Genomic DNA, 57,671 nt, shown 5'->3' with positions numbered 1-57,671 from the left:
GAGCAGATGTTGACGATCTTGCCGTGCCCTTTCTCCACCATGGCCGGCAGCACCGCCTTGGCGCAGATGAAGGGCGCGGCGAGGTCGATGTCCACCACGCGGCGGTACTCCTCGGCGGACATCTCGAGCATCGGCGTGCGGGCGATCATGCCGGCGTTGTTGACGAGGATGTCCGGCGACCCGAGGTCGGCCGTGATGTCGGCCACCATCGCGGCGACGGCGTCCTCGTCCGTGACGTCGGCAACGTAGCCGTGGGCGTCCACGCCGGCGGCCGCATACTCGGCCAGCGCGCGCTCGAGATGCTCGGCGCTGTGGCTGTTCACGGCGACCGTGGCACCGGCCTTGGCCAGGGCGACCGCACAGGCGAAGCCGATGCCGTGGGTGGCACCGGTCACGAGGGCCACCTGGCCGTCGAGCCGGAACAGGTCCAGTGAGAAGACCGACGGGTCCGCGTACTGCTCGCTCATGGGCAAGCTCCTTTCCTCTGGGACACGGAGGAGGATAGGCGGAGGGACGCCGATAAGTAAACCGATTCACAAAAATGGAGAAGTCTTCACAAAGGGGAGGAGGCCGCGCCCCCAGCGGCCTCTGGGTTCATCCCCATCCTGGATTCGTTCTTCGGGAAGACGCCCTACGCGCCGGGTTCGCACGAGAACCATGCTCTTGAGAGCCCGCGTGGTGACGTTCTGGAGTAAACAGGTTGACATTCTTGGGCGAGGGGCCTTTCATCGTTCGGGAGAGACACCTCCCCAGAAAGGGCCACCCATGAAGCTCGCGAGCCTCCGCACGGCGTCCGGCACCACGCTCGGCATTCTCGACGGCGGTCGCCTCGTCGACGTGGCGGCCACGGCGGCCGAGCGCGCCCTGGACGTCCCCGTCACGATGGAGCAGCTCATCGCTCAGGGGCCCCTGGGCCGGGAGGCGCTCGCCGACCTTCTCGGGGGCGAGGTCGTGACCCTCGATCCAGACGCGGCCACCTTCGCCCCGGTGGTGGCCGACCCCGAGAAGATCCTCTGCGTCGGCATCAACTACCGCAAGCACAGCGCGGAGTTCCAGATGGACGTGCCGTCGGAGCCCTTGCTCTTTGGCAAGTACAACAACGCGTTGGCGGCCCATCGGGAGACCGTGGGGCTCTCGCCCGTCTCCAACCAGTACGACTACGAGGCCGAGCTGGTGATGGTCGTGGGCCGGCGCGCCCATGACGTGCCGCAGGACCGGGCGCTGGACTACGTGTTCGGCTACACCGTGGGCAACGACCTCACGGCCCGCGACCTGCAGCATCGCACCGGCCAATGGCTCATCGGCAAGTCCCTGGACCAGTTCGCGCCCACGGGCCCCTACCTCGTGACCGCGGACAGCTTCGACCCGGCGCACAAGCGCATCGGCCTGACCAAGAACGGCGTGCCCGAGCAGGACGCCACCACCGACGCCATGGTGTTCGACTGCGCCCAGATCCTGAGCTGCGCCTCCCGGTACCTGACGCTGGAGCCGGGGGACCTCATCTTCACCGGAACGCCGGAGGGCGTGGTCTGCGGCAAACCGGCAGGCCAGCAGGACTGGATCCGCCCCGGCGACGTGGTGGAGGCGACCATCGAGGGCATCGGCACGCTGACGACGCGCTTCGCCTAGCCCGGGGCCGCGCCGCGGTCGCTGGCGTGTGGGTCACCCTTTGCCTGCGATGCCTTTCAGTGGAAAGAACAGCTTCCGAGTGCCGCGCCCTTCAATAAAGCCGGCTGATAGGTACCAGGCACGCACCTCGTCGTTCAGGGGGTCGCAGACCAGGGCACGGCCGCCGATACGGGCCCGGACGGTCGCGGCCTCGAGGATGGCGTCTTTGAGCAGCGCCTTTCCCAGTCCAAGACCCTGGAAACCCTGATCTACGGCGAGCCTGCCCAATAGAAGGCACGGTACCGGGTCGGGCGCATTGCGCGAGACGCGTCCCGGAGACGCGCCGCGAATCACGCTGAAGGGCGAAAGGGTGTAGTAGCCCACGATGCGGTCGCCGTCCTCCAACACGAACACGGCAGCATCACCGAGTGCCTCAGCTCTTGGAGCGCGCTCTCGGGCCCAGTCGTCGAGAGCCGGCTCGCCGCAGCGGACCTGCGACACATCGTCACCCGGCGCCATGCGGCGGACGCGCATCATTGCTTGTCCAGCACGGAAGGCATCGCCAGAAACTCGAGGCCGGTCTCTGTGGGGCCCTCGTCGAGCGCTTGCAAGAACTCGTCAAAGGACACCGGTGAGAGCGTCTCGGTTCGCGAGGCCTCAATCTCTTCGGCTGCGATGCGCTTCAGGCGCGACTTGGCCCACTGGGTCGTCTTCATGCCAGCAAGCGACGCCGAAAGGTCGAGCTGGGCTCGCTCTTCGTCGTTGAGGGGGATGTCGAGCCGGCGCCGGGTCGTGCGTTTCTCTAGAACAGCAGGAGCCATCGTGCCTCCTTCCAACGTGCCCTAGAGTATAGCCGCATACGGCGGATGCTATCCGCCGTATGCGTGGACCCGATGGACGGCGTGCCCTATCGCGTCGTCGTGCCCCACTGCACCGAGCAGGGCAGCACCTGGTGGGGGTTCACCGCCCCCTCTTTGTGGATCAGGTCGATCAGGATCCGGCAGGCCGTCGCGCCCTCCTCGCGCGCCGGCTGCATGATCACGGAGACGCTCGGGCTCGCCACCTCCACCCATTCCGCGTTGTCGAAGCCGAGCAGCCCCACCGCGCCCGGCATCAGCGGGTAGAACTCGCGCATGCCCCGGTAGATGTCCGGCAGCGCCCAGCAATTGGGCGCGAACACGAGCGTGGGCGTCACGCCGTCGATTCGCTCGCGCAGGAACCCTTGCAGCGCGGGGACGTCGACCGAGTCGTCCCCCAGCTCGAACTGCTCAAAGCCGACGCCCGCCTCCGCCAGGGCCTCCACAAAGCCGCTCGTGCGCTCCACGCGGCTGCTCAGGTTGCCCGCCGGGGCGGCCACGAGCAGGAACCGCTCATAGCCCTTGGCAATGCAGGCGCGGATCGCTTGGAAGGTGGCCTCGTAGTTGTCGGTCTTCACCCAGCTGGACGCGTAGTCGTAGAACTTGCTGTCAAAGAACACGAGGGGCGTGTCCGTCTCGTCGATGGCCTGCGAGATCTCCTTGAAGGAGGCGGTGGGCTGCACGAGGAACCCGTCCACTCCCACGGCGAGGAGCCGGTCGATATAGTCGCGCTCGTTGTCGCGGTTGTGGTTCGACCCGCTCACGAGCACGCGGTAGCCGGCCTCGGCGGCGACGTCCTCGATGCCCTTGACGATGGAGTTGGAGAACGTGTTCGCGATGTCGCCGATGATCACGCCGATGAGCGACGTGCGCTTGGCGTTGAGGGAGCGCGCGACGGGGCTCGGCCGGTAGCCGGTCTTGGCGATGGCCTGTGCGATGCGCTGCCGGGTCTCCTCGGACATGCGCTCGGACTTGCCGTTGAGGAAGAAGGACACGGTGGTCTTGGAGACGCCCGCCATCGTGGCGATGTCGTTGATGGTGACGTGTTTCTTGCCCGCCATGGTGCCCTCCGTCGGTCTGCGCCGTCGAGTCCTCCGGTTACCTAGTTTACTGCTCGGCGTCCCGTCCGAGCCGGTCGTGTGCCCGGGGGCCGTGCCCGGTCGAACGGCTCCTGCAATGGCCGTATGTCCCATGAGTAAACCAGTTAGACCGTCAATGGAACAGCTCAGAGAAAGCCCACGTCCCGGGTCAGCCCCGCCGCTTCCTGTCAGCCTATGCCACCGGTGACGATAGAGGCGCTGGTGGAGCCCAGGGGCAGCGCGACAGCGCTTTCGCCAGCTCCAGGCAGGGCAGGCACCGTTGCCGTTGCAACCGGTTTCAACGGCCGTTCGCGGACTCAGGAAGTAAATGGTTTGCTTATAAGGTTCCGGGTCGTCTGCGGGGGATTATGCGCAAGTGCCGGGAGTTTCATGCATCACGAGCTGCCCAAAGGTGTGGGCAGCCGTCGATAAGAGGCGGAATGCCGGCAAAGAAACAGCAGGTAATAAGCCTGATCATCCATGCCTCTCGTGCTGGGTCACAAGACCGCGCACGGTTTCAGCCCATTCATGGTCTACCTGAATAGCTTCGCTGACCGTCAATGTGTCCCCAGAAGTAAACCGGTTGTCTTCTCGGGAGAAAAGGACTGTCATACGAGTTGCCGGAGGAACGGACGCGGGCGCTCCCGGGGGTCGCGCACGCCCTCTTCGCAGGCTCCCCACATTTCCCGTAGGGTAAGACCGGCCGCCGAGCGGCCTGGGAGAAAGGAATCCCATGTCACGGAAAGACAAGAAGGTGACCTGGCTCACGCGGCTGGGTTACGGCTCTGGCAACCTCGTGGGCTCGGGGGCGCTCGCCATCTCCAACGCCTGGCTCGTGATCTTCTACACCCAGTACGCCGGCCTCTCGATGCCCGAGGCGACGCTCATCTACTCGTCGGCGCTCTTGGTGGACACCTTCTTGAACCCGTTCTGCGGCTTCATCACCGACGCGTTCAACAACACCTGGCTCGGCCGCACGTTCGGGCGCCGTCGCTTCTTCATCCTGCTGGCCATTCCGGTGCTCGGTCTGCTCAACCCGATGATGTGGGTCGTCGTGCCCAATGGCTTCGCGTACTACTTCCTCGTCTACATCCTCTACAACGCGATGTACACGATGGTGATGATCCCCTACGACGCGCTCCCGGCCGAGATGACCGAGGACTACGACGAGCGCACGTACCTGGCGGGCCTTCGCGCCTCCATCGGCAAGGTCGCCGGCTTTTTGACCGCCGCCCTGCCGGGCGTGTTCTTCCTCGTCTTTGGTAACGACAACCCCCAGGCGTTCTTCATCATGGGCTGCGCCTTCGGCGTCCTGATGGCCGCCGCCATGCTCTTTGTCTACCTCACCACCTGGGAGCGCCCGGTGGACGAGTCCACGATGGAGCGGGTCGAGTCGCCGATCGAGGGCGTCAAGAAGATGTTCGTGGACCTCGGCTCCACCCTCCGCATCAAGACGTTCCGCCACCTGCTCGGCATGTACCTCTTCGGCTTTGGCGCCGAGTGGCTCTTCACCTCGACGTTCTCCTACTTCGTCCTCTATTGCCTGATGCTCCCCAAGGCCAACGCCTCCGCGTGGTCCTCCATGAGCTCGATCCTGCAGCTCGTGTCCACGCTCGCCGTGATGGGCGTCGTGGCCAAGAAGGGGTTCCGCAAGCCGTACATGGTCGCCGAGGGCGTCGTCATCGTCGCCACCCTGGCCTACGTGCTCGCCGTCGTGGGCGGTGTGGACGCCTCCACCACGGCCGGCTTCATCGCCATCACGTCCATCGTCGTGGTCTTCGGCCTGGGCACCGGCGCCGTGTACTACATCCCCTGGCAGGCCTACCTGTTCGTAGCCGACGTGGACGAGGTGGTCACGGGGCGCCGTCGCGAGGGCAACTTCTCGGCCGCCATGCACTTCTGCGGCAAGCTCATCAACTCCGCCGTGGTCGCCATTCTCGGCATGGTGCTCTCCGTCGCCGGCTACGTGAGCGGCACCTCCGGCGACGTGACCCAGCCGGCCACCGTGTCCACGGCCATCCTCGGCGTGCTGATCGTGGGCGTCTGCGGCCTGTCCCTGCTCGGCATGGTCTCCGCCAAGCTCATGAAGCTCGACCGCGACACCGACAAGATCGTCCAGCGGGAGGCCAAGCGCGTGCTGCAGGAGGGCGGCCGCATGGAGGACGTGGACCCGGAGGTCAAGCGCGTCTGCGAGCAGCTGTCCGGCGTCCAGTACGAGCTGTGCTTCGGTCACAACACCGTCGGCTACCACACGCCCGAGGAGCTCAAGCGCATCCGTGAGGAGATGCCCGCCCGCATGGCCATGAGCTTCGGTGCGGCGAAGGGCGAGCCGGGACAGTTCTTGGACGAGCAGTTCCAGGGCGACGCGATGGACCAGCTGGAGCCGAGCACCAAGAAGGCCGTGTAAGGCGGCGCATGCGGCCCGTCGGGACGATGCTCCCGGCGGGCCTTTCGGAAGACCCGTGCGAGGGAGGACACCCATGGGGTGCAACGCGATTCTCGACATCTACATCGAGCAACTGTTGGACCGCTCGACGCCCGAGGCGCCGGCCTGGAACATCGAGAAGGCCCGCGCGGGCGGTCAGAACACTTGGAACTACATCGACGGCTGCATGATCAAGGCGCTGCTCGAGCTCTCGGACATCACCGGCCGGCAGGACTACCGCGACTACGCCGACGCGTTCATCGACCATTTCGTGGGCGACGACGGGGCCATCGACGGCTACGACCCCGAGGAGTACAACCTCGACAACGTCAATGCCGGCAAGACGCTCTTTCTGCTCCACGGCCTCACGGGCAAGGAGAAGTACCGCCTGGCCATGGACCGCATCTACGGGCAGCTGCTGGGCCAGCCGCGCACCAAGGAGGGCGTGTTCTGGCACAAGGCCATCTATCCCAACCAGATCTGGCTCGACGGCATGTACATGGCGCAGCCGTTCTACATGCAGTACGAGCTGGCCTTCAACGAGCGGCGCGCCTGTTCGGACTCCTTTCACCAGTTCTGTGTCGTGCGCGACCTCATGCGCGACGCGCGCAACGGCCTCTACCACCACGCCTACGACTCCTCGCGCAAGCAGTTCTGGTGCGACCCCGTGACGGGGCTCTCGTCGAGCTTCTGGCTGCGCGCCGAGGGTTGGTTCGCGATGGCGCTCGTGGACACCTGGGAGCTCATGCCGCCGAGCATGTCCACCGAGAAGGACACGCTGCGCCAGATGCTCGCCGAGCTGGTGGACGCGATGCTGCCCTACCGCGACCCCGCGACGGGCATGTGGCACCAGGTGATCAACCTGCCGAACATCGAGCCCAACTACCTGGAGACCTCGGGGTCGGCGATCTTTGCCAACGCGATGATGAAGGGCGCGCGGCTGGGGATCCTCGACGAGGGGATGTTCGACCTGGGGCGCGAGACGTTCGACGGCATCTGCCGCACCTGTCTGACCGAGACCGACGGCGAGCTGGAGCTGAGCAGCATCTGCCTCGTGGCCGGTCTGGGCAACACCGGGCACCGCGAGGGCACGTTCGAGTACTACATGCGCGAGCCCGTGGTGAAGAACGACGCCAAGGGCGTGGCGCCCCTCGTGTTGGCGTACATCGAGACCATGCGGCACGACCAGCTGGCGGGTCTGTGCGACCCGACGTCGCCGGCCGCGTCCTGCTCGCTGCTGGACCCCTTTGGCGGCTATGAGCCCCACGGGACGCCGGTGGCGCGGTCGAGCAAAGCGGTGTGAGCCATGGGGGAGCTGAGCTGGGGCGTGCGGCTGCACGACCTGCCGGAAGGGACGCTCGAGGAGCGCATCCGGCTGGCGGGGAAGCTGGGGTTCTCCTGCATCCACCTGGCGTCCAAAGCCGTGTACGCCGCCTGCGGATGCGGGCGCGAATGCCTGACGCCTGGGCTGGCGGCCCATCTGCGCGAGACGTGCGACGAGGCCGGCGTGAGGGTGGCCGTGTTCGGCTGCTACCGGAACCTGGCCGTGCCGGACGACGCCGCCTTGGCCGAGGAGCTGGCCGAGTATGCCGCGTGCCTGCGGTTCGCCGCGTGGCTCGGAGGTTGCGTGGTGGGCACGGAGACCGGACGACCCAACGTGGAGAACCGGTTGACCGATGAGCGCCATGGCGAGGCTGCGCTCGAGCGGTTCTCGGCCGGCCTATCGCTGGCGTGCAGGATCGCTGAGCAGGTCGGCGTGACCTTTGCCATCGAGCCCGGCTGGGGCGAGACGGTGCACACGCCGGAACGGTGCGCGCGGGTGCTGGAGGAGGTGTCGTCGCCGGTCCTGGGCGTGATCTGGGACCCGGTGGCACAGCTGGACCCCTCGCTGGCGTGCGACGTGGAGTACCAACAGTCGATGGCGGAGCGTATGGAGCGCCTCTGCGGCGAGAACGTGCTGGTACTGCATGCCAAGGACTTCGTCGTCCCGGAACAGCGGCGGCCGGGGGCGCTGGTCTGCACGGGCCCCGGTGTGACCGGCTGCTACGACTATGGGACCGTCGTTGCCTGGGCGCGCGACCAGAAGCCCTGGATTCAGTGCGTGGCCGAGGCCTCGACGCCGGACACCGTGCGGGGCTGCCTTTCCTACTTGCAAAGCCGGTAAGACGCACAGGGCACGGACGCCTGCCTTGGATGGGGCGCCCGTGCCCTTCTGTTCTGCGGAACTTGGTACCGATTCCGGCGTGAATCGGTAGGCAAACCGGTTGACTAACAGAATCGACGGGAGTTCCATAGGTACCAGAAGGCACTCCGATTCGTCGAGAAAGGACGGCCACCATGGACCAGGCAGCTGCGTCCGTTCGATCCCAGCGCTTCCTCTTGGCCGGGGAGCCCCTGGCGCTTCTGATGGCCCAGCAGGAGGGGCCGCTCGCCTCGGTGGGCGCGTGGAGCCAGGGGCTCGCCGGCGCCGAGCTCAACGTGGCGGTGGGCCTCACGCGCCTGGGTCACGAGGCCGAGTACCTCACACGCCTCGGCACGGACCCCTTTGGCGACGCGGTGCTGGCGGCGATGGGGGAGAAGGGCGTCTCGACGGCGCGCGTGGCGCGCGATGCGACGCGCCCCACGGGTTCCATGCTCAAGGGTCTGGCGAAGCATGGCGACCCGGACATCTACTACTACCGCACCGGATCCGCCGCGTCGGCGCTCTCGCCGACGGACGTGGACGCGCTCGACCTGGGCGACTACCACACGATCCATCTGACGGGCATTCTGCCTGCGCTCTCTGCCAGCTGCCGTGAGGCCGCCTACGAATTGGCCATCAGGGGGCGCGCGGCGGGCGCGCGCGTCACGTTCGACCCCAACGTGCGGCCGTCGCTCTGGAACAGCTCGAGCCTCATGCAGGACACGCTGCAGACGTTGGGCGGTCTCGCGGACGTCGTGCTGCCGGGCATTGGCGAGTGCGAGGTGCTACTCGGTACGGCCGATCCCGAGGAGGCCGGACGTCGCTGGCTGGGGCTCGGCGCGTCCCTCGCGATTATCAAGCTGGGACCCGCAGGGGCCTATTGGGTGTCGCGGGACGGGTCCGAGGGCTACGTGCCGGGCTATGAGGTGCCCCGCGTGGTGGACACGGTGGGCGCGGGCGACGGGTTCGCCGCCGGCGCGGTGTCCGCGCTGGCAGAAGGGCTGGGCTCGGCCGACGCTGCGGCGCGCGGATGTGCCATCGGCGCGCTGCAGGTGACGCGACGTGGCGACAACGACGGGCTGCCCACCCGAGAGGAGCTGGCCGCGTTCATGGGGGCAGCTCCGCGGGCGTCGCTGGACGCAGGGACTCATGAGGAGACGGCCGCCTAGCGGGTCGGGTCCCGACCTGCCGAGAAGAGAGAGGGCAACGGAACTATGGATGTGATCGAAGAGCTGGCATCGCTGCGGGTGGTGCCCGTTGTGACGATCGAGGACCCGGGCCAGGCCGTGGCCGTGGCCGAGGCACTGGCGGCCGGCGGGCTTCCGGCGGCGGAGGTGACGTTCCGCACGGACGCGGCAGTCGAGGCCATCGCGCGCATCGCGGAGGCGCTCCCGGACTTTCTCGTGGGCGCGGGCACCGTGCTGAACCCGGACATGGCACGCCGGGCCGTGGAGGCTGGCGCGCGCTTCGTCGTGGCGCCCGGCTACGACCCGGGCACCGTGGCCTGGTGCCAGTACCACGACGTGCCGGTGATCCCGGGTGTCGACACGCCGTCCGAGGTGATGGCGGCGAAGGCGCAAGGGCTCACGGTGCTCAAGCTGTTCCCGGCGTCCGTGCTAGGTGGGCCGACGTTCCTCAAGGCGTTGTCCGGCCCCTTCTCGGATGTGCGCTTCATGTGCACCGGGGGCGTGCGCCCAAGCAACGAGGCCGAGTACCTGTCGCAACCCAACGTGCTCTGTGTGGGCGGCACATGGCTCACGCCGGCCGACGCGCTTGCCGAGGGCGACTGGGCGCGCGTGTCGCAACTCTGCCGGGAGGCGAAGGCCGCCGGGCTGTGACAGGGACACATGTGCCGGGCACCAGTGTCCCGGTGCGGGTCGATGGCTAGGAGGCCTGCGCCCTGCCGAGCAGCGTCGAGGCGCGGAACACGACGTCCGTGGGAATGTCGCGCGTCTCGTGCGCCCGCTCTGGCTGTGCCAACCGTGTCACCATCAGGTCGGCCGCCGCGAAACCCATGCTGTAAGGGCGCGTGACCATCGTCGTCACTCCCGGGCCCAGGCTCTCGGGCCAGTCCCAACCCATGCGGTGCGCCCAGCCCCAGTCGTCGGGGCCGCACAGTCCCACGTCCTGCGGCATGGAGAGGCCCCGCCGCTGGATCGCATTGAACGCGCCGATGAGCGTGAGCGTGTTGGTCGCCACGATGGCCGGCGGGCCGTCCGTGGTGGCGAGCAGCTCGTCGAGCGCCGCGTCCACGGTCTCGTGCTCCCAGGGGTTCACCACGAACACGTCCGCCTCGGGGTCGGGCGAGCCAAAGGCCCCGCAGTCGACCGCGCAGAAGGCCTCGTGCCGGTCGCGACGCGGCCCCACTTCCACGAATGGCTCGGTGAAGAGGGCGGCCCGCGCGAAGCCCTGCTCGGCCAAGTGCTCCACGAGGGCGCGCATCGAGGCGTCGTAGGTGGAGAGGGCGATGTCGAAGTCCGCGCCCTCGACCGCGCGGTCGACGAGCACGACCGGCACGCCCCGGTCGCCGAGCCGGACGAGGTCATGGTCCTTGTCGGTGGCGGAGTTGACGATGAGTCCGTCCACCTGGTGCCGGAGCAGCGTGTCCGCCAGCTCGCCCTGGCGCTGCGCCGAGTCGTCGGCCGCCACCACGATGGCGGTGTAGCCGGCCTCGCGCAGGCGCTCCGAGACGCCGCTCACAATCGACGTGCCGAAGGGCGTCGCGATGTTCGCCACGAGCACGCCCACCGTGTACGACCGGTGCGACCTGAGACTGCGGGCCACGGCGCTCGGGTGGTAGTCCAGCTCTCGGATGGTCGCCTCGACGCGGGCGGCCAGGTCCGGAGACAGCTCGTCCGTGCGGCCGTTGATGAAGCGCGACACCGTGGTCTTGGAGACGTGCGCGGCCTTGGCGATGTCGCTGATGGTGGGTCGTCTGCGGGAGTTACCGGTGGTGGCCATGGGCATCCTCTTCCAGGGGGTCGTGTTCTCCACTGTAGCGCGGCCGTGCCGTCCGTGGTCGCCATCTAGTTGCTGACTATATGAATAGCCGCTGATTCCGTCACGGAGGAGATCCGGTTTACCTTATCGGCAGGGGCGAACCGCTGAAACCGGTACCACCGACCGTTTGCAGAATGGCTCCTGCTTGCGAATGCTGCGGACATCGAAGGTCGTGGGTTTTCAGGTTATACAGAAACCCTGCGGTCGTGTGGCACTGGTTCGCCCAGCTTGAGGATGTATGTGCAGGTCGAACACCTCGGCAGTGATTATGCCCGTTGAGCCTCTGCACGCCCGGCCCATGCTGCGGAACCGGTCCCACGCTTTCAGCCCATACGTTTGGAGCGAGTCGGCGCGCTTGCCGGACCCTCCGTGCGTCAGGAGGTAAACCGATTGACAAAACGGCTCACGGGGTCTGGAATGGGCATCGTTCGAGGACGAGCGAAGACGTCAGGAGGGCTGCATGGGCCTCGAGGTGGTGTGGGCGGGGTCGCGCGAAGCGGTGCTGCAGGCGACCGGCGAAGGAGCAGGCCGTTTCGAGCTCGCTGCCCCTGCCAGGCTGGTGGTGGACGGCGTCCCACGGGATCCGGTTACCCGCACGGTGTTCTATGTCGACGGTCTCGAGCCTGGCTCCGAGCACCGCGTGATGGTCGACGGCCCGGCGGGGACCTGCTCGGTCGCGTTCGCCACAAAGCCGGAGTCCGCGGTGCTCGACGTCCACGCCTTTGGCGCCCGGGGCGACGGCGTCCACGACGACACGCCCGCGATTCAGGCCGCCGTCGCCGTGTGCCCCGCGCAGGGTCGCGTGCTGTTGCCGGCCGGCGACTACGCGGTGACCGCCCTTTTCCTCAAGAGCGCCATGACGCTGGAGCTGGCCGCAGGCGCCGCGCTGCGTCCGTGCCACGACCGCGACCGTGTCCCGGTGCTCCCTGCGGGGCCCGATCTGGCGCCGGGCCTGGCCCTCGGCGCGTGGGAGGGCGAGGACATGCCGATGTTCGCGGCGGGGCTCACCGGCCTGCGCTGCTCGGACCTCGTGGTCTGCGGCTGCGGCCTCGTGGACGGCGGTGCCACGGCCGACGAGGACAACTGGTGGTTCGAGCCCAAGCGCATCCGCGTCGCCGCGCGTCCGCGCCTTCTGTTCCTGAGCCAGTGCGACCGGGTCACCGTCGCCGGACTCTCGTTCGACAACAGCCCGAGCTGGAACCTGCACCCGCGCCTTTGCCGCGACCTCGACCTTCTCTGCCTCACGGTCAACGGCCCCAAGGACTCGCCCAACACCGACGGTCTGGATCCCGAAAGCTGCTCCGGCGTGCACGTGGCCGGTTGCGACTTCAACGTGGGCGACGACTGCATCGCCATCAAGAGCGGCAAGGCCACGGTGCCGCGCGAGTTGCGGCCACCATGCGAGGACGTTCTCATCGAGCACTGCTCGATGCACGACGGGCACGGCGCCGTGGTGGTGGGCAGCGAGATCGCCGGCGGCGTGCGCCGCGTGACCGCTCGCGAGTGCGTGTTCCAGCGCACGGACCGAGGCCTGCGCGTCAAGACGCGCCGCGGCCGCGGCAAGGACTCGGTGGTGGAGAACGTCACCTTCGAGCGCCTGGCCATGGACCGCGTGCTCACGCCCTTTGTGATCAACTCCTTCTACTTCTGCGACCCCGACGGTCAGAGCGACTATGTCCAACGTCGCGAGGCACTGCCCGTGGACGACCGCACGCCCTGCGTGGCGTCGGTGACGTTCCGCGACATCACGGCCACCAACGCAGAGTGCTGCGCGAGCCATATCAGCGGACTGCCCGAGCAGCCCATCGACCGCTTGACGTTCGAGCACGTCTCGGTGTCCTTCGCAGACGATGCCGAGCCGTCCGTGCCCGCCATGGCCTGCGGGGTGCCCAAGCTGTGCCGAAGCGGGCTCAACGTGTCCTATGTGGGCGAGTTGGCGCTGGACGACGTGCGGCTTTGCGGCGTGGACGGGGCGCCCGTGGCGGCCGAGGGGGTGGGCAGCATCCTGGGCTCGGTGACCGTCCTGGATCCGGGACGGACGGCTCCGGCACCAGCGTCCCAGAGCGACGGGTCCCGCCGCGCCGACCGCCCGGCCGCCTCTTTCATCGACGAACAACCAGGGACAGGAGTTTGTGCCTCATGAAACCGTTCATGGACGACCAGAGCTTCTTGCTCACCACTGCCACGGCCGAGAGGCTCTACCACGACGTGGCCGCCGGTCTACCGATTGTGGACTACCACTGCCACATCTCGCCGGCGGAGGTGTGGGAGGACCGCCGTTACGAGAACCTCACACAGGTGTGGCTCGGCGGCGACCACTACAAATGGCGCCTCATGCGCGCCAACGGCGTGGACGAGCGCTTCATCACCGGTGACGCCTCCGACCGCGAGAAGTTCCAGGAGTGGGCCGAGACCCTTGAGCGCTGCATCGGCAACCCCGTGTACCAGTGGGCCCACCTGGAGCTCAAGCGGTACTTTGGCTATGACAAACCGCTCACGGGCGCGAGCGCGCAGGAGGTCTGGAACCTCGCGAAAGAGCGGCTGGCCGAGCCCGACATGAGCTGCCGCGGCCTGATCGAGCGCTCGGGCGTGAAGCTCCTCTGCACCACGGACGACCCGGCGGACGACCTCCGGTACCATCAGCTGCTGGCCGCCGACCCGAGCTTCTCGGTCAAGGTGCTGCCCGCCTGTCGTCCCGATGGCGCGCTGCGAATCGAGCGCTCGGGCGAGTTCGGCGCGTACGTGGCCCGTGTGAGCGCCGCGTCGGGCCGGACGATCGGGAGCTTCGCCGACTTCACGGCCGCCCTGCACGAGCGCTACGACTTCTTTGACCAGATGGGCTGCCGCACGGCGGACCATGCCTTCGAGTCCGTCGACTGGACAGAGGCTGACCCCGCCGAGGTGGAGCGCGTCTTCGCGGCAGGCCTCGCGGGCGAGCCGCTGAGCGGCCACGAGGTGCTGCAGTACCAGAGCGCCTTCATGGCCTGGGCCTCGCGCGAGTACGCCGAGCGCGGGTGGGTCATGCAGCTGCACTTCGGCTGCCGGCGCGACAACAACCGCCCCATGTTCGAGCGCCTCGGGCCCGACACCGGCTACGACTGCATCGACGCGCCCACGTCCACGTCCGGTCTGGCGCGCTTCCTCGGCGCGCTGCAGCAGGCGGGGACGTTGCCGAAGACGGTGCTCTACTCGCTCAACCCCAACGACAACGTCCTCATCGACACGGTGATGGCCTGTTTCCAGGAGGCCCCCTGCGCAGGTAAGCTGCAGAACGGCAGCGCCTGGTGGTTCAACGACTCCGAGACGGGCATGCGGGCACAGATGACGGCCCTGGCCGAGGAGGGCGTGCTCGGCAACTTCATCGGCATGCTGACGGACTCGCGCAGCTTCTTGAGCTATCCGCGACACGAGTACTTCCGCCGGGTGCTCTGCAGCCTGATCGGCGAGCAAGTGGAGGCGGGCGCGTACCCGGACGACCCCGAAGCCCTGGCGCGGCTGGTGCGCGACATCTCCTACAACAACGCGGTGCGCTACTTCGGCTTCCCGCTCAAGGAGGCGTGAGATGGCGGTGTTGAATCGCGAGGTGGCCGAGCAGCTCGGGCTTCCGTTGGCGACGTCGGCCGACGCACCGGTCAAGGTGCTTCAGTACGGCGACGGCAACTTCCTGCGGGCGTTCGCGGACCTCTTTTTTGACCGTGCGAACCAGGCGGGTTGGGGCGGCTCCGTGGCCGTCGTGCAGCCGAGGACCCCGCGCACCGAGCGCTGCGACGCCTGGAACGAACAGGACTGCCTGTTCACGGTGCTCGTTCGCGGGCGAGCGGACGGTCAGGTGGTCGACGAGCGGCACGTGGTGTCAAGCGTGAGGGAGTGCCTGAACCCGCACCGGGCGACCGACCGGGAGGAGATCCTGCGCGTGGCCACGTCGCCGGAGCTGGAGCTTATCGTCTCGAACACGACGGACGCCGGCATCGCCTGGGACCCCGGCTGCTCTCTGGAGGACGAGGTGCCTGCCAGCTATCCGGCCAAGCTCACCCAGGTGTTGTATCGCCGGTGGGAGGCGGGGCAACCGGGTGTTGTGGTGCTGGCCTGCGAGCTGGTGGAGGACAACGGGGCGCGGCTCTTCGCGCTCGTGCGCCGCCATGCCGACGAGTGGGGCCTGCCGCTGGAGTTCGCCGCCTGGCTGGACCAGGAGTGCGTGTTCGCGTCGACGCTCGTGGACTCGATCGTGGCCGGCCCCGTGCGCGACCCTGCGGCAGTGGCCGCGCTGGGGCTGGGCTACGAGGACGGGTTCCTGGCGGCGCGCGAGCCGTTCGAGTGCTGGGTCATTCAGGGCGACGATGCGCTGGAGCGGCGGCTTCCCTTTGGAAGCGCCGGTATCGACACGGTCACGGTCGCGCCGGACATCGCGCCCTTCGAACGGCGCAAGGTGCGCATCCTGAACGGCGCGCACACGGGTTTTGTCCCCGGCGCGTGGCTGGCGGTCTACGACATCGTGCGCGATGCGCTCCATGACCCGGTGGTTCGTGGGTTCATGGACGCGCTGCTCGGCGACGCGGTGCGCCCGGCGCTGCTCGAGACGCTGGCGCCGGAGGACGTGGACGGGTTCATCGCAGCGACGGCCGATCGGTTCGACAACCCGTTCATCGACCACTCGCTGCTCGCCATCTGCCTCAACTCCACGTCCAAGTGGCGCGGGCGCGACCTGCCCACGCTGCTGGAACGCGTCGAGGCAACGGGCGCGGTGCCGCAGACGTTGGCTGCGAGCCTCGCCGCCCTCATCGCCTTCTACACCACGGGCGTCGAGGGGCGCGACGAGGAGGGGCTGCACCTGCGCCGTGCGGACGGCACGCCCTATGTGGCCGAGGACGAGGACGACGTGCTCGACTTCTACTGGGAGCATCGGGGCACGGACGACGCGACCTTGGTGGCTGACGTGCTGCGCAACACGGCGTTCTGGGGCCAGGACCTGAGCGACGTTCCGGGGTTGGAGCCGGCGGTGCTCGGGGCGCTGACGGTGATTCGCGCCGAGGGGCCGCTGGCGGCGTTCGCTGCTGCGATTGCAGAGACCAGTGAGGTCGCAGCATGAGCGCGGCGATGGTGCAGATCGCCCCCGGGGACTCCGTGGCGGTCGCGCTGCGTGACCTTGCGGCGGGGGAGACGGTGCCGGGCCCGGACGGGTGCAACGTGGAGCTGCAAGACGACGTGCCCCGCGGCCACAAGGTCGCTCTGACGGCGCTCGACTCGGGCGACCCGGTGGTGAAGTACGGCGCGGTCATCGGCCACGCGACCCGCCCTTTGGAACGGGGCCAATGGGTGCACACGCACGACCTGGCTACGAGCCTGTCGGGCACCGTCGAGTACCGCTGGGAGCCGGAGGCCCATGAGCTGGCGCGGCCGGCCGTTGAGCGCACGTTCCAGGGCTACCGACGCGCCGACGGCCGCGTGGGCACGCGCAACGAGCTCTGGATCATCCCGGTGGTGGGATGCGTGAACGACACCGCTGCTGAGCTGGCGGCCGAGGCCCAGGGCTTGGTGGGCGACGGGCTCGAGGCCGTGGTCGCCTTCTCTCACCCCTATGGCTGCAGCCAGATGGGGGACGACCTGGCGCGCACGGCGCAGGTGCTCGCGTCCCTGGCGCACCATCCCAACGCGGGCGGCGTGCTGCTGCTGTCGCTCGGCTGCGAGAACGTGACGCAGGAGATGCTGTTCGAGGCGTTGGGCTCTCTGGACCCGGAGCGTGTGCGCTACCTCCGCTGCCAAGACGTGGAGGACGAACTGGCGGCGGGGCTGGAGGTTCTCGGCGAGCTGGCCGACGTCGCGCGGCGCGACCGGCGCGAGGCGCAGCCGTTGTCGGAGCTGGTGCTCGGCTTGAAGTGCGGCGGCTCGGACGGACTGTCCGGCATCACAGCGAACCCGGTCATCGGTCGCGTGTCGGACGCCGTTGTCGCGGCCGGCGGCACGAGCCTTCTGGCCGAGGTGCCGGAGATGTTCGGCGCCGAGGGGCTCCTGTTGGGCCGCTGCGAGAGCCGGGAGGTGTTTGACGAGGCCTGCGACCTGCTCAACGGCTTCAAGGAGTACTTCCTGTCCCATGGGGCCGTGGTCTATGAGAACCCGAGCCCCGGCAACAAGGCCGGCGGCATCACGACGCTCGAGGACAAGAGCTGTGGCTGCGTGCAGAAGGGCGGCACGGCGCCCGTCTCGGGCGTGGTGGGGTACGGCGACCGCGTGGAGCGGAAGGGGCTCAACCTGCTGTGCTCTCCGGGGAACGACCTGGTGAGCAGCACGGCGCTCTCGGCCGCAGGGGCGACGGTGATCCTGTTCTCGACCGGCCGCGGGACGCCGTTCGGGGCGCCGGCGCCGACGGTCAAGGTGGCGTCCAACAGTGCGCTGGCTCAGAAGAAGCACGGATGGGTGGACTTCGACGCCGGGCGTGCGGTGTCCGAAGGACTGTCGTTGGACGTGGTGGCCGACGAGTTACTGGACAAGCTGGTAGCCGTGGCGTCGGGCGAGCTGACAAGCGCCGAGCACCGCGGCGCCCGAGGCCTCGCGATCTGGAAGGACGGCGTCACGTTGTAGCGGGACGCGGGTGCCGGACACGTCCGTCCCACGTCGCGATGAGCGGGACGACGGTGTCTGGCACCCCTGTCCCTCTTCACAGGTCGGCGGGACACAGGTGACCGGCACCTTTGTCCCGCCCAGTTACAAACGATCGTTTGGAACCTGTCGAAAACGCGTTTCTAGTGGCTCAATTCGGGATCCCAGGGCTGAGCCTTCGGCGCCGGGCCGGAGGGCGCCGCCTGGGCGTCCACGCCTCGGACATTCGTGAAGCTCGGCTCCGGGAAGGAGAGCTCGCACACGGTGTTCCAGCCAAAGGCGGTGCCGCGGGCGTAGGGGCACCCGATGCACGTCTCCTGGAAGCACACCTGCTCCGAGCGTGGGCAGTCCGTGGGGGCGTCGTCGAGGCCCATGCAATGGAGCACCATGCTCGCGATCTGCTCCATGCCCCTCTTGGTGGGGTGCGTGCCGTCGACGGCCTCGTAGTCCAGCATCAGGGCGCGGCAGTCGGCCACGTGGCATCCGGGCCACTGGCCCGCCGCGACGCGGATCGCGTTGTTGTAGCGGTCAAAGTGGTTGCCGCGGTAGGGATAGGTGAAGGCCGTGCTCGGCGCGCCGACGATGCGCCCCACCGGCAGCGTCAGGCACCACACCTCGACGCCGGGGTTGTCGCAGACGATGTTCTGCAGCATGCGGCTGTAGGCCTCGCCGAACTTCTCGGCGGCGTCGACGGGCGCGGGGCCCGGCGCCACGACCGGGTACTTGGCCAGGTCGATGTTGGTGGGCGTGGCCGTGCCGCGGCCGAGCATCTGGTTCATCGTCCCGCCCCAGCCGAAGTCGTTGATGCCCATGAAGATGAGCACGACGTCCGGGTGCGCGCCGTCCTTCTGCAGCGCGTCGGTGCGCGCGCGGGACTCGCCGGCGGGGTAGCCGACGCCCTCCACGCAGCTGCCGGACCAGCTGGCGTTGGCCAGGAACTCGCCGCCCATGCCGCGGATGACCTGCATCCACCAAGTGTCGTCGACCGTGGTGACGCCGGTGGCCTCGCAGTTCTCGCCGGTGTAGAAGACGTTCCAGCCCTCCGGGATGAAGCCTTCAAAGGTGGACATGGAGTCGCCCATGACGGAGACGAGCATGGCGGTTCCTTTCTGGGTGGGTGCACGGGTCGCGTGTAGCATGCGCCGCGCCGGCGCGAGGGGCGGCGGCAAATCGGCGGGGCTTGGCCGAGCGGCTCGCGGGCGAGATAAGGCATGCCAAGTGGGAGTGGCCTGCCCCGGGGGATCCGCTCGGGGTCACGGGGATGGTGGATCGCACCGCCGATAGGCGTGAAAGCGCATGTTCGCGTTGATTCGAAGAGAACGGCGGTGCAACGAGTCTGGCACGCACCGCCATTCCCTCTGAACTTGCAATTGTGCCTATGACATCTTGCAGGCTCAGGCCGAAGAGCGGTGCGTGCTGGTGGGGGTGCACCGCTCTTCGGCTCGAAATGGCAGGTTCTTGTCGTTTCAGGTCGAAGCGCGGTGCGCTGCCGCACCGATAGCCCCCTGAACCCTCGCTACAATGCCCCTTGTGTCGCTTGAAACCCCGCTCAAAGGAGCTTCCATGCAGTTCTCCTCCCGACTCGATGCCTTTGGCGACGAGGTCTTCGCGTCCCTCAACGCGCAGCGCCGCGCCCTCGAGGCGCGCGGCCGCGACATGGTGGACCTGTCCGTGGGCACGCCGGACTTCGAGCCGCCGGCGCATGTGGTGAACGCGCTGGTGGAGGCCGCACAGGACCCGGTCAGCTGGCGCTATGCCCTGCACGACGAGCCCGCGCTGCTCGAGGCCCTCTGCGATTACTACCGTCGGCGCTTCGGCGTCGAGGTCACGCCGGACATGGCGATGCTCGTTTCGGGCACACAGGAAGGCATGGGGCACTTGGCGCTGGCGCTGCTCGACCCGGGCGACACCGCGCTTGTGCCGGACCCGTGCTATCCGATCTTCGCGGGCGCGGTGAGGCTGGCGGGCGCGGAGCCGGTCTACTATCCGATGGTGGCCGAGCACGGCTTTCTGCCGCACGTCGCGGACATCGACCCCGAGGTCGCGGACGCCGCGAAGTACCTGGTGATATCGCTGCCCGCCAATCCCGTGGGCTCTGTGGGCACGGACGAGATGTACGAGGAGGTCATCGACTTCGCGCGGGAGCACGACCTCTTGGTCGTGCACGACAACGCCTACTCCGACATCGTGCACGACGGCGAGCGGGGCGGCTCCTTCCTGCGGTTCCCGGGTGCGGCGGACGTGGGCGTGGAGTTCTTCTCGCTCTCGAAGTCCTTCAACGTGACCGGCGCGCGCCTGAGCTTCTTGGTGGGGCGCCCCGATGTGGTGGCGGCGCTCCGCAAACTGCGCGGGCAGATCGACTTCGGGACCTTCGTCCCGGCGCAGCGGGCGGCCATCGCGGCCCTGACCGGGCCTTTGGAGCCGGTGGAGGAGCAGCGCCAACGGTACCGCGAGCGTCGCGACGCGCTGTGCGACGCGCTGGAGCAGATCGGCTGGGAGCGTCCGAACGCCCAGGGCACGATGTTCGTGTGGGCCAAGCTGCCGGATCGGTACACGGACTCGATGCAGTTTGTGCAAGACCTGATGAACGAAGCGGGCGTCGTGGTGACGCCGGGCGCGAGCTTTGGGCCGAGGGGCGAGGGGTACGTGCGGTTTGCGCTCGTGCTGCCGCCGGACGGCCTGCGCGACGCGGTGGCGCGCATCGGCGCGGCGGGTTTCGGCGCCTGACGCAGGGACAGGCGTGTCAGGCACCTCCGTCCCACCTGGATCACGGCGCAGGGACGGATGTGTCAGGCACTTCCGTCCCACCTGGATCACGGCGCAGGGACAGGAGTGTCAGGCACTTCCGTCCCACTCCGATGGGCATAAGCCCTTCCGTGAGAGAAAGGACCTCCATGTCCCACAAGCACTGCAAGGACGCGCCCATCAAGATCGCGTTCTTTGATATCGACGGCACGCTCGTCTCGTTCAAGACTCACGGCATGCCGGAGTCCACGCGCGTGGCGCTTCGCGAGCTGCGCCGCAACGGGGTGAAGATCTTCGTCGCCTCCGGCCGCGCCCTCTTCCAGCTGCCGGACTTCCTGCGCAACGGCATCGGCGACTTCGAGGGCTTCGACGGCTTCCTCTGCAACTCCGGCCAAGTGTGCCTGGACGACCGCGGTATCTTTCGCATGACGGCCATCAGCCCGGAGGACGTGGCCGCCATCGCGGACGCGAACGACCGCGGCGAGTTCGACATCGTCTACATGCTGCCGGACCGCGCATTCACGCCCAAGAAGGGGCCAGAGATTGTCGCCGCCGAGGAGCACGCCAACGTCGTGTTCGACCTCGATCCGGACACGGACCCCCGTGAGTGCACCGTCTTTCAGATGAACGCGTTCCTGCCGGCGCATGAGGAGCATCGCATCACGGACATCGCGCCGGGCGTCAAGCTCGTGCGCTGGACCGAGGACTTCTGCGACATCATCCCGGCCACCGGTGGCAAGGACCTCGGCGTGGCGGCGGTGCTCGAGCACAACGGGCTCAGCAGCTGCAACGCGATGGCCTTCGGCGACGGCGGCAACGACGCGACGATGCTCGAGGCCGTGGGCACGGGCGTCGCGATGGGCAACGCGGACTGGCGCGCGAAGCGCGTGGCCGACATGATCACGACGTCCGTGGACGACTCCGGCATCTACCGCGCCTGCGTGGCGCTGGGGCTGATCGACGACGTGCTCGACCTCTGCGGCGACGACCGCGTCGTGCGGGTGATCAACCCCAATCTGTGAGGCAAAACCCGACGGGTTCTAACTCATCGATAGCTTTCAATGAGTCAGAACCCGTCGGGCGATAGCTGGGGGACGGACGTTATCCCCAAAGGGCGCGCGAGATGACCTCGTCCTGCACGTCGCGGGGCAGGTCCACGAACCGCGCGCTGTAGCCCGCCACGCGCACGATGAGGTCCGGGTGGTCCTCCGGGTGTCGCTGCGCGTGCTCCAGCTCGCCCGGGTCCACACACGTCACCATCAGCTGGCAGCCGCCGAGCTTGAAGTACGTGTCGCAGAGCGCGCGGACCTTCTCGGGATGGTGATTGAAGAGCGACCGCGTGAACTTCACGTTCTGCACGGACCCTGCGTGGAGCGTCGAGTCGATCTTCGCGAGGCTCGCGAGCATCGCGGTCGGCCCCCGGCGCGCCGCGCCGCCCTGCGGGTTGTTGGCCGGGTTGAGGTACACGCCCGCGTGGCGCCCGTCCAAGCTCGCTGCCGTGCGATGTCCCCAGTCCGTGTTGGTCTGGTTGTTGGATACCACGACGAGGAAGTAGCCGAGCCCTCGCTCGATGCCCCGGTCGCGCGAGCCGGCCGCCGTGTAGCAGTAGACCTCGTTCACGAGGTCGTCCACGCGCGCGATGTCGTTGCCGTACTTGTCGCAGTTCCAGAGGTCGCGTCGGATGGTCTCGCCGTCGACGCCGTCAAACGTGCCGATGAAATCGGCGTTCGCCGCGTCCACCAGCTGTCGCAGCGAGTAGCGCCCCTCCTCGTACACCAGCTCGCGAATGGCCTCGAGCGCGTCGCCCGCGTTCACGTGCCCGTACACCTCGTTGGTGCCACCAAGGATCTCGACGCCGCCGTCGAGCAGCGCGCGCCCGCGGCCGAGGCAGTCGTCCATGAGCACCGACGTGAAGAGGAACGAGACCTGGTCGTTCATCACGCCGTAGGAGAGCGCCTGGGCATCCATCAGCAGGTCGAGGTAGTGGTCGAGCACGGCACGGTAGGCGGCCATGAGGTGGTCGAAGGTCTCGAACTCCTCGCAGGGCGGCAGCTCCAGGCCCTGGCACTTCTGCAGCCCGTCGTCCGGGTCCACACCCTCGTTGAGCGTCATTTGCAGCAGCTTGAGGACGTTGATCAGCGTGTTGGGGGTGCCCACGGACTTGCCGGCGATCACGAACTCCGTGCAGCCGAACGGCACGTACTGCTCGGCCAGCTGCTGCGGCAGGCGCATCGCGGACATCACGGCCGGGACCTCGACGTCGTCGTTGTAGAGCGTCGGGTAGGTGGCGCCGGCGGCGAGGCAGCGGTAGGCCGCCTGCATGATGTTCTCGGGCGTCGTGCTGTCGAGGCGCAGCGTGAACTGCGGCTCCACGTACCGGCAGTCATGGCAGACCTCGAGCGCGAGACGGCAGAACTCGTCGGCCGTCTCGGGGTCCGGGCGCCCTTGGCCGCCGACGATGATGCGGCCGTTCACCGTCGTGCGGCGGTTCTCGATCAGCGTCCAGAGGCTCTTGAGGATGCGGTAGGCCTCGTCGTGGGTCAGCGTGGCGTTCTCAAGGTCGTTGACGAGGTACGTGCCGAGCAGCACGTCGAGCCGCCCATAGTTGATGCAGCCGGCGCAGAGGGCCCACAGCCAGAAGAGCTGGAGCGCCTGGTGGAACGTCGTCGGCGGCTCGTGGCGGATGGCGAGCAGGTCCTCGCGCATCATCAGCAGGTCGTCGAGGCGCTGGCCTGCGGCTGCTGGGATCTCGTCCTCCACCAACTGCACCTGGCGCTCGATCACGCGGCCAAAGGTTCCCATGACGGATGTCGCGCCGTCAAAGAACGCGGCGCCGGCGTCGGCGGGGGCGTCCCGGCGCTTCTGCTCGATGAGCGCCGCGAGCCCGTCCACACCGAGGTCCAGGAGCTTGCCGTAGTCGAGCATCATGCCGCTGAGCCGCGCCGTCGCCATGGCCGGATAGGCGGCGTCGATGAAACGGCCGAGCTTGGGGCCTCCGAGCTTGTCCTCGTCGAGGGCCTGCTCGCAGTAGAGGGCCTTGGTGTCCTGGTTCACCCAGTAGTCGTAGAGGGCGTCGACGCGGGCTTTCTCGGCAGGGTCCGCGAGCGTCTCCTGGAACGCGCGGAGCTTGTGGAACACGCAGTAGTGGCCGACGCCGCCCACCGAGGTCACGGAGCCAAAGCCGATGGGCAGGAAGTCCAGGCGCCCGGCGATGAGGTCGTCCTGCTGGATGTGGCGGAACATCGTTGGGAAGAGCACGTCCAGGCAAGCGGCCTCGCGGATGGCGCGCGGGCTGCCGGCCTCCGTGTGCTCGCGGTGCACGCGGGTGTACTCCTCCATGATCGCGAGTTGTTCGGCCGGGGTCTTCTCGCACGGGATGGGCTGGGAGACTTCGACGTTCTGGGTGCCCTCAACGGCACTCCTGGTGGCGCTCATGGATGCTCCTTTGATGTGTAATGAGGGACAGTCCCTAAATTTACGTTTCATGATCGATGTGCATTCGGGGACTGTCCCTCGCTGCACGTTCTAGTTTTGATGGCCGTTGTGGTGGGCCTTCTCGGCGGCGCGCCAGTCGTCCTGGTAACCGCCCATCAGGTCGACGAAGCGCTTGGCGGTGAGGTGCGGGCGGGTGATCGCGGAGCCCACGATGACGGCGTCCGCACCGAGGAACAGGCACTTCATCGCGTCCTCGGGCGTGTAGATGTGCCCCTCCATCATCACGGAGCAGCGCCCGGATAGCTCGCGGCACATCGCGGCGAACATGCGGAAGTCCGGCCCATCGATGTTCGCGGTCTCGGCGGTGTAGCCGTAGAGCGTCGGCGCGACGATGTCGGCGCCGTGCTCGGCCGCGTGGCGCGCCTCCTCGAGGTTGGACACGTCGGCGAACACCGGCACGTCCGGGTGCTTCTCCTTGACCTGGTCGAGCAGGTCCCAGGCCACCGTTCCCTCGTGCGTGCGCTGGGCGGTGCAGTCGATGGCGACGATGTCCGCACCAGCCTCGATGATCGCCTCCACGGCCTCCATCGTGGGGGTGATGAAGACGTCGGTGTCGTCGTGCCAGACCTTCCAGAGGCCGATCACGGGGAGGTCCACCGCGGCCTTGATCTGGGCAATCTGGTGCGGCGACTCGGCGCGGATGCCCACGGCGCCGGCCCACTGGGCGGCCTCGGCCATCTTCACCACCATGTCCTCGGTGTAGATGGGGTCGTCCGGCTGGACCTGGCAGCTGACGATGAGGCCGCCTTTGAGTGAGTCGAGCAGTTCCTTGGTGGTCACGATTGCTCCTTTGAGCTGGGTTTCCGTTGACCTAGAGGTTATGGGGCGCGGAGCCCGGCGCCGCTGTGTCTGTGAAACAATGACCACAGGTACCGTACCTGGTTCGAGGAGGGCGACATGGCCGAGAAGCGCTGGGAGGCCGTGGCGGCAGAGATCGAGCGAAGGGGCGCCAAACTGGCGCAGGACGAGCCACTGCCACGGGAGCGGGAATTGGCCTGTGAGCTGGGCGTTTCTCGAGCCACCGTGCGCCGGGCGCTTGCGGCGCTGCGCGAGAAGGGCGTTGTGGAGTCCGTGCGCGGGCGCGGCACGTTTTATCGGCCGCACGCCGAGAAGGGGCCGTGGTCGCTGCCGGCCTTCTCAACCACAGAGATGGCAGAGGTCCCCGGTGCGCCGGTGGTGGCCCGCGTGCTGCGGTTGCGTCGTGTGACCGCGCCGCGCGTCATATGCGATTGGCTGGAGTTGGAGCACGGCGCCGAGGCCTGGGAGATTCAGCGGCTGCGGTCGCGCGGCGACCAGCCGGTGTCGCTGGAGCTGGCGTACGTGCCGGTAGCCGTGTGTGACGACCTGAACGCCGAGGAGCTGGCCGGTTCGCTCTACCGCGTGTTGGCCGAGAAGGCCGGCCGTGAGGCAGTGTCGTCGCACCAGCGTGTCTCTCCAGCGACGCTGGACGAGCGTGAGGCGGGGCTGCTGGGCGCGTCCCCCGGGTCGCCGGCGCTGCGGGTGCTCAACACCACCTATGACAAGGACAGCCGCCCGTTCGAGGCGTCGCTCGCGTTGCTTCCCGGTGCGACGTCCTGGCTGGACATCCATCTGGGGCCGAATGGCGACCGCGTGCGGCGGCGCGTGTAGGGCGGTGCCCGTCCAGATTGCAACTCTGAGCGCGAGAAGCACCCAAAACGCCAGCTCGAACGTTCAGATGGCGTTTTAGGTGCCGTGTCCCTTCAGAGTTGCAATCTGAGTCGGACTCAGACATGCAATCTGGGCACCGTCGGGGCGGGACGCACGGCTCCGACACTTTCGTCCCAGCTGGGACAGCGGTGCCGGACACCAGCGTCCCGATCGCTAGGACGCACGTGCCGGACACCAGCGTCCGCGCTTACCACGCCTTCTTCTCGTTCGCTGCCACGCTGCCGGCCTTGCGCTCCTCCACCATGTGCGCGAACCACTCCACCATCGCCGGGTCGCGGAAACTGAAGAAGCTGCTCGTCTTGGTGTCAAGGTCGGCGATTCTCGCCATGTCCTGCTCGGACAGCTCGAAGTCGAAGACGTCGGCGTTCTGCTCCATGCGTTCGCGGCGCACGGACTTGGGCAGGGCGATGGTGCCGCGTTGGATATCCCACCGCAGGATCACCTGCGCGGGGCTCTTTCCGTGTTGCGGGCCGATCTCCTCGAGCACGGGGTTCGTGAACAGGCCGCCGCGAACCTCGCCAAAGGGAGCCCAGGCCTCGTGGGCAATGCCGTACTTGGCCATCCACACGCGGTCCTCGTCCCGCTGGTAAAGCGGGTGCGTCTCGATCTGGTTCACCATCGGGCGCACGTTCGCGAAGCTGCAGAGGTCCACGAGCCGGTCCGGCATGAAGTTGGAGACGCCGATGGCGCGCACGGTGCCTTCGGCGAGCAGGTCCTCGAGGTCCTGCCATGCGCCGTACACGTCCGAGAAGTCCTGGTGCAGCAGCACCAGGTCGAGGTAGTTGGTTCGCAGCTTGCGCAGCGATTCCTCTACCGAGCGACGCGTGGGGCCGTGGCCGTAGTGCTCGATCCACACTTTGGTCGTGAGGAAGATCTCGTCGCGTGGCACGCCGGACGCCTTGATGCCGTCGCCCACCTGCTCCTCGTTGAAGTAGCTCTGGGCGGTGTCGATGAGACGGTAGCCGCAGGCCAGTGCGTCCGTCACGCACCGCGCGGTGTCCTCCTGGGGGATCTGGTAGACGCCGTAGCCGAGCACCGGGATCTGAACGCCGTTGCTGAGCTGCTGGTACTCCATGCTGTGTCCTTTCTCGAAGGGTCTGGCTTTGGTCTACCATGCGGTAGTGGCTACCGGTCAAGCGAGGAGGGCACTTCTGTGGAGAGCCGTCTTTTCACGATGAAGGAGGCCTGCCAGGCGACGGGCCTCTCCTATGAGACGCTGAAGTTCTACTGCCGAGAGGGGCTCGTGCCCAACGTCAAGCGTGACGGAGCGAACCGTCGCGTCTTTGACGAGCGGGACGTCGGGTGGGTTCGCGGTCTCGTGTGCCTGCGCCAGTGCGGTATGGGCGTGGCGCAGATGCGGGAGTACCTGGAGCTGTGTCTGGGAGGGGAGGGAACCATTCCCGAACGGCAGGCGATGCTGGCAAAGCTGCGCGGCGAGCTGGTCGAGAAGCTCGAGGAGGTGCAAGGGTCCATCGATTACATCGACTCCAAGCAGGCCTTTTATGACGATGTGCGCGCCGGGCGCCGCGCCTACTTCAGCAACGTGGCGCCGGAGGAGTGACCCCGAGGCGGGACAAACGGCTCCGGCACGTATGTCCCAGCGATTCTCTGGGGTCCGGCGTTTGCGTCTGGGGTCCGGCGTTTGCGCGGAAGCGTTTCTCCGCAAACGCGTGGGGCGATTTGCGCGGAAACGGCGGCATCCGACCGCGGTGTCCGCCGCTTACCTGCGGTTTTCTTGGAGCCAGAGCTTGTGGGGAAACGTTTGCCCGCAAATCGTTGTGGGGAAACGTTTCCCCGCAAGCACGGGCGGGACGACATCTCCGGCACGTTCGTCCCAGATGGGACAGTGGTGCCGGACGCGTCCGTCCGCCGAGTGGGACGCACGGCTCCGGCACCTTTGTCCCGAACCTGCGGGCCGCTCGGAGGACCCCTTCGTTCCTCTCGCCGGGTCCGACGATACTGAAGGCGTCATGCCCGCACGAGCCAAGGAGCCCCCATGGACGCCGTCTTGTTGCTGCAATCGCTCGTGTGCGGCCTGCTCTGCTACCTCGGCTCCGGCGAGAGCCCGTGGCTCTTCGGCATCACAGGCAGTTTCTACACGGTGGGCCGTCCGCTGGTCGCCGGCCTCTTGCTTGGGCTGCTCTTCGGCGACGTGGCCGCCGGCGTTCTCTGCGGCGTCGCGGTGCAGGCGGTCTTCATCGCCAACATGAACAGCGGCGGCGCCACCAACGCGGACGTCGTGTACGCCAGCTACGGCGGCATCGGCCTCGCGCTTGCTACCGACGCGGACCCGGCCGTGGCCGTCACGCTCTCGGTGCTCATCGGCCAGACCCTCGGTCTTCTTATCTACAACGCCAAGATGGCCGCCTACTCGTTCTTCAACAACCGTTTCGAGGACGCTGTCGAACGTCTCGACTATCGCGGCCTGACGCTCTGGCATCTTGTGATTCCGCAGCTCACAAGCTGTGCGCTGCGCGCCGTCCCCATTGCGGCGTTGGTGTGCCTGGGCCAAGGGGTGCTGGACGCGCTGCTCGCGGCGGTGCCGGACGTGGCGTTGCACATCATTGCGGTCATCGGCGGCCTCTTGCCGGCGCTCGGCATTGCGATCCTCATGAGCGTGGTTCTTCAGAAGCCGCCGGAGCTGGTGTTCTTCTTCGGCGGGTTCGTGTTGGCGGCATACCTCGACCTTCCGATGCTCGCGGTCGTCCTCGTCGCGGCGGTGGTGGCGTACCTCATGTACGTCGCAAGCGGTTGCGGGGACCTGGCCGGTCTGGCTGGCCCGGACACTCCGCCACCGAGCCCTTCCGAGAGGGGCGCCGACAGCCGTCTCACCCATCGGGAGCTGGTGCGCCTCTGGTTGCGGTGGGCGTTCTTCGGCCTGGCCTCGATGTCCTTCGAGAAGCTCGAGGCCTGCGGCTTCTGCTTCTCGATGGAGCCGCTCGCGCACCGCTATTACGCCGATGATCCGGAAGGGGCGAGAGCCCTGCTCAGGCGCCATGCCATCTTCTACAACACGGAACCGCAGATCGGCTCGGTGGTGAACGGCATCGCGGTGTCGCTCGAGGAGGAGAAGGCTCTGGGCGCCGATGTGCCCGATGACCTGCCCGTCACGGTGAAGACGGCGCTCATGGGCCCGTTGGCTGGCATCGGCGACACGATCGTCCAGGGGGTCGTGGTGCCGACGCTGCTGTCCATTGGCATGGGCCTCGCAGCGGGCGGCAGCGTGCTCGGCCCTGTGTTCTACATCCTCAGCTACATGACCTTTGGCGTGGCGGTGAGCTATGTCTGCTTCATGGCCGGTCACCGGCTTGGCGCGGGTGCGATGGACGCGGTTTTGGGAGAAGGGGTCAAGCGGGTCACGGGCGCGCTCAACGTGCTCGGCATCATGGTGGTGGGTGCGCTCGCGGCGACCAACGTGGACGTGACGACGCCGCTCGTTATCCCGTCCGGCGATGGCACGACCGCGCTGCAGACCCTCTTGGACTCGATCTTCCCGCAGCTTTTGCCGATGCTTGCGGTGCTTGTGACCTGGCACCTGATCGCGCACCGGAAGCTTTCGGCGACGAGGGCGATCCTGGTGCTCTGCGCGGCCGCCATCGTGCTGGGCGGCCTCGGGATCCTCTAGCGGGACGCCGGTGCCGGACACGTCTGTCCCGGCTGGGACATTGGTGCCGTAGCCCGTTGTCCCGCTGGGACGCGCGTGTCAGGCACTAGTGTCCCAGCTCTCGGCAGACCTCCAGCGCAAAGGCACTCATGCGGGCGTCGTACAGCGCCCGATGCGCCGTTCCGTGGAATCGCGCCTCTCGCCACGAGACGCACTGACAGTGGGTGAACACCGTGTCGAGCCTGTGGTTGGGCAGCTCCGGGAACGCGCGTCGCGATAGCGTGAGGGAGTCCACGACCCGCGTCGCCGGCAGCGGGTCGCGGCCGTTGCGCGCCATGAGCGCGTCGAGAACTCGCAGGTCGAACGCAACGTTGTGGCCGGCGACCACGTCGTCGCCGAGAAACCCGAGTAGCTCGTCCAGCACGTCGGCCGCATCTGGAACGTCCATGAGCATGGCGGTCGTGATGCCGCAGAGCGCCTCGACGCCGTAGGGGAGAGGGAGCTCATCCGGCTTAAGGAGGGTTGAGAAGGTCGCGAGTTCCTCGCCGTTCACCATGCGCACTGCGGCGACTTCGATCGCCTGGGGGTGCGCGGGGTCGCCGTTGGTCTCGGTGTCCACGGCCACGTACCGGTCGGGCACCTTCGTGAGTCGCATCCGGCGCGGCGACGTACGGGCACCGTGAACGGACATGGGTGCCTCCTTTCGCGGTCGCTGGGACGCACGCGTCCGGCACCAGTGTCCCATCTGCGTCTCAGTCTGTGGGACGCACGCGTCCGGCACGAGCGTCCCAGTTAGCATAGAGGCCGACCAGTCTAGGGCAGGAGGTTCCGATGCGCACCTATGCGATGAGCGACATCCACGGCCAGTGGGAGGCGTTCGAGGAGTCCCTTGCTCTGGTCCCTCTCGGGGATCCGGACGTGCGGCTCGTGTTGCTCGGCGACTACATCGATCACGACTGGGGCCGACCCGAGACCTTCTCGCAGGTGAAAGCCCTGCAAGAGCGGCACCCGGGTCGCGTCATCGTGCTCATGGGCAACAACGACGACGCCTACGCCACCTACGAGGGGGACACGCTGGACCCGAGCGTGCTGCGGTGGCTCCGCGCGCTCCCGCCCTATTACGAGACGGACGACCAGATCTACGTGCACTCCGGCGTGGACGAGGAGGCCGGCGACCTGTGGCGCTGGGGCTCCGAGGACGCGTACTTCTGGAGCAAGTTCCCGCCGTCGCAAGGGCCGTTCATCAAGGACGTGGTGGCCGGACATATGGGCGCGTGCGCGTTCTGCGGCGAGCACCGCGTCTGGTGGGACGGGGCATCGCATTACTACATTGATGGGTCTACGGAGACGTCCGGTTTTGTGCCGGTGCTGGTGTTCGACGATGTGAGCGGCCGCTACACGACGTTCGAGCGAAGCGACGATGACTGGCGCGAGGTGCCCGTGACGCCGCCGTTGCCCGGCGAGGGCGACCGGATACGCGACCTGGCCGAGCGGGTGATGGATCGACTTCGGGAGGACGAGGGCTGAGGGGGCCGGTGGGACGCTGGTTCCGGACACGAGCGTCCCACCTTCGCCCGAGAATGGACAAAACGCTACGGCACCTCCGTCCCACATTCCGTCGCGTGGACAGATGACTCTCTCCGAAGCGTCCAACCGTGGACAAACGGCTCTCTCCGAAGCGTCCGGCGCGGCACGAAAAGCGGGCCCCGTCCCGGAAGGACGAGGCCCGCAGGGCGATGCTCTGAGGCGCGCTACTCGGCCAGGAGCTTCTCGGCCATGTCGGCGGCGGCCTTCTTGCCGGCGCCCATGGCCAGAATGACGGTCGCGGCACCGGTCACGATGTCGCCGCCGGCCCACACGCGCGGGTCGCTCGTGCGGCCGTTCTCGTCGGCCTCGATGTAGCCCCACTTGTTGAGCTTCACATCGGCGGCCATCTCGGCGAACGGGTTGGCGTTGGTGCCGATGGCGGTCACGGCCACGTCGCACGGCAGCTCGAACTCGCTGTCGGGGATCACGACCGGGCGACGGCGGCCGGACTCGTCGGGCTCGCCCAGCTCCATGCGCTCCAGCTTCACCTTGGCGACGAAGCCGTCCTCGCCGGCCTCGAACGCGATCGGCGACACCAGCTCGAGCACGCGGACGCCCTCCTCCTTCGCGTGGTGCAGCTCGGCCACACGGGCGGGCATCTCCTTCTCGGTGCGGCGGTACGCCAGCGTCACGGTCTCGGCGCCGAGGCGCAGCGCCGTGCGCGCGGCATCCATCGCGACGTTGCCGCCGCCGAAGACCACGACGTTCTTGCCGTGCTTGATCGGGGTCATGTACTCGGGGAAGAGCATGGCCTTCATCAGGTTCACGCGGGTGAGGTACTCGTTGGCGCAGAACACGCCCGGCAGGTTCTCGCCGGGGATGTTGAGGAACTTGGGGAGGCCGGCGCCGACGGCGAGGTACATCGCGTCGTAGTCGTACTCGTTGAAGAACTCGTCGGCGTCGTAGAGGCGCCCGACCACGGCGTCGTACTCGAACTTGACGCCGAGGTCCTTGAGGCCGTCGATCTCGCGCTTGACGATGGCCTTGGGCAGACGGAACTCGGGGATGCCGTAGGTCAGCACGCCGCCGCCGGTCTGGAAGGCCTCGTACACGGTGACGTCGAAGCCCTCACGGGCGAGCGCGCCGGCGCAGGCGATGCCGGAGGGGCCGGAGCCCACGACCGCGACCTTCTTGCCGTTGGCCGGCTTGCAGACCGGGGTCTTGGCGAGGGACTCGCTCTGGTCGCCCAGGTAGCGCTCGAGCTGGCCGATGGCGATCGGGTCGTCGCCCGTCTTGTTGAGGATGCAGGAGCCCTCGCACTGGTTCTCCTGCGGGCACACGCGGCCGCAGACGGACGGCAGCATGTTGGAGTCGCGGATGGTCGCGAGCGCGGCCTCCTCGTCCTCCTCGCGGATCTGACGAATGAACGTCGGGATGTCGATGCCCACCGGGCAACCGGCGACGCAGCGGGGGCGCTTGCAGTCGAGGCAGCGGTTGGCCTCCTCGATGGCGTCCTCGTAGGTGTAACCGGTGTCGACGGGCTCGAAGTTGTGGGCGCGGACCTCAGCGGGGACCTCGTTGGCGGGGACGCGCGGGTCCTTGTTGTTGGCCTTGTACTTGCCGTTTACGAGTGGCACTTGCAACCTCCCTCATGCTCGACGTGCTCCATGGCGACCTTCTCCTCGGCGCGGTAGGACCCCTGACGGGCCGAGAGGTCCGCCCAGTCCACCTTCGTGGCGTCGAAGTCGGGGCCGTCCACGCACGCGAACTTGGTCTGCCCGTCGACGGTGACGCGGCAGCAGCCGCACATGCCGGTGCCGTCGACCATGATCGGGTTGAGGGAGGCCGTGATCGGCATGTCGTACTTCTCGCAGGTCAGGGCCGAGAACTTCATCATCGGCACGGGCCCGACGGCGAAGACCTGGTCGATGGCCTTGTCCTGGCAGAGGCGCTCGAGCGGCGCGGTGACCACGCCCTTCTCGCCCTCGCTGCCGTCGTCGGTGGTGATGATCAGGTTCTCGAGCGGGAGCTCGCGGAACTGCTCGGTGAGGATGAGCAGGTCCTTGGTGCGGGCGCCCATGATCACGGTCACCTTGTTGCCGGCGGCGAGGAGCGCGCGGGCCACGGGATAGGCGATGGCGAGACCGACGCCGCCACCGATGACGCACCAGTTGCCCGGGACCATCTCGGTGGGTTTGCCGAGCGGGCCGGTGATGTCGAGGATCTCCTCGCCGGCCTGGAGCTGGGAGAGCTGCTCCGTGGTGGCACCGATGACCATGAAGATGAACTCGACCCAACCCTCCTCGGGGTTCCAGTCAGCGAACGTGAACGGGACGCGCTCGCCCGTCTCGTCCATGCGGACGATCAAGAACTGCCCGGCCTGGGCCTTCTTGGCCATCTGCGGCGCGTGCACTCGGAACTTGAACACCTTCTCCGAGTACTGCGTCTTCTCTAGGATTTCGAACGCCATGCAGTGACTCCTCTCGTAGTCAACCGTCGCCTGGTTAGTGCGAGAAATCAGGCAGCCGCACGGGGCGGCGCAATCCCTCCCATCATACGCTGAGAAATCCAGCGGCCTTGAAGGTTTCCAAAACTCGTGCCGGACACAGAGAAAAACGACCGCGGCCCAGGGGCTGCCCGCGCGCCCGGGGCGCGCGTGCGGTGCGAGAGCCAGCGGCGCGGGACATAGGTGCCGTAGCCGAGCGTCCCGCTGCCGGGGCGACTGGGACAACTGGGACAAAGGTGCCGTAGCCGTGCGTCCCGCTTAGTGGACGCACGTCAGCTTGAGGCCAGCCACGCAGCCGACAATCCCGGCCAAGAACAGCACCGTTGGCCAGGAGAAGGGCTGGGCGCCGGTGGCCATGGACCAGACGCAGGTGGCGACGGCGCCGATGCCCACCCACACGGCATAGGCGGTGCCCACGGGCAGGTCGCGGAGCGCGAAGGCCAGGCCACCCATGGATGCGATGAGTCCGAGCACAAAGACCACGATGGCTGGAATGTTTGATAGACCGTCGACGCGGTCCAACGCGGTGGCCCAGACGGCCTCCATGCAGCCCGACACGACCAGAACGACCCAACTCATGGGAGCCTCCTCGGCTCCGTCTTTTCGCTGGCCTGGTACGGGGCTCCTCGTCAGGTGCCCGGTTGCGGGCAGGGGCAGCGTACCACGCCCTGGGGCGCGCGTGCCAGACACCCCCGTCCCGGCTGGGACGCAGGGCTCCGGCACCAGCGTCCCACTTACTGGCCGTGCTGGCCGTTCACCTGGTCGCGAGCGCGCACGGGGCCCTCCTTGAGGACCAGCTCCACGGCATCGGCGCCGCGCGACGCCTCCGCCAGTTGCTCCTCCCAGACGTCGCCCTTCATCTGCTTGAGCACGTAGTCCGCCGGGTCCATCTTTCCGGGCGGCCGGCCGATGCCGTCGCGCACGCGCACGAAGTCCCGGCTGCCGAGCTTGTCGATGATCGAGCGCATGCCGTTCTGCCCGCCATGTCCGCCGCCGATCTTCACGCGCACCTCGCCGGCCGGGATGTCGAGGTCGTCGTGCACCACGAGGAGCTGGTCCGGCGCGATGCCGAGGCGCTTCGCCAACTTGGAGACGGGGCCGCCGGAGCAGTTCATGAAGCTCTGCGGTTTGGCCAGCGTGATCGTGCGGCCGTCCACTGTGGCGGTGGCGACGAGGGCGCCGTCCTGGTTCTTCCAGTAGGTGACGTTCCAGCGGCGCGCCAGCTCGTCCACCGTTTGGAATCCCGAGTTGTGGCGCGTCTGCGCGTATTCGGGCCCCGGGTTGCCGAGGCCGACCACGAGCTCGATGGGCTTCGCCGTCTTGGGCGGGTTCGCGCCGCGCGGCTTCTTGGTGCGCGCGGGGCGGTCGTCGCCAATCGCGCGGTGGCCGTGCTTCTCCTCGTACTCGCGCTGGCCACGGGTCTCGGAGCGCTCGGCCTTCTCCTCGGCCTCTTGGGCCGCGTACTTGTCTGCCATGGGAGCCTTTCTGTCGCCCTGCATTCTCTCGACAAGGATACGTACCCGGCGAGACGATTCGCGACGGCGGAGATCCGGGCGGCCTCCCGGCGCTCAGCGGGACATAGTTGTCCCGCACCGGCGTCCCAGCCGCCAGTTGGGGAGGGACAAACGCGTCCGGCACCTATGTCCCGCGGGCTGGGACAAACGCGTCCGGCACCAGTGTCCCGCGCGCCAGCCGCGATGGGACAGCCGTGTCCGGCACCAGTGTCCCACCAGCGTCCCGCGCAAGAGAAAGCGCGGCGGACCCGGACGGCCCGTCGCGCTTCTCGGAGTCGTGTTGGCGCCCGGCTACAGGTTCAGGTCCGCGCCGAACATGCCGGACACGCTCACCTCGTTGTAGATGCGCTGCATGCACTCGGCGAACTCGTCGGCCACCGAGATCACCTTGATCTTGTCGTCGTGGCACGCCGGGTCGAGCGGCACCGCGTCGGTCACCACGCACTCCACGATGGGGGCCTCCTCGATGCGGCTGACGCCCTCGCCGGAGAAGATGCCGTGGGTCGCGCACACGTAGATATCGCCCGCGCCGAGCTTCTTGAGCTCGCGCACGCCGGCGCACAGGGTGCCCGCAGTGTCGATCATGTCGTCGTTGATGATGCAGGTCTTGCCCTTGATGTCGCCGATGATGCCCGTGACCTCGGCCTGGTTGTGCTTGGGGCGCCCCTTGTGGGCGATCGCGAGCGAGCAGCCGAGCATGTCGGAGAGCTTCTTGGCGGCCTTGGCGCGCCCCACGTCCGGGGACACGACCACGAGCTGGTCGGTGTCGAAGTCGAACTGCTTGTAGTAGTCGCCGAAAAGGTCGAGCGCGGTGAGGTGGTTCACCGGGATGTCGAAGAAGCCCTGGATTTGGCCCTGGTGCAGGTCGAGGGTCACGACGCGGTCGACGCCGGCCGTCTCGAGCAGGTTCGCAACGAGGCGCGCGGTGATCGGCTCGCGCGGGGCGGCCTTGCGGTCCTGGCGGGCGTAGCCGTAGTGGGGGATCACTGCGGTGAAGGTGCGGCAGCTGGCGCGCTGGGCGGCGTCAGCGGCGATGAGCGTCTCCATCAACATGTCGTTGACGTTCTGACCCACGATGGACTGGACGAAGAACACGTCGGCGCCGCGGACCGACTCGTCGAAGCGGCAGTAGATCTCGCCGTTGGCGAACTGCTTGAGCAGCAGGCCGGAGAGCTCCACACCGAGAATGTCGGCGATGCGCTGGGCCAGCGCCGGATTGCTGTTGCCCGTGTACAGCTTGAACTTCTTGACCATCGGGGTCGGGGCGTTGAGGTTTTGCTCCTCGGTCATGGGTGCCGGATCTCCTTCTCTCGGTGCTGACGCGTCGCTCGTGGGTGGACTGCCTACTTCTGATGCTTCGCCGCATGCACGGCGGAGTAGCCGGGGATGTTGGTCTGGCGGGCGCGCCCGAGGCCGAGGGCCCCTGCCGGCACGTCCTCCACGATGCAGCTGGCGGCGCCGGTCATGGCGTCGTCGCCGAGAGAGACCGGGGCGACCATCATCGTGTTGGAGCCGATGAAGACGCGGTCGCCGATGGTGGTGGGGTTCTTGCCGTAGCCGTCGTAGTTGCAGGTGATGGAGCCCGCGCCCACGTTGACGTCCTCGCCCATCGTCGTGTCGCCGATGTACGAGAGGTGCGGCACCTTCGAGTTGCGGCCGATGGTGGACTTCTTGATCTCCACGTGCGTGCCGGCCTTGGAGTGCTCGAGCATGTGGGTGCCGGGGCGCAGGTACGCGCGCGGCCCGCACGTGACGCCCTTCTCGAGGACGGCCTGCTCTGCGACGGTCTCGTCCACGGTGCAGCTGTCCGCGACCGCAGTGTCCGTGAGGCGCGTGTTGGGGCCCACCACGCAGTCCTCGCCGATGGCGGTCGTGCCGTTGAGGAAGGTCATCGGGAGCAGCTCGGTGTCGCGGCCAATGGTGACGTCGGGGCCGATCCACACGAGGTCGGGGTCGCACATCGTGACGCCGGCGGCCATCCAGTGCTGGTTGATGCGGCGCTGCATGACCTTCGCAGCCTCGGCCAACTGGATGCGGGAGTTGACGCCGAGCGTCTCGGTGTCGTCCGAGACGTGCTCGGCCACCACGGACTGGTCGGCGTGCTTGAGGATCTCCACCATGTCGGTGAGGTAGTACTCGCCCTGCACGTTGTTGGGGGTGATGTCGCCGATATGGGCCTTGAGCTGCTCGGCGTCGAAGGCATAGACGCCGGAGTTGCACTCGGTGAGCTCCTCGCGCTGCGCCGGCGTGCAGTCCTTGTGCTCGATGATGGCGTCCACCTGGCCGGTCTCGTCGACGACGATGCGGCCGTAACCGGACGGGTCGGGCGGCGTCATCGTGAGGACGGCCGCCGCGTGGCCCTGTTCGGTGACCTGCTGGGCGAGGCTCTTGATGGTCTCCGGGACGAGAAGGGGCGTGTCGCCGTAGAGGACGAGCACGCAGCCGTCCTCGACGTCGGCTTGCTCGAGAGCGACCTTGAGCGCGTGGCCGGTGCCCTTGCGCTCCTCTTGGACCACGGTCTCGACGTTCCACGGGGAGAGGGCTTGCTGCACCTCCTCCGCGCCGTTCCCAATGACAACCACCACGCGGTCGGCGCCGGCCTGCTGCGCGGCGTCGACGGCCCAGCCCACGAGGGGCCTTCCGAGGATCTGATGGGTGACTTTGGGGTGCTTGGACTTCATACGCGTGCCCTCGCCGGCAGCGAGGACGATTGCGGTGATCGGCATGCAGAGGCTCCAAAAGGCCGGGTCCAGAACGCTTGCATCATAGCGCAGGGCTCTGGCGGCTCCGGGGAGTCTGGCACGGATTGTTCGGAGGATCGTACAAACGACCACGGGGCTGACGGCTGGGACAAAGGTGCCCCAGGCGCGTGTCCCGCCTGCGGCGCGGGCGGGACACAGGTGCCGTAGACCTCCGTCCCAGGTGGGACGGAGGTGCCGGACACCAGTGTCCCAGTCGGGTACAACGGGGCAAAGGAGGTCGCCATGTGTGGACGAATGGAGCCGCTCACGCTGCGGCAGGTGATGAGCGTGCTTCAAGGGCTCGCGGCCGACGCGGCCAGTGGCGTCACGCTCGATCCGGAATGGCGCGAGCGCCTGCGTGACGTGTTCCCGGGCTCCGCGGTCCAACTCATGCTTCCCCTCACAGTTCTTGGCGCCGAGACAGACGGCCCGGCTGTTGAGATTCCCGGCGTCACGTCGCCGATTGCTCCGGCGCAGCTGGACTGGGGCTTTTCCAGTCCGAGCAACCCCAAGCAGCGCGTGTTCAACACCCGTATCGAGACGGCCGCCCGCGATGTCGAGCGCGGCTGGGGCCTCTGGAAGGAGCCGCTCGAGAACGGGCGCTGCGTGGTTCCGTGTCGTTCGTTCTTTGAGCCGAGCCGCGACGAGAAAGTGCTGAGCCCGCGCACCGGTCGCGAGATCAAACGCCAGTACGAGTTCCGCACGGCGGGGGAGGACGTCACCCTGCTCGCAGCCGTCGCGCAGGGCGGCCGCTTCTCGGTGGTCACCACCGAGCCCAACCGCGACATGGAGGACATCCATCCGAGAATGCCGCTCGTGCTGGAGCCCGAAGAGGTGGCGGTATGGCTGGGTTCCGACTACATGGAGCTGCGGGACCGGTCGTCCGTGCGCTTGGAGTCGAGGCCGGACGACCCGGCGCCCGCCGGTCAGCTGAAGCTGCTGTGACGCGGGTGGGACGCACGTGTCCGGCACCAGTGTCCCGGGTGGGACGCACGCGTCCGGCACCGGTGTCCCAGTTCCGGTGGGACGCACGTGACCGGCACCGGTGTCCCAGCGCGGGACGCACGGCTACGGCACAAGTGTCCCAGTCGCGACAGAGTAAGTTCACATACTGATTTTTTGCAGATTCGGAAAACAAAAGGTCGGCAACCAAAAACGGCTCCCGACCTGCGCAAATCTGTGGCTGGGGCAGAGGGATTCGAACCCCCATAACTGGCACCAAAAACCAGGGTCCTGCCGTTGGACGATACCCCAAAGGTCTGTTCAGTGTAGCAGCCCCGCGCCGGGGAACAAACCCCTGACAAACAAGGGACGAGGAGGCGCGGCGTGCTCAATGGCCTGGCGACGATGATGCAGGTGGCGGACAAGGGCAGGACCTTGAGCGCCACGGCCGAAGCCGACGCCACGGCGGCCATCGACACGTCCCGCCAGATGAGCGAGCGCCTCGCGGAGGTCAGCGCCACGGATCCGCTCGCGGCCGTCTGCTTCCTCATCGGCGTCGGTTGCGTCGTCGCGATCATCCTCTCGGTCGCGAGCGACCGCTTCAAGAGCCAGGTCAAATGGCTCGGCACGATGGCGGGCAAGTTCGCGATGATCCTGCTCGGCGGGTTCTTCCTCCTCCTGCCCATTGCGATGCACACCACGGCCGGCTCGGGCTACCTGTGGCCCAAGCTCGGCGAGTCCGTCCCTGCGGCCGCCTACCTCATGTTCGAGACCATGGGCTTCTCGGCGGACCTCTCGGACTGGACCGTCACGATCCACACCATCATGGGCAACGGCGCGCTCGCGGAGCTCTACTTTTGGCTGCTCGCGTTCTACACCGTCGCGAGCCCCGTGGCCCTTGCGCTCACGGCCATGGATGTGCTGATGAACGGCCTGACCGGTTTCATGGTCTATTTCGAGAGCTGGAAGAAGTGCGTCCGCCGCCGCGACATCTACGTCTTCTACGGTCTCGACGACAACACCTCCACGCTCGCCCTGGACCTGCTCGGACAGGTGGCCGACAAGTCGAGCGACAATCCGCGCGACCGCATGCCGCTCCTGATCTTCTGCAATGTCGAGGGGTCGACCGGGGAGGGCGACTCGCTCGTGCAGCAAGTGCGCCAGGACGCCTATGGCTGCGCGACGGTGATCTTCACGCCGATGCCCCTCGAGAACATCCCCAACCGCCTCGCGCCCCCCACGCAGACCCGCTGCAACGTCTATTACCTCGTGCTCTCGGACGACACCGACGAGAACGTCCAGGCCACCATCCGCCTCTGCGACCAGCTCACCACGCAAATGATGGTGTGGGAGATGATCGGGCGGCGCTGGGACGTCCGCAACATCGAGCCGAAGCCCCAGCTCCGCCCGCGCACCGAGGCCTACGCCCGCAACGTCCGCGTCTGGTGCGTCCACGACAACCCGGACGACGACCTGATCTTCGACTCGCTGCCGCAGCGCAAGCCCGACGACCAGCTGATGGTGCACCTGCTCCGCCACAACGCCGACCGCGGCTCGGCGGACAAGCGCCGCCCGCACATCGAGACCGCGCTGCAGCCCTTGATGGTCGTGGTGCGCAACCTCGTGGAGGTGCGCCTCATTTCCGAGCAGCGCGAGGTGGTGTGGGACACGCTCACGACCAACCCGCTCACGCAGGTGCTCGACCCGGTGGACGTCTCGCAGGACATCGTGCCGTTCCAGCGGCTCGTGGTGGTGATCTGCGGGCTGGGCTCGTTCGGCCTCGAGGCGCTCCGTGCGTGCTTCTGGTTCGGGCGGCTGCCGGGCGTGGAGCTGCGCATCGTGGGCGTCGACCGTCGCGCGCGGGACGTGGCCCAGCACATGGCGGCCGCATGGCCGGAGCTGGTGTTCGAGCGCGTTCCGGAAGGCATGCCGTCCGTGCGCCCGGACCTTGAGCGCCCGCTGACGGACGCCTCCGGCTCCGACGCCGTTCCCACCGTCTGCTTCATGGAAGCGGACGCACGCTCCCTCGCGATGCACGACCTGCTCGACGGCACGCCGGTGCAGGGCTTCTCGATTGGGCCGGAGGGAGAGGAGCCGGAGACCATCGTCGTCGGGGACTCGTCCCGCATCTATGTGATGGTGATGCTCGGGGCCGACGACCTGTCGCTCGACGCGGCCTTGCGCCTGGAGCGCACCCTGTCGCGGCGGGCCCTGGCGGGGCGCCTGTCGGCGGGCTCGCCGCCGGCACAGAACCCGCTGGTCAGCGTGCTGGTGCGCAACCAAGAGGTGCTCGAGTCCGTGCGCGACGTGACCCATGGCGACGAGCAGTTCTCGTTGCGCCCGTTCGGTTCCACGCAGGAGGCCTTCTCCTACGAGCGGATCCTCGGAGCCCCCTGGGAGGACGCGGCCATCAACCTGCAGGCGGCCTACACGCAGGCGCGGCGCGTCGCGCAGGGGCTCGACCCGCAGGTCACGCACGCCGAGGCCATGGAGGCGTTCAACAGCTACGAGATCAAGAAGCTCTCCAACCGCGCGGCGACCCGGTTCACGCCGTACCGCCTGTGGTGCGTTGGGCTCGAGGCCAACGGCGGCTTCCCGTCGGAGGAGGCGGCGGCGCAGTGGGCGGACAAGCTGGGGACCCAGGCGCTGGCGGTGTCGCTGACGGGCCGCGACGAGACGGCCGTGCGCCTGCTCTGCGGCATCGATTTTCCGGACCGGGGGCTCTCCCAGGAGGACCGCGACAAACGCGTGGCGCTCCTCAGGTCCGTGGAGGAGGCCGAGGCCAAGGAGTACCCGGTGGTGTGCTCGCTCGGGGACCTCGAGCATGCGCGCTGGTGCGCGTTCCTGCGCGCCCAGGGCTGGAGCGCCGTGGACGGGGGCTTCGACGCGCTCGAGCGGATGGTCTCGTTCGTTGGGCTGCAGGACGACCCCGCGCGTCCCTATCCACACGAGTCGATGCGGCTGATGCGTCATTACTATCTGGTCGACGATCCCGCGGCGTACCGCATGCGGGGCGCGGAATGCCGCGGCGACCCGGCGGCCTACGACCGGGCCATAGTGACGCAGGCGGTGCGGGCCATGAGGCGCGAGGTGATCGAGCCCGAGTATGGGAGGCACCCCCACCTGCACCGACTGGAGGGCATGGGGCGCAAGAGAACGCGCAGGCGCGGGTAGCGCGCCCGGCGGGACGTTCGTGTCCGGCACCTGCGTCCCAGGTGGGACAGTGGTGCCGGAGCCCAGCGTCCCGCCCGGGACAAGCGCTGGGACAAACGCGTCCGGCACCTGCGTCCCAGTTGGGACAGTGGTGCCGGAGCCCAGCGTCCCGCCCGGGACAAGCGCTGGGACAAACGCGTCCGGCACCTGCGTCCCAGTTGGGACAGACGTGTCCGGCACCTGTGTCCCAGCCGCACCGCGCCCCATCGGGTACCATCGGTCTCCCCATCGTCGGAAGGGAGCCCGCATGGCCTTCGTCCATCTCCACAACCACACGGACTACTCCATGCTCGATGGCGCTACCCGCGTCGAGGACATGGTCAAGCGAGCGGTCGACCTCGGCATGCCGGCCGTCGCGATCACGGACCACGGTTACATGTACGGCGTGCCGGACCTCGCGCTCGCCACGGATTCCTACAACCACGCCGAGCCCGACTACCAGCAGTGGTTCCACGACAAGGACAACCTGCTCAAAGGCCGTCCCGTCGAGGCCCCGGACCCTCAAGACGAGCGCGCGTACGCCCAGTACGAGCGCGACATGGCCGCCTGGGACGCGGGGCTCGACCTCGACACCGTCAAACCCAAGCCCAAGATCAAGCCCATCTTCGGTTGCGAGGTCTATTTCACGCCGGAGTCGGACCTGCCGCGCGACCACAAGCCCGAGCTCTACCACATGATCCTTCTGGCCAAGAACGAGACCGGCTATGTCAACCTCATGAAGGTGGTCTCGGACGCCGCCACGCGCGGCTTCTATTACAAGCCTCGCGTCACGCTCGAGATGCTCCAGGAGCACTCGGAGGGCCTCATCTGCACCTCGGCCTGCGTGGCCGGCATCGTTCCCCGCAACATCATGAACGGCAACCCCGCCGAGGCCCTTCGCTGGGCGCGCACCTTCAAGGAGACGTTCGCGCCCGGGGACTTCTATTTGGAGGTCCAGGAGCACCACGAGGAGATCGTCGAGGGCTGGACGGACCGGCACCTCTCGGAGACGCTCGTCGACATGGCCAAGTCCATCGGCGTCAAGGTGGTCGCCACCAACGACTTCCACTACCTCACGCGCGAGGACGCCGGCATGCAGGACGTCGTGAGCTGCATCGGCATGAACAAGACGCTCGACGACGAGCAGCGCCTGCGCATGACCCAGACCGCCCCGGGCGAGGGCGAGTACTACATGAAGAGCGAGGAGGAGATGCGCGCGCTCTTCGACTGGTACCCCGAGGCCTGCGACAACACGGTGGAGATCGCCGACAAGTGCGACTTCGAGCTCGACTGGTCGCACATGTACCTGCCCAAGTTCCCTGGCCTGAAGGAGGGGGAGACCTCCGAGCAGCGCTTCCGCCAGGAGTGCGAGGAGGGGCTCGCCAAGCGCTACGGCCCCGAGTGGCGCACGATGGACGTCAACGGCGTCAACGTGCGCGAGCGCTTCGAGTACGAGTACCAGGTCATCTGCGAGAAGGGCTTCGCGGACTACTTCCTCATCGTCCAGGAGTACGTGCGCTGGGCCAAGGAGAACGGCATCGGCGTGGGCCCCGGCCGCGGCTCGGCCGCCGGCGCCATCGTGGCCTACGCGATGGACATCACCACGTTCGACCCGCTCGAGAACGGCCTCATGTTCGAGCGCTTCCTGTCCCCCCAGCGCTCCGAAATGCCCGATATCGACATGGACTTCGACGACGAGCGGCGCCTCGAGGTCATCCAGCACGTCCGCGAGCTCTACGGCCCCGAGCGCGTGTGCCACGTCATCACCTATTCCACCATCAAGGCCAAGCAGGCCCTCAACGACGCGAACCGTGTGCTCGGCTTTCCTGTGTTCATGGGCCAGAAGCTCTCGAAGATGGTGTCGAGCGACCCCAAGGCCAAGCTCAAGTTCGTGCTCAACAAGACGGAGGGGCACGAGGACCTCTACAGCCCGGACTTCCGCGACGCCTACGACAACGACGAGGACAGCCGCCGCATTATCGACGCCGCCCTTTCCATCGAGGGCCTGACCCGCGGCGAGGGCGTGCACGCGTGCGCCGTCCTCATCGCCCCCACGCCGGTGAACGACCACGTGCCCACGAAGCTCGACACCAAGGGCGGCGTGGAGATCACCCAGTACGAGGGGCACTCGGTGGCCGACATGGGCCTGCTCAAGATGGACTTCCTCGGCCTCCGCACGCTGACCGTGATCTCCAAGGCCCTCCGCAACATCCGCGAGAACAACCCCGGGGCCGATGACGTCGCCAACGCGCCCGACGCCGTCAAGGCCACGGTCAAGCCGGGCTCCGTGGGCGTGGACATCGACGTGGACAAGATCCCCTTCGACGACCCGAAGATCTACGAGCTGATGGGCCGCGGCCACACCGCCGGCGTGTTCCAGATCGAGTCCGGCGGCATGACGGCCACCATCAAGGGCATGCAGCCCAAGGAGTACCGCCAGGTGGTGGCCCTCATCGCCCTCTACCGCCCCGGCCCGCTCGGCGCCGGCATGGTGGACTCCTACATCAACCGCATGAACGGCAAGGAGAAGGTCGCCTTCTACGACGAGCGCCTGTCCGAGATCCTGGACGAGACCTACGGCACGATGGTCTACCAGGAGCAGGTCATGCAGATCTCGATGAAGATGAGCGGCTTCTCGGCCGGCGAGTCGGACTCCCGTATCCGCAAGCCGGTGGCCAAGAAGAAGATCAAGCTGCTCACGTCCACGGTGTTCCACTGGGACGACGGCGCCGACGAGACCACCTACGACCACTGGATGAACGGCGCCGTCAAGAACGGCTACAAGCGCGAGGTGGCCCAGCGCATCTGGGACGACGTGCTCGAGTTCGCCTCCTACGCGTTCAACAAGAGCCACTCGGCCGGCTACGCGATCCTCGTGATGCAGACGGCCTGGCTCAAGGCCTACTACCCGCGCGAGTACATGGCCGCCGTGCTCACGAGCTACACGGGCAAGACCGAGAAGATCGTGCACTACGTCAGCGCCTGCCGTCAGGAGGGCCTCGACGTGCTGCCGCCGGACGTCAACGAGTCCGGCACCGAGTTCACGGCCGTGCCCGAGGGCATCCGCTTCGGCCTGGCCGGCATCCGCGGCGTGGGCGAGGGCGCGGCCGAGGCGATCCTGGCCGAGCGCGCGGCGTCCGGGCCGTTTAAGCACCTGCACGACTTCGTCGACCGCGTGGACCCGTCCCAGGCCAACCGGCGCGTGATCGAGGCGCTCATCAAGGCCGGCGCCTTCGACTCCACCGGGTACCCGCGCTGGCAGCTGCTGTCGCTCGTGGACAAGAACAACCCCGAGAACATCATCGACGCGGCGTCGAAGCGCTCCAAGGAACGGGCGGCCGGGCAGTCGTCGTTCTTCGACCTGTTCGCGGACGACGAGGACAACGGCGGCTTCGGGGACGACGTGCCGGAGCCGAGCGAAGACGAGGGCGACCGCCGCGCGAAGCTCGCGGCCGAGCGCGAGGTGCTCGGCATCTACGTGTCGGACCACCCGTTGCGCCCCTATGAGTACGCGCTCGCGAAGGCGCGGAGCTTCACCATCGGCGAGGCGCTCAACGGCTACGAGGAGACGGACTCCGCAGGGGCCGTGCGCATGCACCAGGTGAGCGACGAGCGCGAGATCTGGCTGGCCGGCATGGCGAGCTCGGTGGCCAAGAAGACCACCAAGAAGGGCGAGCCGATGGCCATCGTCACGCTCGAGGACATGGAGAACGACATCGACGTGGTGGTGTTCCCCAAGACGTACAAGGCCAGCGCGACGGCGCTCGAAGGGGACGAGGCCGGGGGAGACGTGTTCGTGCGGATCCTCGGGCGCATCGACCGGTCCGACCGCGGCGACCAGTTCCTTGCGAGCAAGATCGAGCCGCTCGTCCTGGACGAGACGACCAACCGGCCGAAGGTGCTCGAGCTGCTCGTGCCGGCCGAACGGCTGGACAAGCACCTGCTGAACAAGCTCTCGAGCGTGTTCGGGCGCTACCAGGGGCTCGACCGCGTGGAGCTCTTTGTGGAGGGCGACGATGGGCAGGCGCTGCGTCTCGAGCTGCCGGTGAAGGTGGACGCGCGGAACGTGGTGCTGTTCGCGGAGGCGCAGGCGCTCGTGGGCAAAGAGGGCCACGTGGTTCTGGCGTAAGGGGCAGGCGTCCGGGCGACCGGATGCTCCAACTACATGGGCGCCGTCCTTGACTCCTGGTAGGGCAACGAGAAGCGCGCGACCACGTGTCGCCCCTCGTTGTACAGCTCCAGCTTTGCCCCGAGAGCGTTCGCGTACTCCTCGGCCAAGGCCATCCCGATGCCGCAGCCACCGTCCGAGTCGCTCCAAAAGCGGTCAAACAGGTGCTCCAGCTGCTCCTGGCCCAACGGCTCGCCGTCGTTCGCGACGAGCACGGTCGTTCCGCCGCAGCCTGTGAGCGTCACCTGCGTCCTTGCGTGCCGCACGGCATTGGCGAGCACGTTGAGCAGCACGGTGTGGGTCATCCGTGCGTCGGACGTCACAGGCATCTGGCGGTCCAGGCCTACGGTCAGCTCGACACCCCGCTCGGCCGCCAGCGGCTCGACGGTAGCGAGCGCGTCGTAGACGGTCTCGCGCAGGTCCATGGCCGCGAACTCGGGATGGGGCGGTTGCGCATCCACCTTGGATAGCTGCAGAATGCCGTCCACCAGGATTCCCATTCGATGAACCTGGTGCTCGATGTGGCGGCCGACCTGGCGAGGCTCGGCCTCCTCGCGGTCGAGGAGCGCGGCCTCCGCGCCGATGACGGCAAGCGGCGTCCGCAGCTCATGGGAGGCGTTGGCGAACAGCTCCGCCGCCTGACGTTCCGCCCGGCAGGTGCGGCGGGTCAAATCGAGCCCGACACCAATGAGGGCAGCGCTCAAGACGAGTGCCCCGATGCCTATCGGAACAATTGTATGGTGAAGGATCGAAGAGACGAGGGTCACGTCTGTCGCGTAGACGGGGACGCTCGGGTTTGACAAGCGACTGTCCGCGTAGAGCGGCCCTTGAGCGAGCAGAAGAAAGAAAACGCCGTTGTCATCGAAAACGAGGGTAGGCTCCTTCTTGAGAGCTTCCTCGGGATGCTCCCGAACCCACTCCAAGCAGGCTCCGAGGGGCGTGGATGCGTGCTCCTCCAGCATCTCGCCCCACTCGGGCGATTCCAGACCCGAGGGCACCATAGCCATGGTCACAGACAGGCCAGAGAACTCGGACACTTCGGCGTGGGTCCCACTCTCGGCTGCCGCTCGGAGGGCTCGGCTCGCTGCCGCGGCGACCTGACCCTCTTGCAGGGCAAAGAGCGCTGCCAGCAACAGGACTCCTGTGATCGGAGCGGTGACGAGAAAGACGGCGAGAGACCGCAGGCGGCTCTTCCGCTTGGTGCCCTTCGTCATGAGATGCCCTCTCTCCTGACGAAACGGTAGCCGTAACCCCACACCGTTTCGTTGAAGCAGTCAGCCCCGGCAGCAAGCAGTTTGTTGCGCAGGCGCCGGTTGGCCTCGTCTACGGAACGGGCCTCAATGGCATCGGCAGTATTCCACACGGCCAGAGCCAGCTCCTTGCGAGAGACGGCATCCCCTGGTCGTTCGAGATAGAACGCGAGTAGCCGCAGCTCGGTCGGAGTGAGCGCCACCCTGGCTCCCCCGACTGTGGCCTCTCTGCGAGAGGCTGCGTACGCCACGTTCCCAAAAGACCGCTCCACGGGCGGGTTCGGCGCGAGAGGCTCCCAAGAGATGGTCGATCTTCGCAGCAGGGCGCGCACCTTCGCCAGGAGTACGGCCGTTGAGAAAGGCTTGGTCATGTAGTCGTCGGCTCCCAGGTCCAGACCGGCGCACTGATCATTCGCAGAATCGCGAGCAGTCAGAAGAATGATGGGAACCGAGGAGAACTGACGGACGGCCTTCAAGGTTTGAAGGCCGTCCAGTACCGGCATCATGATGTCCAACACAATGAGGTCGCAGGGATGCTTGGCATGGGCGCGGAGCAATGAGGCGCCTTCGGGAAAGGCGGACGCATCGTGACCCTCGCTTCGAAAGAGCACCACGAGAGCATCTGAGAGGGCCCTGTCGTCCTCTCCCACATAGAGAGACGCCATTGTGCTCCTAATCCTTGTAGTAGAAACGCTGCACCTCTGTATGGGGGCCCGATTTCGTATACGAAATGACAATCTCTATGTATTGACCCCCATTTGTCACATATGCCCTGCAGGTGAGGTTGCTTACTCCTGCTCCTTCCGAAATGACTGTTGCCCTCGACACTCCAGTGAAGAGCCCAGAGCTGTCGTTAACGGTGTAGAGGACGTTGATGCGGATGCCGTGTGAAAAAACGAACGTTCGATCGTAAGTCAGAATCGCGTGGGGCGCGGGAGCTTGACAGACCTCAGTACCGACGAGCCGAGCGGTGTTTTTCTCGGATGTGCATGGGTTCGAGGGAAGGACGTCGTCGATTTGCAGAATGGCGGCCTGAGCGACGGAGCCAGAGAACAAGAGAGATGTCACGAGTGCAAGGGAGGCAACCAGGCCGGAAACGATACGTTTGATATTCACGATCGGTCCCTTCCGTTGGACCTGCATGTCTGAAGCGCTTCTGATTAAGAGATTACAAACGCAGGTCGACGCTCACAACCTCTGGAGACCCTCAAAAGCGCCACAGAACTGCCACCGACGGCTGCGAGTGGGACGCACGTGTCCGGCACCGGTGTCCCGCGGTTGCGAGCGTGTTTCTAATCGGGCCGATTCTGGGGCAAGCGGGCGCCTCTTGGCGGTGGGTGGTAGTATACCTCCATGTTCTTGCATAATCATCGGTTATTCAATCGAGTTTATGCATGAATGCAGGCCACGTAGAGCAACCCGAAGGAGGAGCCGATGAAGCCCACGCCCGTCCACACCGTCACAACAGCCCGTCGCGTCCGCCGCGGCTTCTTCGTCGCCGTCGCCGTGCTCGTCGCGTGTCTCGGTCTTGTCGCCTGCGGGGCGTCGTCTCCCGGCGATGCTCCTGCCACGGGTGACACCGCGGCCGCCGACTCCGCCAAGGCCTCCTACAACGGGACCGACTTCACCACCGTGCAAGAGGGCAAGCTCATCGTCATGAGCGACCTCGCGTACCCGCCCCTGGAGTCCATCCCTGAGGGCAAGACGGCCGCGGACGCCGAGGGCTACGAGGTGGCCGTCGTCAACGCCATCGCCAAGAAGCTCGGCCTCACCCCCGAGTGGCAGCAGGTGAAGTTCGACATCATCATCCCGACCATCAAACAGGGCGGCAAGGCGGACCTCGGCGCCTCCGCGTTCACCATCACCGACGAGCGCAAGGAGGAGGTGGACTTCACCGACCCCTACCTCGACTCCAACCAGGGTCTCGTCATGAAGAGCGCCGACGCGGTCGCCGACCCCGCCGCCAGCCTCAACACTCCCGACTGCAAGGTGGCCGTCCAGTCCGGCACCACCGGCGAGGCCTGGGTCAAGGAGAACATCCCGAACGCCACGCTCGTCTCGCTCGACGACGCCATCCAGGCCATGACCGGCGTCCAGTCCGGCCTCTACAACGCCTGCGTCGCGGACCTGCCGGTCATGCAGTACCTCTGCAACTCCAGCTACCAGGACCTCGAGGTGGTCTCGGAGATCCCGACGGGCGAGCAGTACGGCTTCGTCGTCTCAAAGGACGACCCCGGGCTCACCGCCGCCATCAACACCGCCTACCAAGAGCTGTTGGATGACGGAACCATTAAAGAACTGCAGCTCACGTGGTTTGGGGAGGAGCTCTCCTAACCGGTCCCTTTTATTGAACGCTTCCGGCCCCCGCCCATCGGGGGCCTCCTGCGTTCCTCAGAGGAAGGTCTCTCCATGAACGAGCATCCCGCCTTGCTCAGGACCGCCGCGGCGCCGAGGCCCCTGCGCCGACGCCGTCTGTGGGTGCTTGTTGCCTGCCTTTTGGTCGCGGCCCTCGGTGCGGTCGCTGTGGCCCCGGCGACGGCACAGGCCCTCACGACGGACAAGGCCACCGCCAAGCCCAACGAGGACGGCGGCTCCGGCGTCATCGGCGGCATCGAGACGCGCCTGACCTGGGAGGGCACCGTCGAGGACGGCGAGGAGGTCACGAGCGTGACCCTCGACGTGCCGGACGGGGGCACCTTCGACGGCTCGACCACGCGCGTGACCGTGCTCGAGGGCCTCAACCGCAAGGAGATTGACGCGACCGCCACGCCCGACGGCAACGTGCTGACCATCGCCTTCGCCACGCCCATCGAGGCCGGCGACCTGCTGCGGCTCGAGGTCACCAACATGAAGTTCCCGGCGGAGGGCGGCGACGTCGTCGTCACGGGCACCTACGAGACGGGCGACGGCGAGTCCCGCGCGCTGGCCGAGAGCCCCGCCATCGCCACCGTCGCCAACACGCCGCTTCAGGCCATCGTGGGCTGGCTCGACGAGCAGCCCTGGGTCGAGGCGTGGAACTCCAACCAGTTCCTCGGCATGTTTTTCAAACCGCAGCTGTTGGTGACGTCGTTCGCCTCGCTCGCGCCGGGGTGGCTCGTGTGCCTCGTGATCATCGTGGCCGCGTACCCCTTCGCGATCCTGCTCGGCCTGCTCTTCGCGTTCATGAAGATGGCGAAGCACCGCGCGGTGCGCGCCGTCGCGGTGACCTACATCAACATCCTGCGCGGCACGCCGCTCTTCCTGCAGATCTACATCATGTTCTTCGGGCTGCCGATGATCGGCATCAACATCGACAACAACGTGCTCGGCGTCATCGTGATGGCGGTCAACTCGTCCGCGTACCTGGCCGAGATCTTCCGCGCCGGCATCGAGTCCATCCCGGCCGGCCAGTACGAGGCGGCCGACTCGCTCGGCATGAACCGCCGCCAGACGATGGTCTCCATCATCCTGCCGCAGACGGTGCGCCGCGTGCTCCCGACCGTGACGAGCGACTTCATCACCGGCTACAAGGACACGTCGCTCCTGTCCTCCGTGGGCGTCATGGAGCTGATGATGTACTCCAAGAACCTCACCGCCGTGTCCGGCAACATCACGCCGTACATCGCGGCGGCCATCTTCTACCTGATCGTCACGCTGCCGCTCATCAAGGTGGTGGGTGTGGTCGAGAAGCGTTTGGCGGCGAGCGAGTCGGGCGGCGGCCCGCGCCCGAAGGGCGGCCAGCCGGCGAACGAGGAGACCCCGGAGGTCGCAGGGCCGGAGCAGCCCGTGGGCGGGCCTCTGGCGGAGGCGGCGGCCCAAAAGCCGAGCGCGGTGGCGCAGCTTCTGGCGCCGTTCGGCCTTGGGCGAGCACCCGAGGCGAAGCTAGCGCCCTGTGCCGTCGCAGCTGGAACGCAGGTGCCGGACGCGTCTGTCCCGGTTGGGACGCAGGTGCCGGACGCGTCTGTCCCGGCTGGGACGCAGGTGCCGGACGCGTCTGTCCCGATCTCGTCCACCAACCGGCGCTAGGAGGCCATCGATGAAACTCCCCATCACTCGCAAGGGCCCCGAGGTTCCCCCGGCGATGGACCCGCAGGAGGCCGCCTCTCGAGCCTACGAGCACGACAAGTCGCTCTCGACCCATGCGTTCGTGGAGGGCGAGCACCCAATCGTCCGGATCGAGCACCTTAACAAGTCCTTTGACGACAACCTTGTGCTCAAGGACGTCAATCTGACCGTGTGGCCGGGCGAGGTGGTCGTGGTGCTCGGGCCGAGCGGGTCGGGCAAGTCGACGATGCTTCGTTGCATCAACCTGCTCGAGACGCCCACCGCCGGGCACATCCTGCTCAACGACGTCGAAGTGAACGACAAGAAGGGCAAGGAGCTCTGCGGCCTGCGGCGCCACCTGGGCATGGTATTTCAGAGTTTTAACCTTTTCCCGCACCTCACGGCCAAAGAGAACGTGATGATCGGGCAGTGCAAGGTGCTGGGGAAGTCCAAGGAGGAGGCCGAGGCCGAGGCGATCAAACAGCTGGAGGCCGTGGGCCTGGGCGACCGTGTGGACTACACGCCCGCACAGCTCTCCGGCGGCCAGCAGCAGCGTGTGGCCATCGCGCGTGCCGTGGCGATGCACCCGGACGTCCTGCTGTTCGACGAGCCGACGAGCGCCTTGGACCCGGAGCTGGTGCGCGGCGTGCTCGACGTCATGCGCGACCTGGCCGAGAACGGCGGCATGACGATGATCGTGGTCACGCACGAGATGGGCTTCGCCCGGGACGTCGCCGACCGCGTGGTGTTCATGGAAGGGGGCGTCGTAGTCGAGGAAGGCCTGCCGGGCGACGTGTTCGACCATCCCAAGAACGAGCGAACGGCGGCCTTCCTGGGCAACATCCGCTGAGCGGGACGCTGGTGCCGTAGCCGTGCGTCCCACCTGGGCCGGCAGCCGGGACGGCGGTGCCGGTCGCGTGCGTCCCAGCGCCGGCAGGTGGGACAGGGGCGTACGGCACGTGCGTCCCTGCGGCACGTGCGTCCCAGTGGGACGGCGGTGCCGGTCGCGTGCGTCCCGACGTTAGCGCCCATAACGTCATGAATCAATGTGGCAGAACGTCCCAGCTCTTGGGCTTGAGTCCTGTTACAATTTGCTGACGTTTTGCTGTGGTAACATTGCGGCTATCGTTTTGCCTGCACGCCGGACCCGTCGGCCGAGGAGGCCTCACCTTGCAGCACCACAAGAACGTCCTGCTCGTATCCCGCGGCACGCGTCTCCATGAGCGCATGCGTGAGCTCTCCCGTGCCCTCGACATATCCGTCCTGCTCGCAAAGCCCGAGACGTTCGAGCAGGCCATCTCGTCCGGCCACGAGTTCGACCTCGTGGTGCTCGACCTCGCGGGCGTTGCCCCGGAGCTGCTCAGCCGCGTCGACACCTACGTCACCGACAACTCCGGAATCCCGCGCCTCTTGGTGCTCGACGAGGAGCAGCTCGGCAGCCTGCGCATGCCGGTCCAGGGCCGCAGCGACTTTGTGCTCGCCAACGGTTGCGAGGGCGAGTACGAGGTGCGCATGAGCCAGCTCCTCTGGCCGGGCGAGGAGACGGTGCCGAGCGACTTCGTCACCATCGACAACATGACCATCAACCTCGCCACCTATCAGGTGACCATCGACGGCGAGCCGGTCGACCTCACCTTGATGGAGTACTCGCTGCTCTCGTTCCTGGCGACGCACCCGAGCCGCGCCTACTCCCGCGAGGCGCTCCTTCACCGCGTGTGGGGTTTCGAGTACTGCGGCGGCACGCGAACGGTGGACGTCCACATCAGGAGGGTGCGCTCGAAGGTGGGCCCCCAGATCGCGTCGCACATCGTGACGGTCCGCGGAGTGGGATATCTCTTCAAGCTGTGATTGACCGGGCGGACAACCCGAGCTTGCGATGCCCGCATCAAGTGATCGAGAGGTTCGTGAGCCGTTTGGGGAGCCTTGACGGAGATCCCGGCATTAGCCGTGCGTTCAGATACTCCCTCGATTAGCGGGTACGTAAGCACATAGCGCACGGGCGGAGCGTTGGCTCCGCTTTCTTTTGAGAGGAACCACCATGCCCTTTGACGACGAGAGCGCCACCGAGCCCACCCCCCAGCACGAGGCCGCGAACGCCGAGGTTTCTGGCGCCGGGGAGCCCAAGCCCCGGCACGAGGCCAACGGGCAAGCCCCCCGCCGGCCCATCGCGATGCACGCCGTGGACCACGAATGGCCCGGGGACACACCTGGTGCCCAGCGCACGGCCCCGCAGCCGCGTGTCGAGCAGCCCACGGAGAGTGTCCCGACCCAGCGCACGCAGGCGCATGCCGCTCAGCCGACGAGGCCTCAGCCGCGCGCGGCTGCGACCCCTGCGAACCCGGCGCAGACCAAAGAGCAGCCGAAAGCGCGCGCACAGCGGGCTGCGGCACCGGCTCCGACGGTTGAACCGTCGCCGAGCCAGAACAGCGCGAAGCGGCCAAAGAGCCCCAAGGCCGGCCATCCGTTCTGGGTTGGTCTTGTCGGCGGCCTTCTCGGCGCTGCGGTTGTGTGCGCGGTGCTGATGGGCGTCACGGGCGCCTTCGGGGGCTCGGGGGCCGACCCTGTCTCGCCCACGACGAGCAACACGGGGACCATCGACATCAACACGTCGGGGGAGGACGTGACCACGGCAGAGGCGGTCGCCGCGAAGTGCCTGCCGAGCGTGGCCTCGATCACCGTGACGGCATCGAGCGGCGACGGCGTGGGCTCCGGCGTGGTTCTCGACACGGAGGGCAACATCCTCACCAACTATCACGTGGTCGAGGGCGCCCAGGCCATCGTGGTGACGCTCAACAACCAGAGCTACGAGGCGACCCTGGTGGGCGACGACGAGTCGAGCGACCTGGCCGTTGTGAAGATCGACCCGGGCGACACCAAGCTGACGCCGATGGAGGTGGGCGACTCCTCCGCGCTCACGGTGGGCGAGTGGGTCATGAGCATCGGCAGCCCGTTCGGCTTGGAGCAGTCGGTGACGACCGGCATCGTGAGCTCGCTGTACCGCTCCACGATTCTGCAGGGCACGAGCGGGAACACCATCTACACCAACCTCATCCAGACCGACGCGGCCATCAACCCGGGCAACTCCGGCGGGGCGCTCGTGAACGCGAAGGGCCAGTTGGTCGGCATCAACTCGACGATCATGAGCACGAGCGGTTCGAGCGCCGGCATCGGCTTTGCGATCCCGAGCAATTATGCGGCGCACGTGGCCGACCAGATGATTGCCGGCAAGGTGGTCGAGCATGCGTACCTGGGGGCGAACGTGGCGACGGTGACCGCGCAGAACGCCGCGCGCTACCACTTGGCCGTGAGCCAGGGCGCGTACATCGTGGGCGTGGTTGACGGTGGCCCGGCGGCCGAGGCCGGCCTGCAGGAGGGCGACGTGGTGACCAAGCTGGGCGACGAGGCCGTGACCTCCGCTGACGGCTTGATCCTCGCGGTGCGGGGGCACTCCGTGGGCGACACCGTTGACCTGACCTACTACCGGGGTTCCGAGGAGAAGACAGTGACGATCAAGCTGGGGAGCGACGCGAGCAACACGGCGAAGGAAGAGGAGCGGTCGTCCTCGCTCGACACGCTGCCCGGGGCTGCGCAGTAACGGCGGGACGCTGGTGCCGTAGCCGCATGTCCCGCATGTCCAGGACGGGTCCCTTCTTCGGAGGAACCCGTCCTTCTTTTTCAAAGCGGGACATCGGTGCCGGACACATTCGTCCCAGCGGGACATCGGTGCCGGACACGGATGTCCCCACTTTCTTGAAGAGAACGCTTGTACTAAACCGAACACTTGTAGTATCCTCCTGGAAACCAAGGGACACCGGGAGGGCGCCATGGGTCGAGGAACAACCGAGACATCGCCGCTCCGCACGTACCACGTGATGGCGCGCGGGGTGGGCGGCCAGCTCATCTTTGAGGACGACCGCGATCGCGCCCTCTTCGTGCGGCTGCTCGGGAAGGCTCTCGGGCGCCTTCCTGTCGCTCTTGTCGTTTGGACGCTGGTCGAGAACCACGTGCACCTCGTCCTTCAGGGGGAGCGCGCGCCGATATCTCTCTTCATGAAGTGGCTTTTGGGCCGGTACGCGGTGGAGTTCAACAAGCGGCACGGACGGAAGGGGCACCTGTTCCAAGACCGATTCCGTCGCGTCGCGGTCATGGACGAGGCCCAGCTGCTTGCGACCGTGCGCTACGTGCATCAGAACGCGATGCGGGCCGGACTCTGCGAGGGATGCAGCTATCGCTGGAACAGTTTTGATGAGTACTTGCGCGGCCCTGGTCTGTGTGACCAGAGCTCCGTATGGGCGCTTATCGAGTCGGAGGAGCGTTTCCGGGAGCTTCACCAGGAGCCCGTGGCCCCTGCTCGGTGCCTCTCCCTGGAGGGCAGTCTCCGGGGTGCGGATGCTGCTTCGGTGCTCGAGCGCGCCCGGGCTGCGGTGGCTCCGCTCGACCCTGGACTTGTGCGGGGATGTGGCCGGTCGGAGAGGGACGCCGCGCTGGTGGTGCTCCACGAGGCGGGTCTTTCCTTTCGGCAGATCGAGCTAGCGACCGGAGTCTCCAAGAGCGTGGTGGGTCGCGTTGTGAAATCGGCAGGCGCCGCGGCGGTCGCGCCGGCATCTGCGCCCCCGAGTTCTCGGGCGGTGCAGCCTCGGCGCGCGGCTCCGCGAGTTCATTCCGGCCTTGCGGGCATGACGAGGGCGTGCTGGGAAGGCCCAGACTCGGAGGTTTCCGTGCTAGAGTGGAGTCACGAGGAATATATGAGCAAGTGTTCATATAAAGAGTAATTTCAATTTCGTGATGGGGGGGCTCATGTCCGATTCCTCTACCGCGACGGCTCGCCTTGCAATTGAGGGAATGAGTTGCGCGAGCTGTTCGTCCATCATCGAGCGGATGGTCTCGCGAATGCCCGGGGTTCGCGCTATTGCCGTCAACCTGGCCGCGAACAACGCGACGCTCACCTACGATCCCGCAGTGGTCTCGGTGCCGGAGGTGTGCGAAACCATCGACGGGCTCGGCTTCGTTGCAACGGTGATACCGGCCGAGGATCGCCAGAACTTCGACGAGGAGCGCCGCGCAAAAGAGCGGGCGACTGAGCGCCGTGACGTGGCGACGTTCCTTGTGGCCCTGTGCCTGACGGTTGTCATTGTGGTGCTCTCGATGACCCCGCTGGGGATGGCCTTGTTCATGAGGACCGGGAGCCACGCCGATGCCATGCACCTCATGAACGTCGCATGCTTCTTCCTCTGCCTTCCGGTGCAGTTCGTGTGCGGTGCCCGCTACTACCGAGGGATGTGGGGAGCCCTCAAGGCTCGCGCGGGGAACATGGACACGCTCGTGGCCATTGGGACCACGGTGGCCTTTTGCTACGCGACGTATCTCACCTTCGGCCCCCGCGCCTATGATGGGGCGATGGCTCCTTTCGAGACGAGCGCCATGCTCATCACCTTCGTGCTGCTCGGCAAGATGCTGGAGCACCGCGCCAAGGGGCGTGCGGGCGCAGCCGTGGAGGAGCTTGTGAGCCTGACCCCGAAGGACGCAAGGGTTCGCAAGGGGGACTCCGTCGTCGAGGTGCCCGTGTCATCGCTGATGCCCGGAGACGTGGTGGTCGTTCGGCCGGGGGAGCGGGTTCCCGCTGACGGGGTAGTGGTGCAGGGGCACTCTTCGGTGGACGAATCCATGCTCACCGGCGAGCCCGTGTACCAGGAGAAGGCGGAGGGAGACGAGGTCACAGGCGGAACGGTGAACGGCACGGGGCTCTTGGAGTTCCGGGTGACCCGATCCGGATCAGACACGACGCTGGCCCACATCGTGCAGTTGGTTGAAGAGGCTCAAGGATCCAAGCCGCCAGTGCAGAGGCTCGCAGACCGGATTAGCGCCGTGTTCGTTCCGGTGGTTCTCGGAATCGCGCTCGTGACGTTCGTGGTCTGGCTCATCGTGCAGGGTCTCGCGAACGTTGCCGACGGGGTCGCTCTCGAGCGTGCGCTAATGGCCGGGGTCGCCGTAGTCGTGGTGGCGTGCCCGTGCGCTTTGGGGCTGGCGACTCCGACGGCCGTCATGGTCGGGACCGGTCGAGGGGCCGAGGAGGGCATTCTCATCAAAGACGGGGAGGCCCTGGAGACCACGGGTTCCGTCACACGCGTGGTGTTTGACAAGACGGGCACCATCACGATGGGCATGCCCGAGGTGAGTGCCGTGAACTGCGTGCCTGGTGTCTCGGAGCAGTCTGTGCTCGCGTTGGCCGCGGGGCTGGAGCGCGGGAGCGAACATCCCTTGGCCCGTGCGGTCCTTATGGCGGCTGCCGAGCGCGACATCGACTCTGGGGGCGTGGCGGACTTTGAGGCGGTTCCGGGGCACGGCGTTCGGGGCATCGCCCGGTGGAACAACGAAGACGTACCGGTGGGCTTTGGCAACGAGCGACTCGTGGTAGCCATGACCGGGACGGGAGTGCCGGACGCGTTTGTCCCGGCGGGCCCCGGTGTGACGCGGATGTACCTGGTTGCGGCGGGCGCCGTGGTGGCTGCCGTTGACGCGCGGGACGAGCT

General features: G+C 67.3%; 45 protein-coding genes, 1 tRNA gene and 1 riboswitch (2 of these 47 cut by a window edge). Of the genes, 26 read left to right on the top strand and 20 right to left on the bottom strand.

The window, feature by feature from the left end; translation table 11 throughout:
- Positions 1 to 467: the 5' portion of a gluconate 5-dehydrogenase gene (locus QJ043_RS09570; protein ID WP_283713440.1), read on the bottom strand. 364 nt of this gene lie to the left of the window's left edge; only the first 467 of its 831 coding nucleotides appear in the window; the start codon lies at positions 465 to 467; its stop codon lies off the left edge, out of view.
- Positions 468 to 765: 298 nt separating this feature from the next.
- Here QJ043_RS09570 and QJ043_RS09565 point away from each other — a divergent pair, with 298 nt between their 5' ends.
- Positions 766 to 1,629 (top strand): fumarylacetoacetate hydrolase family protein, encoded by an 864-nt coding sequence (locus QJ043_RS09565; RefSeq protein ID WP_283713441.1) that lies wholly within the window; start codon positions 766 to 768, stop codon positions 1,627 to 1,629.
- 33 nt (positions 1,630 to 1,662) lie between these two features.
- Here QJ043_RS09565 and QJ043_RS09560 read toward each other — a convergent pair whose 3' ends face one another.
- The 3 genes from QJ043_RS09560 to QJ043_RS09550 all read right to left on the bottom strand — a co-directional run bounded on the left by QJ043_RS09560 (position 1,663) and on the right by QJ043_RS09550 (position 3,526).
- Positions 1,663 to 2,127, bottom strand: coding sequence for a GNAT family N-acetyltransferase (locus QJ043_RS09560; protein WP_283713524.1), 465 nt, complete (start codon positions 2,125 to 2,127; stop codon positions 1,663 to 1,665).
- Positions 2,128 to 2,141: 14 nt separating this feature from the next.
- The gene (locus QJ043_RS09555; protein WP_283713442.1) at positions 2,142 to 2,429 is read right to left on the bottom strand and encodes a type II toxin-antitoxin system TacA family antitoxin; all 288 of its coding nucleotides are present in this window, start codon (positions 2,427 to 2,429) and stop codon (positions 2,142 to 2,144) included.
- A gap of 86 nt (positions 2,430 to 2,515) precedes the next feature.
- Complete coding sequence (locus tag QJ043_RS09550) at positions 2,516 to 3,526, bottom strand: LacI family DNA-binding transcriptional regulator (RefSeq protein WP_283713443.1); 1,011 nt, start codon at positions 3,524 to 3,526, stop codon at positions 2,516 to 2,518.
- Positions 3,527 to 4,277: 751 nt separating this feature from the next.
- On the opposite strand from QJ043_RS09550, the gene QJ043_RS09545 reads away from it, so the two are divergent.
- The 5 genes from QJ043_RS09545 to eda all read left to right on the top strand — a co-directional run bounded on the left by QJ043_RS09545 (position 4,278) and on the right by eda (position 9,989).
- Complete coding sequence (locus QJ043_RS09545) at positions 4,278 to 5,951, top strand: MFS transporter (RefSeq protein ID WP_283713444.1); 1,674 nt, start codon at positions 4,278 to 4,280, stop codon at positions 5,949 to 5,951.
- 73 nt (positions 5,952 to 6,024) lie between these two features.
- Complete coding sequence (locus QJ043_RS09540) at positions 6,025 to 7,272, top strand: glycoside hydrolase family 88/105 protein (RefSeq protein WP_283713445.1); 1,248 nt, start codon at positions 6,025 to 6,027, stop codon at positions 7,270 to 7,272.
- A 3-nt stretch (positions 7,273 to 7,275) separates the two neighbouring features.
- Positions 7,276 to 8,133, top strand: coding sequence for a sugar phosphate isomerase/epimerase family protein (locus tag QJ043_RS09535; protein ID WP_283713446.1), 858 nt, complete (start codon positions 7,276 to 7,278; stop codon positions 8,131 to 8,133).
- A 173-nt stretch (positions 8,134 to 8,306) separates the two neighbouring features.
- Positions 8,307 to 9,320, top strand: coding sequence for a sugar kinase (locus QJ043_RS09530; RefSeq protein ID WP_283713447.1), 1,014 nt, complete (start codon positions 8,307 to 8,309; stop codon positions 9,318 to 9,320).
- Positions 9,321 to 9,365: 45 nt separating this feature from the next.
- Entirely contained in the window at positions 9,366 to 9,989 is a 624-nt protein-coding gene (eda, locus tag QJ043_RS09525; protein WP_283713448.1) for a bifunctional 4-hydroxy-2-oxoglutarate aldolase/2-dehydro-3-deoxy-phosphogluconate aldolase, read from the top strand.
- A gap of 46 nt (positions 9,990 to 10,035) precedes the next feature.
- Here the strand turns inward: eda and QJ043_RS09520 are convergent, their stop codons facing one another.
- Positions 10,036 to 11,112, bottom strand: a complete 1,077-nt coding sequence (locus tag QJ043_RS09520; protein WP_283713449.1) for a LacI family DNA-binding transcriptional regulator — start codon at positions 11,110 to 11,112, stop codon at positions 10,036 to 10,038.
- A 499-nt stretch (positions 11,113 to 11,611) separates the two neighbouring features.
- Here QJ043_RS09520 and QJ043_RS09515 point away from each other — a divergent pair, with 499 nt between their 5' ends.
- Genes QJ043_RS09515 through QJ043_RS09500 form a run of 4 tightly spaced genes read left to right on the top strand, consistent with a single transcriptional unit; the run spans position 11,612 to position 17,727 of the window.
- Entirely contained in the window at positions 11,612 to 13,294 is a 1,683-nt protein-coding gene (locus QJ043_RS09515) for a glycoside hydrolase family 28 protein (RefSeq protein WP_283713450.1), read from the top strand.
- Positions 13,291 to 14,712, top strand: a complete 1,422-nt coding sequence (gene uxaC / locus QJ043_RS09510) for a glucuronate isomerase (protein WP_283713451.1) — start codon at positions 13,291 to 13,293, stop codon at positions 14,710 to 14,712. The genes QJ043_RS09515 and uxaC overlap by 4 nt, the downstream gene beginning before the upstream one ends.
- 1 nt (position 14,713) lies before the next feature.
- Entirely contained in the window at positions 14,714 to 16,237 is a 1,524-nt protein-coding gene (locus QJ043_RS09505) for a tagaturonate reductase (protein WP_283713452.1), read from the top strand.
- On the top strand, positions 16,234 to 17,727 hold the full coding sequence (locus tag QJ043_RS09500; protein WP_283713453.1) for a UxaA family hydrolase: 1,494 nt from the start codon (positions 16,234 to 16,236) through the stop codon (positions 17,725 to 17,727). Before QJ043_RS09505 ends, QJ043_RS09500 begins: the two co-directional genes overlap by 4 nt.
- Before the next feature lie 161 nt (positions 17,728 to 17,888).
- Here the strand turns inward: QJ043_RS09500 and QJ043_RS09495 are convergent, their stop codons facing one another.
- Positions 17,889 to 18,842 carry an SGNH/GDSL hydrolase family protein gene (locus tag QJ043_RS09495; RefSeq protein WP_283713454.1) on the bottom strand — a complete coding sequence of 318 codons (954 nt, stop codon included), beginning with the start codon at positions 18,840 to 18,842 and terminating at the stop codon, positions 17,889 to 17,891.
- A 466-nt stretch (positions 18,843 to 19,308) separates the two neighbouring features.
- On the opposite strand from QJ043_RS09495, the gene QJ043_RS09490 reads away from it, so the two are divergent.
- Complete coding sequence (locus tag QJ043_RS09490; protein WP_283713455.1) at positions 19,309 to 20,472, top strand: pyridoxal phosphate-dependent aminotransferase; 1,164 nt, start codon at positions 19,309 to 19,311, stop codon at positions 20,470 to 20,472.
- A gap of 167 nt (positions 20,473 to 20,639) precedes the next feature.
- Positions 20,640 to 21,512, top strand: coding sequence for an HAD-IIB family hydrolase (locus QJ043_RS09485; RefSeq protein WP_283713456.1), 873 nt, complete (start codon positions 20,640 to 20,642; stop codon positions 21,510 to 21,512).
- Positions 21,513 to 21,591: 79 nt separating this feature from the next.
- Here QJ043_RS09485 and QJ043_RS09480 read toward each other — a convergent pair whose 3' ends face one another.
- Together QJ043_RS09480 and QJ043_RS09475 are read right to left on the bottom strand one after the other, a co-directional pair.
- On the bottom strand, positions 21,592 to 23,925 hold the full coding sequence (locus tag QJ043_RS09480; protein ID WP_283713457.1) for a pyruvate formate lyase family protein: 2,334 nt from the start codon (positions 23,923 to 23,925) through the stop codon (positions 21,592 to 21,594).
- Positions 23,926 to 24,015: 90 nt separating this feature from the next.
- Positions 24,016 to 24,765, bottom strand: coding sequence for an N-acetylmannosamine-6-phosphate 2-epimerase (locus QJ043_RS09475; RefSeq protein WP_283713458.1), 750 nt, complete (start codon positions 24,763 to 24,765; stop codon positions 24,016 to 24,018).
- 117 nt (positions 24,766 to 24,882) lie between these two features.
- On the opposite strand from QJ043_RS09475, the gene QJ043_RS09470 reads away from it, so the two are divergent.
- Positions 24,883 to 25,614 carry a GntR family transcriptional regulator gene (locus QJ043_RS09470; RefSeq protein ID WP_283713459.1) on the top strand — a complete coding sequence of 244 codons (732 nt, stop codon included), beginning with the start codon at positions 24,883 to 24,885 and terminating at the stop codon, positions 25,612 to 25,614.
- A 247-nt stretch (positions 25,615 to 25,861) separates the two neighbouring features.
- Here the strand turns inward: QJ043_RS09470 and QJ043_RS09465 are convergent, their stop codons facing one another.
- A complete protein-coding gene (locus tag QJ043_RS09465) occupies positions 25,862 to 26,749 on the bottom strand; it encodes an aldo/keto reductase (RefSeq protein WP_283713460.1) in 888 nt (295 codons plus the stop codon).
- A gap of 78 nt (positions 26,750 to 26,827) precedes the next feature.
- Between QJ043_RS09465 and QJ043_RS09460 the strand changes: the two genes are divergently transcribed.
- Positions 26,828 to 27,235 (top strand): MerR family transcriptional regulator, encoded by a 408-nt coding sequence (locus QJ043_RS09460; protein ID WP_283713461.1) that lies wholly within the window; start codon positions 26,828 to 26,830, stop codon positions 27,233 to 27,235.
- Positions 27,236 to 27,670: 435 nt separating this feature from the next.
- Positions 27,671 to 29,299 carry a PTS system mannose/fructose/sorbose family transporter subunit IID gene (locus QJ043_RS09455; protein ID WP_283713462.1) on the top strand — a complete coding sequence of 543 codons (1,629 nt, stop codon included), beginning with the start codon at positions 27,671 to 27,673 and terminating at the stop codon, positions 29,297 to 29,299.
- A gap of 85 nt (positions 29,300 to 29,384) precedes the next feature.
- Here QJ043_RS09455 and QJ043_RS09450 read toward each other — a convergent pair whose 3' ends face one another.
- Positions 29,385 to 29,969: a 3'-5' exonuclease gene (locus QJ043_RS09450; RefSeq protein ID WP_283713463.1), complete on the bottom strand. Its 585-nt coding sequence runs from the start codon at positions 29,967 to 29,969 to the stop codon at positions 29,385 to 29,387.
- A gap of 140 nt (positions 29,970 to 30,109) precedes the next feature.
- Here QJ043_RS09450 and QJ043_RS09445 point away from each other — a divergent pair, with 140 nt between their 5' ends.
- Complete coding sequence (locus QJ043_RS09445) at positions 30,110 to 30,805, top strand: metallophosphoesterase (RefSeq protein ID WP_283713464.1); 696 nt, start codon at positions 30,110 to 30,112, stop codon at positions 30,803 to 30,805.
- A 224-nt stretch (positions 30,806 to 31,029) separates the two neighbouring features.
- Here the strand turns inward: QJ043_RS09445 and gltA are convergent, their stop codons facing one another.
- The 6 genes from gltA to glmU form a co-directional block, all read right to left on the bottom strand.
- The gene (gltA, locus tag QJ043_RS09440; RefSeq protein WP_283713465.1) at positions 31,030 to 32,442 is read right to left on the bottom strand and encodes an NADPH-dependent glutamate synthase; all 1,413 of its coding nucleotides are present in this window, start codon (positions 32,440 to 32,442) and stop codon (positions 31,030 to 31,032) included.
- The gene (locus tag QJ043_RS09435; protein ID WP_283713466.1) at positions 32,430 to 33,275 is read right to left on the bottom strand and encodes a sulfide/dihydroorotate dehydrogenase-like FAD/NAD-binding protein; all 846 of its coding nucleotides are present in this window, start codon (positions 33,273 to 33,275) and stop codon (positions 32,430 to 32,432) included. The genes gltA and QJ043_RS09435 overlap by 13 nt, the downstream gene beginning before the upstream one ends.
- Before the next feature lie 294 nt (positions 33,276 to 33,569).
- Positions 33,570 to 33,890, bottom strand: coding sequence for a DMT family transporter (locus tag QJ043_RS09430; protein WP_283713467.1), 321 nt, complete (start codon positions 33,888 to 33,890; stop codon positions 33,570 to 33,572).
- A 10-nt stretch (positions 33,891 to 33,900) separates the two neighbouring features.
- Positions 33,901 to 33,965, bottom strand: a riboswitch (guanidine-III (ykkC-III) riboswitch).
- 80 nt (positions 33,966 to 34,045) lie between these two features.
- Complete coding sequence (pth, locus tag QJ043_RS09425) at positions 34,046 to 34,786, bottom strand: aminoacyl-tRNA hydrolase (RefSeq protein WP_283713468.1); 741 nt, start codon at positions 34,784 to 34,786, stop codon at positions 34,046 to 34,048.
- Between the two features lie 330 nt (positions 34,787 to 35,116).
- A complete protein-coding gene (locus QJ043_RS09420; RefSeq protein WP_283713469.1) occupies positions 35,117 to 36,115 on the bottom strand; it encodes a ribose-phosphate diphosphokinase in 999 nt (332 codons plus the stop codon).
- A 53-nt stretch (positions 36,116 to 36,168) separates the two neighbouring features.
- Positions 36,169 to 37,551: a bifunctional UDP-N-acetylglucosamine diphosphorylase/glucosamine-1-phosphate N-acetyltransferase GlmU gene (gene glmU / locus QJ043_RS09415; RefSeq protein WP_283713470.1), complete on the bottom strand. Its 1,383-nt coding sequence runs from the start codon at positions 37,549 to 37,551 to the stop codon at positions 36,169 to 36,171.
- Between the two features lie 258 nt (positions 37,552 to 37,809).
- On the opposite strand from glmU, the gene QJ043_RS09410 reads away from it, so the two are divergent.
- Positions 37,810 to 38,511 (top strand): SOS response-associated peptidase family protein, encoded by a 702-nt coding sequence (locus QJ043_RS09410; protein ID WP_283713471.1) that lies wholly within the window; start codon positions 37,810 to 37,812, stop codon positions 38,509 to 38,511.
- Between the two features lie 235 nt (positions 38,512 to 38,746).
- Here QJ043_RS09410 and QJ043_RS09405 read toward each other — a convergent pair.
- Positions 38,747 to 38,820 (bottom strand) — tRNA-Gln (locus QJ043_RS09405).
- 72 nt (positions 38,821 to 38,892) lie between these two features.
- Between QJ043_RS09405 and QJ043_RS09400 the strand changes: the two genes are divergently transcribed.
- Together QJ043_RS09400 and dnaE are read left to right on the top strand one after the other, a co-directional pair.
- A complete protein-coding gene (locus tag QJ043_RS09400) occupies positions 38,893 to 41,682 on the top strand; it encodes a hypothetical protein (protein ID WP_283713472.1) in 2,790 nt (929 codons plus the stop codon).
- A gap of 286 nt (positions 41,683 to 41,968) precedes the next feature.
- Positions 41,969 to 45,829 (top strand): DNA polymerase III subunit alpha, encoded by a 3,861-nt coding sequence (dnaE, locus tag QJ043_RS09395; protein WP_283713473.1) that lies wholly within the window; start codon positions 41,969 to 41,971, stop codon positions 45,827 to 45,829.
- 32 nt (positions 45,830 to 45,861) lie between these two features.
- Here dnaE and QJ043_RS09390 read toward each other — a convergent pair whose 3' ends face one another.
- The 3 genes from QJ043_RS09390 to QJ043_RS09380 form a co-directional block, all read right to left on the bottom strand.
- The gene (locus QJ043_RS09390; RefSeq protein ID WP_283722809.1) at positions 45,862 to 46,875 is read right to left on the bottom strand and encodes a sensor histidine kinase; all 1,014 of its coding nucleotides are present in this window, start codon (positions 46,873 to 46,875) and stop codon (positions 45,862 to 45,864) included.
- A gap of 203 nt (positions 46,876 to 47,078) precedes the next feature.
- Positions 47,079 to 47,783, bottom strand: coding sequence for a response regulator transcription factor (locus tag QJ043_RS09385; protein ID WP_283713475.1), 705 nt, complete (start codon positions 47,781 to 47,783; stop codon positions 47,079 to 47,081).
- A gap of 7 nt (positions 47,784 to 47,790) precedes the next feature.
- Positions 47,791 to 48,234: a hypothetical protein gene (locus tag QJ043_RS09380; RefSeq protein ID WP_283713476.1), complete on the bottom strand. Its 444-nt coding sequence runs from the start codon at positions 48,232 to 48,234 to the stop codon at positions 47,791 to 47,793.
- A gap of 318 nt (positions 48,235 to 48,552) precedes the next feature.
- On the opposite strand from QJ043_RS09380, the gene QJ043_RS09375 reads away from it, so the two are divergent.
- The 7 genes from QJ043_RS09375 to QJ043_RS09345 form a co-directional block, all read left to right on the top strand.
- Positions 48,553 to 49,452 carry an ABC transporter substrate-binding protein gene (locus tag QJ043_RS09375; RefSeq protein ID WP_283713477.1) on the top strand — a complete coding sequence of 300 codons (900 nt, stop codon included), beginning with the start codon at positions 48,553 to 48,555 and terminating at the stop codon, positions 49,450 to 49,452.
- A gap of 75 nt (positions 49,453 to 49,527) precedes the next feature.
- The gene (locus QJ043_RS09370; protein ID WP_283713478.1) at positions 49,528 to 51,123 is read left to right on the top strand and encodes an ABC transporter permease subunit; all 1,596 of its coding nucleotides are present in this window, start codon (positions 49,528 to 49,530) and stop codon (positions 51,121 to 51,123) included.
- Between the two features lie 10 nt (positions 51,124 to 51,133).
- Complete coding sequence (locus QJ043_RS09365) at positions 51,134 to 51,991, top strand: amino acid ABC transporter ATP-binding protein (protein WP_283713479.1); 858 nt, start codon at positions 51,134 to 51,136, stop codon at positions 51,989 to 51,991.
- 377 nt (positions 51,992 to 52,368) lie between these two features.
- Complete coding sequence (locus tag QJ043_RS09360) at positions 52,369 to 52,989, top strand: response regulator transcription factor (protein WP_283713525.1); 621 nt, start codon at positions 52,369 to 52,371, stop codon at positions 52,987 to 52,989.
- A gap of 190 nt (positions 52,990 to 53,179) precedes the next feature.
- Positions 53,180 to 54,736, top strand: a complete 1,557-nt coding sequence (locus tag QJ043_RS09355) for a trypsin-like peptidase domain-containing protein (RefSeq protein ID WP_283713480.1) — start codon at positions 53,180 to 53,182, stop codon at positions 54,734 to 54,736.
- 229 nt (positions 54,737 to 54,965) lie between these two features.
- On the top strand, positions 54,966 to 55,913 hold the full coding sequence (locus tag QJ043_RS09350) for a transposase (RefSeq protein WP_283713481.1): 948 nt from the start codon (positions 54,966 to 54,968) through the stop codon (positions 55,911 to 55,913).
- Between the two features lie 13 nt (positions 55,914 to 55,926).
- On the top strand, positions 55,927 to 57,671 hold the 5' portion of the coding sequence (locus tag QJ043_RS09345) for a heavy metal translocating P-type ATPase (protein ID WP_347177810.1). The gene runs 532 nt beyond the window's last position; only the first 1,745 of its 2,277 coding nucleotides appear in the window; the start codon lies at positions 55,927 to 55,929; its stop codon lies beyond the right edge, outside the window.

This window comes from Kribbibacterium absianum (assembly GCF_030067705.1).
GTDB lineage: Bacteria > Actinomycetota > Coriobacteriia > Coriobacteriales > Atopobiaceae > Kribbibacterium > Kribbibacterium absianum.
The sequence above is the reverse complement of the archived record's forward strand: the minus strand, read 5'-3'. Positions and strand labels throughout refer to the sequence as shown.

Coding starts and splice junctions, on each gene's coding strand:
- QJ043_RS09565 (WP_283713441.1), top strand. CDS start 766: ATGAAGCTCGCGAGCCTCCGCACGGCGTCCGGCACCACGCTCGGCATT.
- QJ043_RS09560 (WP_283713524.1), bottom strand. CDS start 2,127: ATGGCGCCGGGTGACGATGTGTCGCAGGTCCGCTGCGGCGAGCCGGCT.
- QJ043_RS09555 (WP_283713442.1), bottom strand. CDS start 2,429: ATGGCTCCTGCTGTTCTAGAGAAACGCACGACCCGGCGCCGGCTCGAC.
- QJ043_RS09550 (WP_283713443.1), bottom strand. CDS start 3,526: ATGGCGGGCAAGAAACACGTCACCATCAACGACATCGCCACGATGGCG.
- QJ043_RS09545 (WP_283713444.1), top strand. CDS start 4,278: ATGTCACGGAAAGACAAGAAGGTGACCTGGCTCACGCGGCTGGGTTAC.
- QJ043_RS09540 (WP_283713445.1), top strand. CDS start 6,025: ATGGGGTGCAACGCGATTCTCGACATCTACATCGAGCAACTGTTGGAC.
- QJ043_RS09535 (WP_283713446.1), top strand. CDS start 7,276: ATGGGGGAGCTGAGCTGGGGCGTGCGGCTGCACGACCTGCCGGAAGGG.
- QJ043_RS09530 (WP_283713447.1), top strand. CDS start 8,307: ATGGACCAGGCAGCTGCGTCCGTTCGATCCCAGCGCTTCCTCTTGGCC.
- eda (WP_283713448.1), top strand. CDS start 9,366: ATGGATGTGATCGAAGAGCTGGCATCGCTGCGGGTGGTGCCCGTTGTG.
- QJ043_RS09520 (WP_283713449.1), bottom strand. CDS start 11,112: ATGGCCACCACCGGTAACTCCCGCAGACGACCCACCATCAGCGACATC.
- QJ043_RS09515 (WP_283713450.1), top strand. CDS start 11,612: ATGGGCCTCGAGGTGGTGTGGGCGGGGTCGCGCGAAGCGGTGCTGCAG.
- uxaC (WP_283713451.1), top strand. CDS start 13,291: ATGAAACCGTTCATGGACGACCAGAGCTTCTTGCTCACCACTGCCACG.
- QJ043_RS09505 (WP_283713452.1), top strand. CDS start 14,714: ATGGCGGTGTTGAATCGCGAGGTGGCCGAGCAGCTCGGGCTTCCGTTG.
- QJ043_RS09500 (WP_283713453.1), top strand. CDS start 16,234: ATGAGCGCGGCGATGGTGCAGATCGCCCCCGGGGACTCCGTGGCGGTC.
- QJ043_RS09495 (WP_283713454.1), bottom strand. CDS start 18,842: ATGCTCGTCTCCGTCATGGGCGACTCCATGTCCACCTTTGAAGGCTTC.
- QJ043_RS09490 (WP_283713455.1), top strand. CDS start 19,309: ATGCAGTTCTCCTCCCGACTCGATGCCTTTGGCGACGAGGTCTTCGCG.
- QJ043_RS09485 (WP_283713456.1), top strand. CDS start 20,640: ATGTCCCACAAGCACTGCAAGGACGCGCCCATCAAGATCGCGTTCTTT.
- QJ043_RS09480 (WP_283713457.1), bottom strand. CDS start 23,925: ATGAGCGCCACCAGGAGTGCCGTTGAGGGCACCCAGAACGTCGAAGTC.
- QJ043_RS09470 (WP_283713459.1), top strand. CDS start 24,883: ATGGCCGAGAAGCGCTGGGAGGCCGTGGCGGCAGAGATCGAGCGAAGG.
- QJ043_RS09465 (WP_283713460.1), bottom strand. CDS start 26,749: ATGGAGTACCAGCAGCTCAGCAACGGCGTTCAGATCCCGGTGCTCGGC.
- QJ043_RS09455 (WP_283713462.1), top strand. CDS start 27,671: ATGGACGCCGTCTTGTTGCTGCAATCGCTCGTGTGCGGCCTGCTCTGC.
- QJ043_RS09450 (WP_283713463.1), bottom strand. CDS start 29,969: ATGTCCGTTCACGGTGCCCGTACGTCGCCGCGCCGGATGCGACTCACG.
- QJ043_RS09445 (WP_283713464.1), top strand. CDS start 30,110: ATGCGCACCTATGCGATGAGCGACATCCACGGCCAGTGGGAGGCGTTC.
- QJ043_RS09435 (WP_283713466.1), bottom strand. CDS start 33,275: ATGGCGTTCGAAATCCTAGAGAAGACGCAGTACTCGGAGAAGGTGTTC.
- QJ043_RS09430 (WP_283713467.1), bottom strand. CDS start 33,890: ATGAGTTGGGTCGTTCTGGTCGTGTCGGGCTGCATGGAGGCCGTCTGG.
- pth (WP_283713468.1), bottom strand. CDS start 34,786: ATGGCAGACAAGTACGCGGCCCAAGAGGCCGAGGAGAAGGCCGAGCGC.
- QJ043_RS09420 (WP_283713469.1), bottom strand. CDS start 36,115: ATGACCGAGGAGCAAAACCTCAACGCCCCGACCCCGATGGTCAAGAAG.
- glmU (WP_283713470.1), bottom strand. CDS start 37,551: ATGCCGATCACCGCAATCGTCCTCGCTGCCGGCGAGGGCACGCGTATG.
- QJ043_RS09410 (WP_283713471.1), top strand. CDS start 37,810: ATGTGTGGACGAATGGAGCCGCTCACGCTGCGGCAGGTGATGAGCGTG.
- dnaE (WP_283713473.1), top strand. CDS start 41,969: ATGGCCTTCGTCCATCTCCACAACCACACGGACTACTCCATGCTCGAT.
- QJ043_RS09390 (WP_283722809.1), bottom strand. CDS start 46,875: ATGGCTATGGTGCCCTCGGGTCTGGAATCGCCCGAGTGGGGCGAGATG.
- QJ043_RS09385 (WP_283713475.1), bottom strand. CDS start 47,783: ATGGCGTCTCTCTATGTGGGAGAGGACGACAGGGCCCTCTCAGATGCT.
- QJ043_RS09375 (WP_283713477.1), top strand. CDS start 48,553: ATGAAGCCCACGCCCGTCCACACCGTCACAACAGCCCGTCGCGTCCGC.
- QJ043_RS09370 (WP_283713478.1), top strand. CDS start 49,528: ATGAACGAGCATCCCGCCTTGCTCAGGACCGCCGCGGCGCCGAGGCCC.
- QJ043_RS09365 (WP_283713479.1), top strand. CDS start 51,134: ATGAAACTCCCCATCACTCGCAAGGGCCCCGAGGTTCCCCCGGCGATG.
- QJ043_RS09360 (WP_283713525.1), top strand. CDS start 52,369: ATGCGTGAGCTCTCCCGTGCCCTCGACATATCCGTCCTGCTCGCAAAG.
- QJ043_RS09355 (WP_283713480.1), top strand. CDS start 53,180: ATGCCCTTTGACGACGAGAGCGCCACCGAGCCCACCCCCCAGCACGAG.
- QJ043_RS09350 (WP_283713481.1), top strand. CDS start 54,966: ATGGGTCGAGGAACAACCGAGACATCGCCGCTCCGCACGTACCACGTG.